Source organism: Domibacillus enclensis (genome assembly GCF_900156125.1).
Lineage (GTDB): Bacteria > Bacillota > Bacilli > Bacillales > Domibacillaceae > Domibacillus > Domibacillus enclensis.
Window position 1 is genome coordinate 514472 of the sequence record NZ_FTLX01000001.1, and the last position, 56006, is coordinate 570477.

The window sequence follows — 56006 nt, forward strand, 5'->3', positions numbered from 1 at the left end:
GCTGAGGAGGATTAAACCGGTTGGCTGCGCTAATAAGGCGGTTAATTTGGATGCAGAATAAGGAAAAAGAGTGAGTTCGGATAAATGTGGTACATGTTCCTGAGGCAGGATGCGGATCACAAGGCTTTCTTTGTGAGGCACAGCTGGAAGTGTTGAAATACGCAGAGATAACGGGAGGCCATTCACGATTTGGCGAAAGGAGCCGCTTTGAGGTTTTCTTTTTTCGCCGATGTCCATCGATGCAGTGAATTTCAAGTACGCGATCAGCCGTTCTCCTTCACGGATTGAAAAAGATTCACTTTTTGACAGGACACCGCCTGAACGCATTTTCATTAAATACCCATTGGCTTTCGGCATTAAATGAATATCAGTCGCTTGAACGGCGACCGCTGCAGTGAGCATCTGAACGATTTTTTGTTCTGCCTGCAAACCATCACCTTCTTTCCAAAATGATCATACTACAAATTTCTGACTATTTCATCATTTTTTCACAACTTTACAAAATCTTAACAAAAAAACCTTTAAAGCATTTGCTTTAAAGGTTTCGGGTGATCTTAATGTCCGCCGCTTCCTGGCGTCATCATGAACGTTGACCAATATGTAAAGCCTGCAAAGAAAACGGTCAAGTATGCACCAAAAACGTAAATGTACATGCGCTCAGAAAGACGTAAATACCCTAATAACAAGAAAAATCCAGTTTGGCCGAGGAAAAGCAAAGCGGTAATATTCATGTGGCCGAGATAAAACATTAATGCAAAAATCCCAGTCCAGAATGCCATTACGCGAAACATCCGATCCATTATGTATCCCCCCTTTATGGACTTACTCCATCAATATCATATTATAAAGGAACAGATACAGAATTGTAAACGTTTCTTTCAATCAGTTTGTGACAATTGCCTGATACGCACATTCCTTGCAGCCATCGGTCATTGCTGTTTTTTGGTCCAGAAGCATGTCGCCGAATAAGGACGCCAGCACTCCTGTTAGAAACGCTTTGTGAATGCGGCATGTGAGCTCAGCCTGATCGGTCAGCAGCTCTTTAAACGGACAATTATAAATAACAAATTCCACGATCACTTTTCCTTCCTCTTCCACCACCTTTGGAACATATCCGACTCTTGCGGCCAGTTCGTTTAACAAATGAGCTTTTTCTTCATAGGACAAATGCTGTGGAGCAAGCCGGCCTTCTGCATCAACAGCTCGCTGCCCTGCTTTTTCAGCTGCCGCTTCTGCCCGCTTCACTCCTTCTTCTCCTAATACATAAACAGCGTCAAGCAAAACGTTTGATAAAAGCTGGTAATCCCGGTGTGGAAACGAAAGCTGAATGGCTTTTTCAGCGGCCTTGTACACTTTCCCCGGCCGGCCACCCTTCCCTGTTTTATGCAAAAAGGAATAGATCAGCTCAACATCCTCAAGCTTCGTTAAGTGAAGCCGCGCTACATTTGGATGAATACCGAATTCCGAAGCCACGTCCTGCACGGTGATTTCGGATGATTTTTTTAAGATGTATTCATATATGCTGTACCGTGTAGGATCTGCAAGTGTACCAGTTATTTTTAACGTCATATTCATTACAATCACCCCGTCTTTTTTTATTTATTATAAGCAACAACTCTATGGTGAAAAATGATAAAAGTCATACTTTTTTATGTGTTACGAAAATATTCACATTTCAATGACTAAAAGCTGTACAATTGTTGTATAAGTATTGTATAGTTTATTTAAGATAAAAAGAAAGGGGACAACCAAATGTCTACCGTTACTTTTTTTACGTATCCGAGCTGCACTTCCTGCAGAAAAACAAAAAAATGGCTGTCTGCTCATTCTGTTGATGTCAATGAGCGTCACCTGTTTCGTGAAACGCCAACTAAGGAGGAGCTGCTAACGCTTCTATCCATGACGTCCGATGGCCTTGACGAATTGCTGGCTACCCGCAGCAGTACATTTAAAGCATTGCAGATCGAAGTGGAGGACATGCCACTGTCCGCTGTTGTCGATTTGCTCATTAAAGAACCTAAATTGCTGCGCCGCCCGATTCTGACTGACGGCGAAGCTCTCGTAGTCGGTTACAATCCCGAAAAGTTAAGAAGCTTAACAAAGAAAAAGCAGATGATGAAGTATACAGGCTAAAAAAAGAGAACGCCGCTTTGGCGTTCTCTTTTTTTAAAATCCGTTTAAAAAGGGGTTGCTGTCCATCTCTGAAATGATCGACGTGGCAGGACCGTGTCCGGGCAGCACAATCGTTTCTTCCGGCAATGACATCAGTTTGCCGTGAATGCTGTCGAGCAGCTGTTCATGGCTGCCGCCGGGCAGGTCTGTTCGCCCTATGCTGCCCATAAACAATGTATCACCAGCAAACAACGCGCCGCCTTCTGCGAAATAATACGAGATGCTGCCAGGAGAATGACCCGGTGTATGAAGCAGCTGGAACGTAAACGGTCCAACCGTGAGCTCTGTTTCCTCATCAAGAAGGATATCCGCCTCGGGGGCTGTGATCGTGCCCATTTCAAAACGGCTGGAACCGTTTAAAGTTGGATCTCCAAGCCACTGTTCCTCTTTTTCATGAAGATAAATCGGGATGTTAAACGTTTGTTTAAGGCTCCCCACAGCACCGATATGGTCGAAATGCGCATGTGTCAGCAAAATGGCCAGCGGCTCCAGTTTATTTTCATTCAGCCACTCTACAAGCTGCTCGCCTTCCGAACCAGGATCAAAAACGATGCACTTCGAGTCATGTGACAGCACATAACAGTTTGTTTGCAGCGGCCCCAGGGGCAATTGTGTCCAATCCATTTTATCTCCGCCTTTCTTATTGTCCTTTTGTATCGTATCAGGAAATTGCTTTTGTTAAAAGAATTATCCGTTTTCAGTCTCGACAAAAATTCAAAAAACCGATACAATAAAAATGTATTTGTACGTACATAGTTCTGTATGATTTTTGCTCAGAAAGGGGTTTGGGACGATGAACGGTTTAACGATCATTTTTGCACTTACGGCTATTCTTGCAGTATTCGCGACGATCAGTGCACTGAAAAATAAAAACCCGCTTGGCATTTTCTTCGGTCTCGGCACAGCTGGTGTTATTGGCTGGTTCACGATTATGACCATCTTGAATCATGGCTATCCGGCAGCACATTAAAAGAAGCACCTGACATCGTTCGGGTGCTTTTTTTATGCAAAAAAAACCGCCCGAGGGCGGTTTTTATTATGGCTGTTCTTTCAAAGCTGAATCCGGATCGTAAAACCGGAGCAAGTCACCGTAAATCACACGGTCAGAATAATTTAATTCCGCTGCGGCCTTTTCAATAAACGGTGCGCAGGCAGAAGCATCAATCTGCTCCCCTGTTGCTTTATCCCAGCATGCGTCACCTGCATACACATAATCTTCCGTCACAAAACGTCCGTCACGGAAGGCAGCGAAGTTCTCATGGTCTTCAGACAGCAAATCCTGCCCAAATTGCAAGTCGCCCTTTGTATCAATGCCAAGAAGGTGTAGAAGCGTCGGGCGAACATCCACCTGACCGCCTACTGTCGAAATCTCCTGGCCGTCCACTCCAGGAATATGAACCATAAACGGCACTTTTTGCAGTTCAGCGGATTCATATGGCGTGATTTCCTTGCCAAGGTATTGAGCCATCGCCTCATTATGGTTTTCTGAAATACCGTAATGATCCCCATAAAGGACAATAACTGAATTCTCATAAAGACCTGCTTCTTTTAAATCTTCCACAAACGTTTTTAACGCTTCGTCTGTATACCGCACAGTGACGAAGTAGCGGTTCAGTGTCCCGCTATTTGAGTTGAACTCATCAATCATTTTATCTTCTTCATCATAATAGAATGGATGGTGATTCGTCAGCGTGATCATTTTTGAATAAAACGGCTGCTGCATCTCCTTCATCAGATCAACCGACTGTTCGAAAAACGGCTCATCCTTCATTCCCCAGTTAACACTGTTGTCTTCATTTACATCATAGTCATTCACATCATAAAACCGTTCATATCCGATGGCATCATACATAATATCGCGATTCCAAAAGCTTTTATTGTTCGCATGCATCGCATTTGAGAAGTAGCCATTTTCTTCAAGCTTTTCAGCCATTGAATTGTATTCGTTGCCTGAATGTGTAAAGAAAACAGCCCCCCGGCTCAATGGATATAAAGAGTTTTCAGTTAAAAATTCGGCATCAGACGTTTTGCCCTGGCCCGTCTGGTGATAGAAATTCGTAAAGTTCAAGCTTTCTTTCGCAAAATCATTTAAAAATGGCGTGATTTCCTGTCCGTTGACCTCATTGTTCATGACAAAGGACTGAGTGGATTCAACAGATACCATAATTAAGTTTTTCCCTTTTGCTGCACCAAATAATTCATCATTTGGCGCTGCATAATTGGCATCAGAGAAGTTTTCGATTTCCGTTAATTCACTGCCGTCTGCCAGTGCACGCTGAGCTGACGATTTAGACTGAAGGAAAATATCGTAAATGTGGTAGTTAAACGTACCAATGTTTTTCACGAGCATTTCCCGGTCAAATGTTCTCGTTAACAGCTGAGGGCGTTCGATCTCAGCCAGTCCAAGGTTTAAGAACATAAGCGCGGCAGCGGATAAAAAGTAAGCACGGCGGTTCATTTTTGACATTGGGCGGAATTTCACAAACGATGGCTTGAATTTTAACAGAAGAAATAAAAGAATGACATCAGCAAAATACAGGATGTCAGCAACGTTAAACTCTTCTGTTACACTGTTGCCAAGATCGGCAAAGTTGCTTGTTTGAAATAAAAGCGGCATCGTAATAAAGTCATTAAAGAACCGGTAAAATACGACGTTAGCAAAAAGTAAAAAGCTTAAGAAAAAGCTCATTCCGAGTAAATAACGGTTTCTTACCTTATCGCTTTTAAAGAAAAAAGCGACGCCCATCGCCAGCATAATAAAGCTAAGCGGGTTAATCAGCAGGATAAATTCCTGCAGCGAGTTTTCAATGTCCATGTTAAAGCTTGTTTTATAGACGATATATGTTTTCATCCATAAGAACAAAACAGCGACAGCAATAAGCGAAATGTTGCTGCGAATTGTTCTTTTCATCCTTCCAGCCTCCTCGTTACATCTGTAACAACGTTCAGGGGTTAATTCATCATTAACCTATTGTAAATTGCCTTTCACAATCTTAATACTTTTTTTACAAAAAATCAAACAGAATGCCAAAGTAAGTCTTTATAATAGGTTCATGACGATTCCACATGACCATACATACGCACTTAAAACGAAAAAGTTTCATAAAAAAGAAGGCTGACAAAAAATCAGCCTTCTTTTCTTCTTATTAAACCGACATAACTTTGGCTAAATACGCAGCGCCAATAACGCCTGCATCGTTTCCAAGCTGGGCTTTTTCAATCGAAAGAACATCCATTGCCCGCGGGAACGTATACGCTTTAACGTACTGCTCAAGTGGCACGAGCAGTGCATCTCCTGCTTCTGACACGCCACCGCCTACAACAATTTTAGCCGGGTTGACGATGTTGGCGATATTTCCAATCGCAAGACCCAGGTAATGGGCACAGCGGTCAATGACCCGCTTGGCTGCTTCCTCGCCCGCCGCCGCTTGTTCAAACACGGTACGGGCATCCGGCGCATCCTTTCCTTCTTGTTTGTACAAATTAACGATTCCTGTTGCTGATGCGACCGTTTCTAGGCAGCCGCGTTTTCCGCAATTGCATAAAAAGCCATTTTCCGGCACGACGGTAATGTGGCCAATCTCACCGGCTGCACCGTTTACACCGGTAATAATCATTCCTTTTGACACGACGCCGCCGCCAACGCCCGTACCGAGCGTGACACAAACGACATCTCCTGCACCGCTTCCTGCTCCCCGCCACATTTCGCCAAGCGCTGCACAATTTGCATCGTTTTCGATAAACACCGGCAGCTCAATTGCTTCCTCAAGCAGCTTTTTCAGCGGATATCCGTTGGGCCACCCGATGTTCACCGCACCCGAGATCGTTCCTTCAACCGGATCAGCAGGACCCGGAGCCCCGACACCAGCTGCTAACACGTCCACTGTCGTCAAACCGTCTGCGGCCAGTTCTGCATAAAAAGAACGGGCAATATCCCCGACTACACGTACGCCGCCATCTGAGCGGTCGGTCGGAATCGACCATTTCCGGATAATATCTCCTTCAGTTGTAAGAAAAGCCATTTTAATCGATGTGCCGCCAATGTCAAAAGCAGCCAGTCGTTTTTCTGCCATCATTCCATCTCCTGTTCTTTCTCTTTTTCAATTGCGATCTGCTGGCGCAAAAGAAGCAGCGCCATCTGGTATTCCTTTGGTTCAACAAGCTGCGACTGATACAGCTGCTTTAGCTCAAGCTCCATCAGCTGCAAATCCGCTACGCGATTGCCGATATAAACAAAGACACCATAGCGCTTTAACAGCTGCTGAACATCAAAAATTGTCCTCATTGTACTCCCTGCCTTTACTCTTCATTCAACCGGTCTAATAGCTCTTGGTAGACTTGTTCATCCGGTTCGTATCTTATCGCATTTTCGACCGCTTTCACTGCTTGAGCACGATCTCCCTGGTCCGCGTATATAAGAGCAAGGTTGTAGTAGGCCTCATGAAAGTTTTTTCGCAGGTCAATGGCATTGCTGAAATGATCTTGTGCTTCCGTCAGCTCACCGGCACCCATTTTAATGTACCCGAGATAAAAATGCGTTTCAGCAGACGGCTCCCCGCCGCCTTCCACAAATTCGGTCAGCAGCTGTTCTGCTTTCTCGTCATCTCCTTCGCTCAAGGCTTCTGCCGCACGGATATTGACCGATTGTGCATCAACTGCTGCATAGCCATGGCCGAAGCCGAAGATCAACCCTGCCGCAACCGCGGCCGAGGCTGCTGCTAAAAAAAGCAGCTGCTGAAGCGGACGGCGCTTTTTCGGAAAATGAACGATGCCTGTTGCTAAAAAACCGCCCAGCAGGCCGCCGATATGACCGGCGTTGTCGATGCCCGGCACGGTAAAACCAAAAGCAAGGTTAATTCCAATGACCACAAGGATGTTCATCCCCATTGTCCGGAAAAACAGCTTTGGCTTGGTAACACCAAAAAACAACAAAGCACCAAATAAGCCGAAGATTGCACCGCTGGCACCCGCAGACAGATTCGGTGTAAGCAGGAAGCTGAGCAGACTGCCCGTAAAGCCTGAAAAAAGGTAGATCCATAAAAATCGCATCCGTCCGTATATTTGTTCTACAGCGGTCCCTAAATAGAATAAAGCCATCGAGTTCATTAATAAATGCAGCAATCCAATATGCAGGAAAACGGGCGTAATAAAACGCCACCACTCGCCTTCTAATATAAGCGGATTAAATTTCGCACCAAACTGTAAAAGCACATCGGTATTAGTGCTCCCTCCAGCTGCGGTCATCAACAAAAACATCAGGATGTTGACAGCTGTGAAAAGATACGTAAAGAACGGCTTGCCATAGTGAAAAAAGCGCTTTTCTTCTTCTTTTCTTTTCACTTCATGCGACAGCACGGCTCTTTCGTACGCAGCCGCTTCATCCTCTGCGCCATTGATAAAATCACTTTCTTCCGGGACAGGAGACACAAATGCCGACAGCTGCTGAAGGGGGGTGGAGATCTCCTTTTCTGCAAAAAGAAAAGAAGTGACTTTTATTTTGCCTTTTTCAACTGGCTTTAAAAAGCGGTCAAATTCATCTACCGGCAAATGGGGGGAAACGATGAGATTCAGCATAGAGATGGTTCTTTTCCCCGTCTGCTTGCGAAAACGTTCGGCCAGCCAAAGCGATTTTTCTGTTTCTTGGCCAAGACCGACTGCCCATCCCAGATCTTTTTTCACCAGCCGAATAAAGGAAGCCTCTTTAACAGCACGATTCTCAAGAACCATTTCGCTCCGTTCCTGGTTCATTTTAATCAATATGTATTCCTGCTCCACCACAAGAAAATAAGCAAGACGCCAAAACATGACATCCGTTCCAATTGTCATCAAATCACTACTTTCGTCCGTCTTATTAGATACCACTATAACGGAACTCAGGTGACCGGTAAAGAAAGAAGAACAGCCTTTAGCAAATGATGATTTCTTGTTCCGTCACAATCTTCTGAACAGGCAGATCAAATGCTTCTACTGGAATAGACCGGCTTAATTGAAACGAGAAAGCCAGTGAAATCGTTTGCCCTGTGAAGTCTGTTAAAAACCGGTCATAGTACCCTCCGCCAAAGCCGATGCGGTAGCCTGCTCTGTTAAATACAAGACCCGGAACAATAAGCAGGTCGATTTTTTCCTTTTTAATCGCTTTTGCAGGATGGGACTTTGGTTCAAATAAACCAGCGTACACCATTTCAAGATCAGCGAAATTCGTTAATGGATAAAAATCCATTTTTTTCGTATCAGGACGGCACTTTGGTGCATAAACCGTTTTCCCGCTCAGCCAGGCAAAGCGAATAATCTGCCACGTATCCACTTCGATAGAAGAGGAAACGGTAAGAGCAATTGTACTCGCTGCTTTCCATTCAGCAAGCGCATACAATTTTGCTGTAATGTCAAAGCATTTTTGCTCGTAAACCGTCTTTTCCATGACGGCCAATTTTTCTTTCACCTGTGCTCTCAGCTGCTTTTTATCCATCTTGTCCTCCTCAAAAGAAAAAAACAGCAGGAAAGTCTCCTGCTGCTTACTTTGTTTCGCGGTGCACTGTCACTTTTTTCAATCGCGGGCTGTATTTTTTCAACTCGAGACGATCCGGGTTGTTACGTTTGTTTTTAGTTGTGATATAGTTACGGTCACCGCTCTCAGTGCAAGCTAATGTAATGTTTACACGCATGTGTTTTCCCTCCAAACTTGTCTCGCTTATTTTCAAGTCATTTGCGACTTTACTATAATAGCACCTTTTCGTCAGAAATACCAGCCTGTTTTTTCAACATCTGTGAAGACAAAGAAAATCGGTCGACGGGGCCTGTTTTTTCTTGCAGAATGAACGGATTAAATGCGCTTGATAACGGGTAATGAGGCTGCAGGTGACCGGTGATTCCCGGAATGCCGCGCTTCAACCGTTTTTCTGCTAATTTATACGCACGATGTGTGCCAATGTCCTGCCAGTATGCATTCGTTTCATAAACGTATACGGGCTCTTCGTTTTCCAAAAGCGCCGGAAAAACGTCTTTGGCAAAATCAACATCCCCTTTAAACGAGTAGTCTTTAAAAAGGGACGGCTCAATTAAATAAATGCCCGTACTCACCTGGTTTGTCCATAAAAATGGATCCTCCGGCTTTTCAATGATTGTCAGCAGCCGGCCATCCTCGTCTGCGAGGCAAATGCCGAACTGCTCCGGATGCTCCACAATAGCGGTTACGATGGTAACCCGTGCTTTTTTTTGTTTATGATACTGGTACACTTCACGCAGCGGTATATTTGTCAATGCATCTCCGCTTAAAACAGCCAATGTTTCTTCAAATGCTTGACCGGAAGCAAACAAGCTGCCGGCTGTACCGAGCGGGCTCCGCTCTTCAATGTACTGGATTCGAAGTCCTTTTTTGTATCCGCAGCCAGCGTATTGCTGAATCGATTCTTTTTTATAGCAAACCGTCATGATGACTTCACGAATACCGCTCATTTTGAATACATTCAAGTTATACTCCAATAAAGGCTTGTTTAACAAAGGTACCATTGGCTTCGGAATGCGGTCAGTTAAAGGGCGCAAACGTCTGCCACGCCCTCCTGCTAACAAAATACCAATCATGTGCGGACCCCTTCCATTTTTTTAATAAAAACGGTTTGATCATAAACTTTTTCTGTCTGCGCACTGATGTGTGTCCAACTGTAAAGCTCCCTTGCCATTTCATATCCATTTCGCCCTAATTCCCCAGCATATTCCGGTTCATCTAGAACAAACTCGATTTTTTCGGATAAATCCTCTGCATTTCCGGCTTCGAACAAAAGACCCGTTTGTTTATGAAGAACAAACGATTTCAACCCTCCTGTCGCAGCGGCAATGACCGGTTTTTGAAAGGCCATCGCTTCAAGGGCGACAATGCCAAACGGCTCATAAAGAGAGGGGAAAACAGCTGCTTCGCACGTTTGCAGCAGCGCCCTTCGTTCTTCGTCACTTACGTATCCGACAAAGTGAAGCCGATCCTGCAGTCCCCGCCTGTTTACTTCTTCTCGCCACGTTTCAAGTAAAGGACCCTTACCCGCTATAATAAACTGAATATTTTCTTTTTTCAAGCTTTTTAAGTGAAGATCAAAAAAGGTTTGAAATCCTTTTTCAAAAACCATTCGGCCAATTGAAAAAACAAATGGCTGAAAATGGCTGAAGCGCGTAAACGGAGACGAGACTTCTTCAAATTCCACACCATTCGGGATGACGAAAATGTCTTTTTTGCCCGCTTCGTAATAAACACGGAGTTCTTCCTTCATCGGCTGGCTGCAAACAATAAGCGTATCAGATGCCGCAATTAATGCCTTCTCTTTTAGGGCAATCGCATGCTGCAGTTCATTATGCAATCCATTGTTGCGGCCATGCTCTGTTGCGTGAATGGTTGAAATAAGGGGCAATTGATGCTGCTTCGCTAAAAGGGCAGCAGCGTCTCCCGTCAGCCAATCATGTGTATGAATGAGCTTAATTCCGTGTTTGTCAATGAGTTCTGTTCCTTTTTGATACAAGCACAAGTTCAAATCCGACGTCTGCTTTAAAAAGTCCTGCTCTCCGTGATGAAGAGGCCCTGTCCGGTAAATGTGAACATTTCCGGCCGTTTCAAACGCAGGCGATCCGTGGTGAGAAGCCGTTAAAACAATGACATCACGGCCCGATGAAGAGAGTGCTTCCGCAAGTCCGTGGACATGCCTCGCCATTCCGCCAATGATATTCGGTGGGTACTCCCACGTTATTAATAAGACTGCCCCGTCCATCCGTTCTACAGGATGAACCTCACCTGCTGAGAAAAGCTGAATGCCATAATGCAGCCTCAATCTCTGATGGGCATAGTCCAAATCTGGAAAATCCTTGCGTGCCCCATCAAGCAAATAGCGAAGAGAGTCGGCTGCGCCCGCTAGCTCTTCATCAAATTGATGAAAGGAGGCATACACACAATAGGCCCACTCGACGTCCAAAATACTGCTTGCTTCGGAAATCGATTGGACGCATTTTTCTGTCCACTCGTTCTTTAATTCAAAAACGGTCTCACAGCGCTGCAGCTCTTCAGGGGTGGCAAGAGGACGATCATCCACGTTTTCATAACAGAATGGAAATTGAATAACCGTTCTAGAACGAAGGATGGCTGAATCTAACGCTGCTTCTCCATCCTTTTGTGAGAAAAGTGAAAAAATTAACTCGCTGAATGACGCAGTTGAAGCGATGATTCGGTTGTTTATTTCCCCATCTGGCTCATTATACGTGACAACAGGAAGTCCATGCGGAGAAACTCCCTTAAAAGACGCATGATCCCGGTCAGGCAAAGCGCCGGCTGGCAAAAACACACATTTGCAGCCCTCCTGAAGCAGTAAAGCATCTAATCCAGCGGTAAAGGCACCGCGCGGAAGCCAAATGGATATTGGCGCTGAACCGAACAGCTCCTTCCATAAGACGGCTGTTCTCTGCAAGTCCTCCTTTGCCGCTTCTTTTATCGTATAAGCCGTTAAAGGAAATTGACTTAGCGAAACCGGCAGCAGCAGGAGCTTCTGCTCTTTCATTAATGAGCGAAACGCTTCAATAAAAGAGCCATTCGCCTGCATGAGGAGTTCAGTGGCGGCGAATTCCTTTTGATCCTCAAGAAACGACTTAACGACCATTTTTCCCCGGACACCATTCAACCAGCCCAGTGTAAATAAATTAACGACCGCCACAAGCGGTTTTCCTGCCGGCTGATTGTGGGCGTGAACAAGAAGCCGGCCATGAACATCCATTAATCGCTTAATGTCCTCGCTGTTTGATTTTGCCCCAGCTAATGCCAGAGGCTTAAAGGGATCGTTTGCCATAATAATCGTTGAAACAGAATGATTCATTTCCCTACCTCCTTCAGCTGATTAGCTCGTTTGCCGGCAATCCGGATGCTCCACCCAGTTCGGCACGCCGGTGCGGTGATAATAAAAGTCTTCCGCAGCTTTTAATTTAACTATATAGCCGTGATCGAACTCATATGATGTATGCACCGGGTGTGACTGCAAAATCGGCCAAAATGTGAAGTCTTTTGTTAAGTACCCCAGTTCACAAATATAGGAACGATCTTTTTTCAATCCTTTAATTGTCCAGTCTTTGTCTTGTCTGCCTATTTTCATACATGTGACAGCGTGAGCATTTGTGCCGTCAAAATGAATATCGGTGACGTCAAATATCCGAAGGTCCATCACTTCTGGATTTAGTGGCTGTTCACAATAGAACGCAGCGTTTAAAAGAAAAGGCTGAAGCCGCCATTTGCAATAAAGCCTGTCTTTCGATAAAAAAATAGCATGGAGCTCGTTTTTTTTATTCAAGTATGTATCACCCCGGTCTGGCAGTTTTCCTGAAACTAGTCTTACTAGTATCGTATCACGTTCAATAGCAACCGGCAATTAGCAGTCTATTGCCTTTCTCAAGCCCTTGTGTGATAAAATACAAAAGAAAACCTAAAGGAGATTTTGTATGAACGGATTGATCATCGGATTGGCTTGTGCCGGTGCCGCTTTTATTCTAGTGTCGTTTTTCCTGCCTAACAAGGAACGCCGGATCGAGAAAGAACTGGAGGAGCTTTCAATGAAAATGCTCCAGGAAAATTACCAGATTCAAAAAAAATTAAAGATCATTGAAGAAGAGCTGCTGATAGGCGACATGTCAGTAAATGCTCCACAGCGCGCAGTTCCTGTAAATGAAATTTTAATTAATCAAGTCGTCTCTCTTGATCAGCAAGGAATTGCACTCCCGCAAATTGCGGCTCAGTCTTCTTTGACACTTGATCAAGTAAAATCTATTCTAGCGGAGAAAAAAAGATGAATAAACAAACCATGCGTTCATTCGGCTTTGGGCTCCTCACTGCCGCTGCCGCTCTATGGCTTTTTCTGCAAATGGAGCCGGTGGAGCAGGCTGAATTATCTACTGACGAAATGATTGAGCATCTAGAGGCTGAACAGTATATTATTCAAAAAGCCGAGGAGACCCCATCAGAGACGGCTGAGACAGCTCCAGAGACACCTGCCAAGCCTTCCTCTCCGGAAGCAGGAACGGCGGTTCCTGAAGCTGATACAGTGTCCATTTCGGTCACGGCCGGCATGACATCAAATGACGTGTCCACTCAATTAAAGACGGCTGGCTTGATTTCGGATGCTGCCGCCTTCAATCAATTTTTAACGGAGAATGGGTACTCTGCCAAGCTCCAGGTCGGTTCATTCGAACTGAAAAAAGGAATGAGTGCTCAAAACATTGCTGATGTATTAACAAAATAAAGGGAAGCTTTACAATGGAATATGAAAAGCCGGCGCTCACCGCGCCGGCTTTTTCTTATCCGAACCGTCCAGAAATATAATCGTCTGTACGGCTGTCTGCAGGGCTGTTAAAGATCGTATCGGTAGAATCAAATTCCACAACTTCTCCATTTAAAAAGAAAGCAGTTTTATCTGAAATCCGAGCTGCCTGCTGCATGTTATGTGTCACAATAATAATCGAGTATCTTTCCTTCAGCTCTTGAATGAGCTCTTCTACCTTCAGTGTTGAAACAGGATCAAGTGCCGATGTCGGTTCATCCATCAGGATCACATCTGGCTCAAGAGCAAGACAGCGGGCGATGCAAAGACGCTGTTGCTGACCGCCGGATAATCCGTAAGCCGGCTCGTGAATCCGATCCTTTACTTCATCCCAAAGTGCAGCACCACGCAAGCTTTTTTCAACTGTTTCATTGATGATTTGCTTGTTTTTAATGCCATGGATTTTCAAACCGAAGGCAATGTTTTCGTAAATAGATTTCGGAAACGGATTCGGCTTTTGGAAAACCATGCCGACGCGTGTACGAAGTTCTTCTACAAGAAACTCCTTGCTGAAAATATCACGTTCACGGTATTCAATCGTTCCGTTTGTTTTCACGCCCGGCACAAGATCAATCATCCGGTTCAACGTTTTGATGTATGTCGATTTACCACAGCCGGATGGACCGATAATCGCTGTTACATCCTTTTCTTTAATGCCCAAGTTTATGTTTTTCAAGGCATGGTGATCTCCATACCAAAGATTTAAATTTTTTGTATTGTAAACGAGCCGTTCTTCCTGCTCCATCATTTCAGGTTTCTTTTTAGAATTCACAGCAGTTAATGCCATTTTCATTACCTCCAAATTTTCACTAACAATTTCCAAAAGACATTATCTCGCCTGGAAACGATTCCGAATCCAAACCGCTACAGAGTTCATTAAGATGAGGACTGCGAGCAGAATAATGATTCCTGCCGCTGCGAGATTGTGGAATTCCACTTGCGGCCGGCTTGTCCAGTTGTAAATCTGCATCGGCAGCGCCGTAAACTGATCCAAATACCCTGACGGCAAGAAAGCAACAAATGTTGGAATTCCAACGACGATTAGCGGAGCGGTTTCTCCGATGGCCCGTGAAAAAGCCAAAATGCTCCCTGTTGCAATTCCCGGAATCGCATACGGAAGGACGACACGGTAAATCGTCTGCCATTTCGTGGCGCCAAGACCAAAAGAAGCTTCTTTCAGTTCATTCGGCACCGCACGAATCGCCTCCTGCGAAGCAACGATCACGACTGGAAGAACCAGCAAGGCCATCGTAAAACCGGCCGCAATAATCGTATTGCCAAAGCCAAAAACACGAACGAAAATCGTCAAACCAAGCAAACCGAATACAACAGAAGGAACGCCGGCAAGATTTGAAATATTCATTTGAATCCATCGTGTTAGTGCACTTTTCTTCGCATACTCTTCTAAATAAATGGCCGTCCCTACTCCTAAAATCGCAGCAGTTGGAATGACAACACTCATCATCCAGATCGTACCGATAACAGCTGCTTTAATGCCGGCTTGTTCCGGACGGCGTGAAGCGAAATTTTGGAAAAAGTCCCATGATAAATAAGGAGCACCCTGGGAAATAATGCGGTAAAGCAGAACCATTAGAATAATCGTTGTAAAAGCAGTTGCTGCTAAAAAGATTCCCTTGATTACTTTGTTTTTCATCAAACGGCCATCGATGCGGCCAACCATTTCTTCTGATTTTACTCTTGCTGTGTTTTCCATCAGTATTCCTCCCTGAAGCGCTTGGAGATGAACTGGGCAAGCATGTTCATCGCTAAAGTAAAGACAAACAATGTAAAGCCGACTGAGTAGATGCTGTAATAAATAGTCGTCCCAAATCCTGCATCACCCGTTGTAACTTGAACGATGTAGGACGTCATTGTTTGAAGCGATGACGTTAAATCAAGTGCTGCTGAAGGCGTTGAGCCGGCCGCAATTGATACAATCATCGTTTCACCGATTGCGCGGGAAACACCGAGAACGATGGACGCAAGAATACCGGATAACGCCGCAGGAAAGATGACTTTCGAAGCCGTCTCCCATTTGGTTGATCCCATCGCGAGAGCACCGTGGCGCACTGGCTCCGGTACAGAGGAAAGGGCATCTTCTGACAAAGAAACAATGGTCGGAATGATCATAATCCCTACGACAATCCCCGGGCTGATGGCGTTAAACAATTCTAATGACGGGAAGATTTCCCGTAAAACCGGCGTGATAAAGGTTAAAGCAAAAAATCCATACACAATCGTCGGAACCCCTGCTAACACTTCCAAAATCGGCTTCATAATTTTGCGGGTGCGGGTGCTCGCGTATTCACTTAAGTATAGCGCAACTGCCAGACCAATTGGAATAGCAAAAAGAGAAGCAATTAGCGTGATTTTCAGTGTTCCGAGTACGAGCGGCCAAATGCCGTATACTGGATCTGTGTTAGAGAATGGATACCATTCTGTAGCTGTGAAAAATTCAACAATTGACACGTCTTTAAAAAATGTGACTGTTTCAAAAATAAGTGTTAAGACAATCCCTACTGTCGTCAGGACGGACACGGCCGCCATAATGAATAATACAATAGGAATGATTTTTTCTCTTCTGTTCAAAAAGCCGCCATTATATTTTTTTTCAAGCAGCTGCTGAACCGGACTGACATCTTGATTTGGTGTTTTCAACCCGATTGCTCCTTTCAACCCACGTACACCAATAGAGGGCGATGCCCCTATTGGTGTATATTTTGTTCTTTATCCGCTTTTTCTATCCAGTGACGATTATTTCAAGCCTTCGATTGTTTCAAGCTGCTCTGTGTACTTTTCTTCAGGAAGGGAAACGTAGCCTACATCTTCTGCAAGAGCTGCTGCATTTTCAAGTGTGAACTGAGCGTAAGCTGCAACAGCTTCTTCATCAGCGATTGCTGCGTTGCTTACGTATGTGAACAATGGACGTGAAAGTGGAGCGTATTCGCCGCTTTCAATTGTCTCAGCGTTCGGCTCAACTGCCTCGCCCGCTTCGTTTACAATCGGCACAACTTTAATGTTGTCTTTGTTTTCAAGGTAGTACGCATAACCGAAGTAGCCAATTGCGTTCGCATCTCCTGTTACCCCTTGTACAAGCACGTTGTCATCTTCAGAAAGTGTCGCTGTTTTGTTAATTTGTGCGTCTTCCAGGATCACTTCATTGAAGTAGTCATATGTTCCGGAATCTGTACCAGGAGAGTAGAATTTAATTTCTTCTTCCGGCCAGCCTTCGCGTACGTCAGACCATTTCACGGCTGTTCCGTTGTCCACCCACATTTTTTTCAATTCATCTACTGTTAACTGGTCTACCCAGTCATTATCTTTATTTACAACAACCGACAAGCCATCATATGCAAGCTGAAGTTCAGTGAACTCAATACCTGCGTCTGCAAGTGCTTGTGATTCTTCATCTTTAATTGGACGTGATGCATTGCTGAATTGTGTTTCGCCAGCGATGAATTTTTCAAAACCGCCGCCTGTTCCAGACAATCCAACGGTTACCTGTACATCGGGCTGCTCAAGCATAAATTCTTCCGCTACTGCTTCAGCGATTGGGTAAACAGTTGATGAACCGTCAATTGCGATTTCGCCTTGAAGCTGCTCACCGCCGCCTTCAGTGCCTTCATCTGTTGTTGCTCCTGTCTCAGCATCATCGCTGCATGCGCCTAGTACAAGCGCCGATCCTAGTAGTGCTGATAACGAAAGAACTTTAACTGGTTTCATTTCTTCATTTCCCCCTGCGAGTTTGTTTTTTTGTTATTTGCTACACTGAATACAATAAAGGAAGAGTATTAAAAAGGTTTTAACAAAATGTTAAGGTTTTGTAAATGGAGCATAATGAAACAAAAGACCTCTTGATTTTTCCGAACGGAAGCGATTGCAATCATTGATTTAAAAGCTTTTCTTATTTTTTCACAAAACCGAAAAAATTATTTGTTTTTTTGTAGAAAAACGGTTTTCCCATACAAAAAACCGCTCTGCCATGCAGAGCGGTCGGTTCATTTATTCAGTTTCAGCTGCTTCTGTTTCTTTTTTTGTTAACACTTCCTGATCAATAACAGCTTCCGATGGTTTTCGGCTTGCTTTTTGTTCTTTCAGTTCAAAGTACTTGTCCATCGCCCGTCGCCCAATATAATGGTTGATCGGAATAGAGCTGGAGCTGTCTTCGTATGCCCATGGAACAACAACCGCCATCGCGACCTCCGGATTGTCGTACGGTGCATAGCCGACAAGTGTTACGTTCCAGGTCATTTCATTTTTATTTTTCTCTTTTAACGGCCCGTCATACACACCTTCCGCTGTCCCTGTTTTTGCGGCCATCTTGTAAGGCGCATCCCCAAAGTAGCTGGACGCGGTTCCTTCTGATGCCTGCGCGACAAGACGGAACCCTTCCTGTACCTGTTCAATCCAGCCTGGCTCAAGATCGAGTGTGTTTAAAACAGTCGGCTGAATTTCTTCCGCAATCGGACCGATCTTGTTTGTTTCCGAAACCGGCTCGCGGATTTCCTTTACGATGTGCGGCTGCATCCGGTAGCCACCGTTTGCGATGGTTGAAACGTATTGAGCCAGCTGAAGCGGCGTATACGTATCAAACTGGCCTATCGAGAAATCCAGAATTTTACCAGGCTGATCCACAAATCCTTTATAACCTGTTGATTCGTTTGGCAAATCAATGCCCGTTTTTACCCCTAATCCAAATTGGCCAAAATACTTGCGCATTGTTGGAAATGCATCGTCACTAATTTTCAGCGTGCCATTCGGTACATAACGAGCTCCGCCAATTTCCATCGCCGTTTTAAACATATACACGTTGGATGAACGCATAAGGGCATAAGTGTCGCTGATTCCGAAAGCACCGCCACGATTGAACCACGAGCTTTTCGTTGGTGTACTAGCCAATTTTAACGGTTCATCTACAATGTACTCACCCGGTGTATTAACTCCCGTCATATAGCCGGTTAAAACCGTCGCCCCTTTAACAGAGGACCCCATCGCATAAGACGTCGTCATATTGCCCAGGGCAAAATCAAACACTTCGGCTTTGCCGTCAACGACTTCATACTTCTTGCCCGCCATCGCCAGCACTTCGCCGGTGTTCGGGTCCATCATTGTGACAAAGGCCCGGTCTAAAAATGGATGGTAGCCTGATTTCGCTTTTCTTAATTCTTCTTCTATAATTTGCTCCAGCGCGGTTTGAAGATCCATATCAATGGTTAAGACAAGGTCTTTCCCCCGGCGGCCTTCGGTAATGATTTCAGAATCAAGCACATTGCCCGATTTGTCGGTAATGTTTTTCATCTTTGTTTTTTGGCCGCGGAGCACGTCCTCGTACTGATATTCCAGGTAGCTTTTGCCGACACGGTCATTCCGGCTGTAGCCCCGCGCCAAATAATAATCAGCCATTTCTTTCGGCAAGCCTTCTTTTGAGGAGGAAATATTCCCAAGAACCGTTTTTAACGTATTATCATACGAATATGTGCGCTCCCAGTCTGTTGTCGTATTGACACCAGGCAGAGAAGACAAATTTTCACTGACAACGGCATATTCTACATCGGTTACGTTTTGATTTTTTACAATTTGAGGCGTCTGCGCGTAGCCGGATGTAAATTCACGGTAGATCGCCAGCACTTCAAGCTGGGCTGCCGACAGTTCCTTTAAATCCTCTTCTGTGATCCGTTCCAGCTGCATATCGTAAATTTCATCTTCAGTCAGCTCATCGTTTTCATACGATGCCCATTCGGCGTCTGAAATTTTGGCTTTTGCTTTTTCCTCATTTTGGCCGATCCAGAAATCCTTCATGTCCCGTTCTGTTACTTGATCGGTTTCTTTTTCAATCAGCTTGGCCAGCTTCTCAGCGGTTTGCATCATTTCTTCTGTGTCCGGACTGGAGGATCGGGTGTACGTAATCGCATTTTGCGGCATATTGTCCACGACAACCTCGCCATCACGGTCGTATATTTTCCCCCGCGGCACGCTCGTGTTCACTGTAACGTCCTCGGTCCGCTCAATTTTGCGCTGATAGTCCTCTCCCTGGACAATTTGGACGATGCCCAGTCGGAAAATCAATGCTGAAAACAGAAGAAACACAACAAAAAACAGCATATTCATCCGAAACGGCACGTGTGTTCTTTTCTTTTTATTCGTTTTTTTCAACCGCCTAACCCTTTCTACGATTCATTTACTCTACTACTCATTGTATCGAAAAAAAATATTTTTTTCCACCAAAAAACCGGCCCGATAAACGGACCGGCTTGTCAAACAGCGCTTTTAATTAAAGAGCTGCTTCGTAGCGTTTTGATACTTCGTCCCAGTTTACTACATTCCAGAACGCAGAGATGTAGTCCGGACGACGGTTTTGGTAGTTTAAGTAGTAAGCGTGCTCCCAAACATCAAGACCAAGAATCGGCGTTTTGCCTTCCATAATCGGAGAATCCTGGTTTGGTGTGCTTGAAAGCTCTAACTCGCCGTTTGCAACTGAAAGCCATGCCCAGCCAGAACCGAAACGAGTAGCGCCTGCTTTTGCAAATTCTTCTTTGAATGCATCAAAGCTGCCGAATTTCGCGTCAATTGCTTCAGCCAATTTACCTGATGGCGCGCCGCCGCCGTTTGGCGAAAGAAGCTGCCAGAAAAGGGAATGGTTTGCGTGTCCGCCGCCATTGTTGCGTACTGCTGTGCGAGCAGATTCAGGAACTGCGTCAAGGTTTGCAATTACTTCCTCTACAGATTTAGAAAGAAGCTCTTCGTTGCCTTCAAGTGCAGCGTTTAAGTTTGTTACATACGTGTTGTGATGTTTAGTGTGATGGATGTTCATCGTTTCTTTGTCGATGTGGGGCTCAAGTGCGTCATACGCGTAAGGTAGTTGTGGTAGTTCAAATGCCATTGTAAAATTCCTCCCAAAAGTAAAGTGATTGACTTAACATATACAAGATTAACAAAATTGTGAACACGGCGCAATGATTATGCCCATACAAAAAAAGCAGCCAGAGCGGCTGCTTTTTTTTAAAGGTCCCGGATGCCAAGAACAGCTTCCGCTATATTGACGGCATGGTCGCCCATACGCTCCAGGTTTGAAATAATGTCAACAAACACAATTCCTGCCTGGCCTGTACATTTTCCTTCATTTAAACGCAAAATATGCTGCTTGCGTAGCTTTCGTTCCATTTTATCAATCAGGTCTTCCTGTTCTGCCACTTCCCGTGCCAGATCCATATCGTTTGAATCAAGTGAGCGGATCGCTTTTGAAACCGTTTCGATCGTTAGTTTAAACATTTCATCAAGATCTGCTGTTGCTTGATCTGAAATGAGGACTTTGTTTGCCTGCTGATATTCAACTAATTCGCACACATTCTCCGCGTGGTCGCCGATGCGTTCGATATCCCGAACAGCATCAAGCAAAGTGGAATGACGCTCTGACTCAGCTGCGCTAAGCTGCTTTGATCCCACCTGCACCAAATAATCGGTAATTTTTTGATCGAGATTATCGATCGCTTCTTCAATTTGTTCTGCTTGTGCGGCATGTTTTTGATGCTTTGTTTTCAAATATTCATGTGTTTCTTCCATTCCTTTGATCGCATAGTTCCCCATACGCACCACTTCTTCTTTTGCCTGGCTCAAAGCAATGGACGACGATTGTTCAATAAAAATTGGATCCAGATGCTTCGGCTTGTATTCAATAAACGCATCATCGCCTGGAATAAGCTTCGTCACTATCATAGCAAGAACCGCTACGAACGGCAGCTGAATCAATGTATTAGTTACATTGAATGTCCCATGAGCGAAGGCAATTGTCATTTCCGGGTTCAGCCCCATCGACTGCTGCAAATAGCTGACGAACGCTGTATAAACCGGCAAGATAATTAAGAAAATGATCGTTCCAATGATGTTGAACAATACGTGTGTCGCTGCAGCGCGTCTTGCGGCAACCGAAGCACCGATCGAGGCAAGTACCGCTGTGATCGTAGTACCGATATTGTCCCCGAACAGGACAGGCAGCGCGGCATCAAGCTCCAGCAGCCCTTCGGCAAACAACCCCTGCAAAATCCCGATCGTCGCACTTGAGCTTTGCACAATGACCGTGAAGATCGTTCCGACAACAACGCCTAAAATAGGACTTGCTGCCATGCTTACAGTCAAGTCATGAAAAGCTTCTAAACTGCGAAGCGGCTTCATGCCGCCGCTCATCAGCTCAAGGCCGTAGAACAATGCACCGAATCCAAAAATAATCCGGCCAAAATTGCTTGTTTTTTTGCTTTTGAAAAAGAAAATCAGCATCGAACCCAGGGCAATAATAGGCAGAGAGTACTCCCCGATGTCGATTCCGATAATAAACGCGGTAACCGTCGTTCCAATGTTGGCTCCCATAATAACGCCGATCGCCTGACGAAGAGTCATAAAGCCGGCGCTCACGAGTCCAACGGTAATAACGGTTGTTCCCGAGCTGCTTTGAATCAATACTGTCACCAATATACCGGCGAGCACACCCATTAGCGGGTTAGTTGTAAACCGGTCAAGAATTTCCCGAAGGCGGTCGCCAGCCGAAGCCTGCAGCCCATCCCCCATTTGTTTAATGCCATACAAAAATATACCAAGGCCGCCCAAAAATTGAAACAGCATTTCTTGGATATTAATCTCCATTTTTTCAGCTCCAGTCAAAAGTTTTCGACAAAATCCTCCCCAATTATGAAGAAAACGTATAGTGAAAGTAAAGACCCTTTAAGAAAACTTTACATTTAATTAATAAACACTTATTTTATTACAAAAAGATTACAAATAATAATCATTTTAAAATAAAACATTATAGAATGAATGCACCTTCTCCTATATAATGAATGTGATTTCGTTTTCAGAAAGGACGCTTGCCTGTATGTCATTGTTTAATCAATTTATTAAAAGCTCATCCTCACCAAAGCACATTGCCCTGTTCCGGTTTCAAGGAATCGGAAAAACCATCAGCTACTTATTTTTCCTTTCGTTCATTATGAGCATTCCGGCTTTTTGGGCAGCGGCTGCTTACGTCATAGCAGGAACGGACGCCACAAGAAAGGCTATCGAAGAATTGATGCCGCTTCTATCGATTGCACAGGGACAATCTCAGAACGAAGTCATCCTGGTTGCCGCGGGGCTTTTTTTCTATTATGTCCTGATCTCGTTTACGTTATTTTTTAAAGCAACAGTCTTCGGCGGCCTTGCGCTAATAGCCGTTTCACTTTTAAAAAAACGAGCTGAATACCGCCATTTATTCCGGATGGCTGCGTATTCCCTTACGCTTCCCGCCCTTTTAACGACGCTCATTCAGTTAACCGGGTTGACGTTTTCCTTTGCTTACTTAATAGACTGGCTGCTCATCGCGTTTATCCTGATTTTATCCATCCGCTTTTTGCCGGGTGCGCCGAAGTAAACGCAATTGTTGTCTGAACAGGCGACCCTCTGATAGAATGGGAAAGGAAACGATTATTTCGATTACAATTAAAGGAGCGAATCACCATTGAGTGAAATCACCCACCGCACAAAAACCCGTCCTGTTAAAGTCGGCAACTTAACAATCGGCGGAAACGACCAGATTGTTATTCAAAGCATGACAACGACAAAAACACACGATATAGAAGCAACTGTTGCGGAAATTAATCGCCTTGAAGAAGCAGGCTGCCAGGTTGTCCGTGTCGCTGTACCGGATGAGCGTGCTGCGGATGCCCTTGCTTCAATTAAAAGCCAGATTAATCTGCCGCTTGTCGCTGATATTCATTTTGATTATAAATTAGCGCTGAAAGCCATTGAAGCAGGGGTTGATAAAATCCGAATCAATCCCGGCAACATTGGACGCCGTGAAAAAGTAGAAGCGGTCGTAAATGCGGCGAAAGCAAAAGGCGTACCGATCCGGATTGGCGTCAATGCCGGAAGCCTTGAACGCAAAATTTTAGAAAAATATGGCTACCCTACCGCTGACGGCATGGTAGAGAGCGCACTTCATCACATTAAAATTTTAGAAGATCTTGATTTCCATGACATTATCGTCTCGATGAAAGCATCTGATGTGAACCTGGCGATCGAAGCGTATGAAAAAGCAGCCAAAGCATTTGATTATCCGCTTCACCTTGGCATTACAGAGTCTGGCACTCTTTTCGCCGGAACTGTGAAAAGTGCGGCAGGTCTTGGGGCGATTTTAAGCAAAGGCATTGGCAACACGCTGCGGATCTCATTAAGCGCCGATCCGGTTGAGGAAGTAAAAGTAGCACGTGAGCTGCTGAAATCATTCGGTCTTGCTGCCAATGCGGCAACACTTATTTCCTGCCCGACTTGCGGCCGAATTGAAATTGACTTGATTGCCATTGCCAATGAAGTGGAAGAATACATTTCGACCATTAAAGCGCCGATCAAGGTAGCCGTGCTCGGCTGTGCTGTAAATGGCCCTGGTGAAGCACGGGAAGCAGATATCGGCATTGCCGGCGCACGGGGAGAAGGCCTTCTTTTCCGTCACGGCAAAACGGTTCGGAAAGTACCGGAGGAAACAATGGTGGAAGAATTGAAAAAAGAAATTGACCTGATCGCAGAAGAGCATTACCGCAAACAGGCACTTGCGGCCCAGCAGTGAGCTCAATGAAAGAAAAACGCTTTGGCATTGATATTGATGGAACAGTGACGTGCCCATCCAGTCTTATTCCATTTATTAATGAATCATTCGCGCTGAATATTACGCTTGAAGACATTAAGCAATATGATCTCGCAAAGGCGCTAAATATTGCACCCGATGCGATGCGGGAGTGGTTTGATCAAACGGAGCCGGCGATTTATGCCGCTTCTCCGCTGGCCGTGGGGGCTGATCAAATATTAGCGAAATGGCAGCAGCAGTTTCATTTGCTTTTTATTAGCGCACGGCGCCAGCACCTGCTTGATATTACAAAACAATGGTTCCACGATCAGCAGATTACGTATGATCACATAGAACTGATTGGATCGCATGACAAGCTTGACGCAGCAAAAAAGCAGCAGGTTGACCTTTTTTTAGAGGACAAGCATGACAATGCCGTGATGCTTGCTGAGGAATTATCGATCCCTGTTTTATTATTCAATACCCCGTACAATCAGGACGCTGCTCCTGAGAATGTCATACGGGTTCAAAATTGGCATGAAGCGGATTTGTGGGTAAACCAGTGGTTAAAGACTGGCGATATAGCACCGCTCCTCCGTTCATAAAAAAGCGTGACGATTTTTTCGTCACGCTTTTTTCATGCATTCTTCACATTTCCCGTACACTTCGAACTTATGCCCTGTCACTTCGCAGCCGGCCAGTTCTTCTAATTCATTCATCGGGCACATATGAATTTCTTTTGTTTTGCCGCATTGCAGGCAGATAAAATGATGGTGATGGTGATTATGCGAACAAGCAAAGCGGAAATGGCGCTCGCCTGACAACTCGGTTTCTTCCAGTATATCCATTTCTGCAAAAAGGGCCAGGTTCCGGTAAATCGTATCAAAGCTGAGCCCCGGGTAATCTTCTTTCATTTCCTCCAGTACATCTTTAGCCGTTAAATACTTGTCCTGGCGTGCAAAAAGCGCCAGCATTTCCTCTCGTTTGCCCGTTTGTTTATATCCTTTAGCCTTCATGAGTTCAATGGCTTTCGTTAAATTCATTATATGTCCCTTTCCTCCTGCTAGTTTTTAATCCGTTTCCACAGAAGCACCGCCAGCAAAATGACAATTGACGTCACAACGATGGTTCCGCCTGGCGCCAAATTCAAATAAAAGGCGCTGACCAGGCCGCAAAGCACAGCGATTTCGCCGAACAGCACAGACAATCCAATCGTTTGCTTGAAGCCTTTCGCCATTCGCATAGCGGCTGCCACCGGCAATGTCATTAAAGCGGAAACGAGCAATACACCGACAATGCGCATCGATACCGCAATCACGAGCGCCGTTAAAATAATAAAAATGAAGTGTATCAGTTTTGCCGGGATGCCGGATGCTTTGGCATATTCTTCATCGAATGATAAAATGAACAGCTCTTTATACAGCAAAAAAACGGTCAGCAGCACCAGCGCACTAATGCCGAGGACCGCATACAAATCATCCCGGCTTACCGCACTGACACTTCCGAATAAATAACTGAATAAATCCGTATTAAATCCATCCGCAAGGGAAATAAAAATAACTCCGATGCCGATGCCGCCGGACATCATAATCGGAATAGCCAGCTCCTGATAGTGGGTGTACACGCCTCTGAGCCGCTCAATGAGCAAGGAGCCGCCCACAGAAAAGGCCATTCCGAAATACAGCGGGTTCACCGCTGCAAAGACAGGATACGTCTGGCCGAGCAAAAGCCCTGCTGCAATGCCTGAGAGTGTGACATGGCTCAAAGCATCCGCAATAAGAGACAGGCGGCGTACGACGATAAAAGCACCGAGGAGCGGTGCGATCATGCCGATAATGGCTCCCGAAAGAAAGGCATTTTGTAAAAATTCATACGCAAAAATAGCTTCTATCATATTGGTCTTCCCTTCAATGGTCGTGATGATGGTCAAGCAGACGGATACCGTGCCCGTACAGGTCGGATAATTCCTGTTCGTCCAGCTCAATAAATTGCTTCATGCTGCCATGAAAATGCAAATATTTATTTAAACAGGCGACGTGTGTTACTTTATCTGTAATCGTACCGATATCGTGTGTGACCAAAAGCAATGTCATGCCGAGCTCGTGATTTAAATGCGTCAGCATCCGGTAAAAGGAATCCACATTCTGGCTGTCCACTCCAACAGTCGGCTCGTCCAATATTAATACAGACGGCCTGGACACGATGGCTCTCGCAATAAACACTCGCTGCTGCTGCCCGCCGGACAGATCGCCAATATTCCGGTTTAAAAAAGCTTCCATGCCCACTGACTGGACAGCTTGCTGCACGGCTTCACGTTCTGCTTGCCCTGGGCGCCGGAACAAGCCCATTTTTTTCGTTAATCCGCCCATTACAACTTCTAAAACGGTTGCCGGAAAACCGGTATTAAATGAATTGGCTTTTTGTGAAACAAAACCGATACGATCCCAGCTTTTAAATTGATCCTGTGGAATGCCAAACAGCTCGACTTCGCCTTCTTTCGGCTTTAAAAGACCTAAAATAATTTTCAGCAATGTGGATTTCCCCGAGCCGTTTGGTCCTACCAAGCCAACAAATGCTCCTTCCGGGACGGAAAAATGGATCTGCTCGAGAACATTTTCACGGTCATAACGAAAGTTCACATTGCGTATATCAATAACAGACGGCTTTTCATTCATGATAATGTAACTCCTTCAAGATTAAGAATGATTACGATTTAAACACTCCCTAGTATACAGGATGGCCGTTTTCAAGTAAACGAATCGATTTCAAGAAAGGAGAGAAGAATGCAGCCTCTTCATCAAATCATTAATCAGCGTGTGCAGTCCATGACCAAAAAAGAGCTGCTTGAGCAGGCGGCAAAGTTTCAGATCGCGCTGACAGAAAAACAGGCCGATCAGTTTATTGATTGGCTTGCCGTACACAAAGTAGACGTTTTTTCGGAAACAAAAAGGACCGAGCTGTTTCAAGCAGCTGAAACGATTCTCGGCAAACGAGAAGCGGCAGCTCTTGAAGCGATGCTCCGTCCATACAAACATTTTCTTAAACTGTAAGGCCTGCTGTTACTTTCTCCCGCACATCTTCATCAAATTGCTTTGCGCGAAGCATCGCAATTTCTTGAAGGTAAGGCGGTTTTTTACTGTTTTTGTCTTCGCCAATATAAGGTGTTTCAAGAATCTTCGGAACGTCTGCCAGCTGTGGATGGTGCACAATGTAGCTCAGTGCATCAAAGCCAATATGACCGAATCCAATGTTTTCATGGCGGTCCTTGCCGGCACCCTGGACATTTTTACTGTCATTGATATGCAGGACCTTCAGCCGGTCGATGCCAACAATGCGGTCGAATTGTTCCAGCACACCATCAAAGTCCTCATGAACGTTGTAGCCCGCATCATGTGTATGGCACGTATCAAAGCAAACCGATAACTTATTATTTAACTGAACCATATCCATAATCATGGCGATCTCTTCAAATGTCCGCCCGCATTCCGTTCCTTTGCCCGCCATTGTTTCCAGTGCAATTTGCACCGATTGATCCTGCTCGAGCACTTCGTTTAAGCCTTCAGCAATTTTTTTCAATCCCGCTTCCGTCCCCGCTCCAACGTGTGCACCGGGATGAAGAACGATTTGGCCGGCCCCAATCGCAGTTGACCGTTCGATCTCCATTCGCAAAAAGTCAACGCCAAGCTGAAAGGTTTCCGGCTTTATCGTATTGCCCAGATTAATAATGTACGGCGCATGCACGACGATTTCTGAGATGCCGTTTTGTTCCATATGACGGTGCCCGGCTTCAATGTTCAAGTCCTCAATCGGTTTGCGGCGCGTGTTTTGAGGAGCGCCCGTGTACACCATAAATGTTGTTGCACCGTACGATACAGCTTCTTCACTTGCACCAAGCAGCATTTTTTTGCCGCTCATCGAAACGTGCGATCCAATTTTCAGCATATCTAAACTCCTGTTACCTTTTATTCCGAGCGTCAATGCGGCGCTGGCGCTTTTCAATCTTCGCCACTTCCATTTTGCGCTTCTTTTTATAGCCCGGTTTTACTTTTTGTGGACGGCTCGTTACCGCTCTTACCTTCGGATTCACCGCATCGTCTTTTTTCTCGCGCTTTTTGCGGCGATTCCGGTCTGCCGTTTCCACGATTTCTCCGGCACGGATTTCGCGGTTTGAAAAGTCAATGTCGCGTTTCTCAAGCTTGGCAATCGCATCTTCATCGGCAGGCAAATACACCGTTGCACAAATGCCTGAGGCCCCTGCCCGTGCTGTCCGTCCTGCACGGTGAATGTAAAAATCGAGATCCGGCGGAAGCTCATAGTTAATGACGTGGCTGACGCCTTCAATGTCAATCCCGCGCGCAGCAAGATCTGTCGCCACAATATATCGGTACTCTAAATCATGAACCTGCTTCATCATTTTCTTGCGTTCACGCGGAGGAAGATCTCCATGAATACGGCCTGTTTTAAAGCCTTTTTCAGACAGCTTATCTGCCACTTCATCCGCTTTTTGCTTTGTATTGGTGAAGACAACAGCTAAATACGGATTAAATGACTTGAGCAGGTCCGCCACGACGTCTACCTTGTCACGGCTTTTTGCCGGAACAAGCATGTGTTCAATGTTGGCAGCAGAAGCACGTTTTGGTTCTATGTGAATATACTCTGGGTTCTCCATGTATTTTTTCAAAAATGGCTTCAGCTTTTGAGGAATGGTTGCAGAGAAAACGAACATGCCCAGCTTTTCAGGCATACCCGACGCAATGCGGTCTACATCGTTGATAAAGCCCATATCAAGCATTAAGTCCGCTTCATCAACGACCAGCATGTCCGCCTTATGAACGGAAATCGCATTGTCTCCAATCAGGTCGGCGATACGTCCTGGCGTCCCAACCATAATGTGCGGCGGGTTTTTCAAGCGTTCAACATCTCTTTTTTTGTCTGTGCCTCCGACAAAATGCCGAACAGCGATTTCTTCTTCTGATTCATTTGCTACTTTTTGAAACGCCTGGTAAATCTGTGTAGCCAGTTCACGTGTCGGCGCTGTGATCACAGCCTGTACTTCTTTTTTCTCCGGCTGAATGCGGTTTAAAATCGGCAGGACGTATGAGTGGGTTTTCCCGGTTCCCGTCTGTGACTGGCCGATGGCGCTTTCCCCTTTTAAGATAAGCGGGATCATATTGCGCTGAATTGGCGTTGGCTCTTTAAATCGCAACGCTTCAATTCCCTTATAAATAAACGGTTTTAATCCGTATTGTTCAAATGTATGGTTTGCCATATGGCATCAAATTCCTTTCACGTTCAAAGTTTACGCACGTTACGATATTATACTATATAACACAAGAAAGCAAAAGAAGGTTTATTCACACCCTATTTCCATTGCGAATAAGATAGAGAAAAAGGAAAGGGTGACAACGTTGCTGCATCGATACGCCTCATTTGGAAGCCGCCGATTCTTTTACCCGTACCCTCCTGTACCTCCTGTCCAATCTTTTGCGCCAATCGTCGATGGTGCTGTGAAATCCGGCAAATGGATGGAGCAGGCCCGTCAGATGATGGCTGCAGCCGAACAAATGCGTCCGCTGATTGAACAGTATGGACCGCTCGTTAAAAACCTGCCTGCCATGTGGAAATTGTACCGGGCTGTTCAGTCGATGCCCGAAAACGAAGCTTCTCAAAGCGGTGAAGCTGTCTCAATTAATGAAAGCCGTCCGGTGCCTGATCGTCCAAAAACAAGCGAATCCACCCCATGGTTTCCCGGCAAGTTCAGCTGATCACTATGTTTTCACTGCTTTCTCCTTTATAATAGAAGAGAGAAGATAAAGGAGGCTGCCATATGGAAATTATAAAAATTTCACCCCGCGGGTATTGTTATGGTGTCGTTGACGCAATGGTCATCGCCCGCAATGCCGCTCTTGATAAAACATTGCCGCGTCCCATTTATATACTGGGTATGATCGTTCATAATAAGCATGTGACAGACGCATTTGAAGCAGAAGGCATCATCACGCTTGACGGCAAAAACCGGAAAGAAATTATTGAGCAGGTAACAGAAGGAACGATTATTTACACCGCTCATGGCGTTTCTCCGGAGGTGCGCGAGATCGCACGCCAGAAGAATTTAACGACGATTGACGCCACATGCCCGGATGTGACCGTTACCCATGATTTAATCCGCGCTAAAAAAGCGGAAGGCTACCACGTGATTTATATCGGCAAAAAAGGCCACCCTGAGCCGGAGGGCGCAGTAGGCGTCGCACCTGAAATTGTTCATCTAGTTGAAAACGCAGACGACGTGAAGGCACTTCAAATGGAAAACGACAAGATTATTGTGACCAATCAAACAACGATGAGCCAGTGGGATGTGATGGATATTATGGATGCCATCAAAGAAAAATATCCTCATGCTGACATGCATAAAGAAATTTGCCTCGCCACTCAGGTTCGTCAGGAAGCCGTTGCCGAGCAGGCTGGTGATGCGGACGTGTTGATCGTCGTGGGCGATCCGAAAAGCAACAATTCCAACCGGCTGGCGCAAGTATCCATTGAAATTGCCGGCACAAATGCCTACCGGGTGTCTGACGTATCTGAAATTGATATTGAATGGCTGAAAAACGCCAAAACGGCCGCTGTCACAGCAGGCGCTTCGACACCGACGCCGATTGTCAAAGAAGTGATTCAATTTCTGCAAGCCTTTGATCCAGCAGATGAAGCGACCTGGACACGAGAACGAAAAGTTCCGCTTGAGAAAATTTTGCCGAAAGTAAAAAAATCAACCCTGACATCAAGATAAAAAAAGCTCCGGTCCAAAATGGGCCGGAGCTTTTCATAGTGTTGAAAAACAAAATTGTCATGGGAATACAGGTATTTCTTTATGGCATTTTCTTTTTTTATGAGCAACATTAAGACGGTTATTTTTCTAGAAAAAACATGCAGGGGCTCCGGGCTGCCGGCTCCGCTTTTCTATGTGGCGAACGCTGAACCAGCCCAAAGTGCGCGGCTGTTTCAGCCTGTCCGCTCGTCACATGGAAGTCTCCGCCGGCCTCCCTGCGCCCGTTGTGATGCTAATGAAACAATGGTAAGCAGTGATGATACAAAACGGCTTGTTTTCATTGACAAATGCTTTTAAATAAATTGAAAGGGGTCTGTTTCAACGGAAGAGGGAATAAATTCGACCTCCCATTTTTGAGCGGCCGCTTTTTCCTTCATAAGAGACGCAATGCCTTTTTTCATTACCTTCTCCACATTATGCCCCGGATCAACGACCGCAAGCCCTTCGGCGTCCGCATCATGCGCTGTGTGATAATAAAAATCACCTGTTACATAAACGTCGGCTCCTTTGCGCTTTGCCGACTGCCAGTATTTGTTGCCGTCGCCGCCGAGCACCGCTACCTTCCGAACCGGCCGCTGCAGATCGCCAACGACCCGCACTCCACCTGACTCAAGAGAGGCTTTAGCATGTCTGGCGAACTGTTCAAGCGTCATTTCCTCCGGCAGCGACCCGATCCGGCCAACTCCGCGGACTTCCCCTTTGTTTTGAAGAGGCAAAATGTCGTAGGCTACTTCTTCATAAGGATGTGCCTTAAACATAGCACCGAGAATTTTTTTCTCTATCTGTGCAGGATAAATGGTTTCAATTTTTTCTTCCCGCACAGCCTCGAGCTGTCCGGATTGACCGATAAATGGCTCTGCACCGGTTTCGGGCATAAACCGCCCGGTTCCTTCCTGAGAATAAGAGCAATGACTGTATTGTCCAATAAAGCCTGCCCCTGCTCTGCCAAGCGCTGATCTGACCGCTTCCGCATGATCCACCGGCACAAAAACAGCCAGCTTCCGCAGCTCCTCTGATGCCGTTGGAACGAGTACTTCTGTCCCCTCCAGACCTAGAGCCGCTGCCAGCAGGTCGTTCACGCCTCCTTCTGCTACATCAAGGTTTGTATGGGCTGCATACACGGCAATATCGTGCTTGATCAGTTTTTCCACAATCCTGCCTGCTGGCTGATCCGTTTGAATGGCGCCAAGCGGCCGGTATATAACCGGGTGGTGGGCAATAATAAGCTGCACATTGTTTAAAATCGCCTCATCGACGACCGTCTCCAGCACGTCGAGCGCCACCATGACCCGTGGACACGGCTTATTCAAACGGCCAACCTGCAGTCCTACCTTATCTCCATCCATTGCAAAGGATTTAGGGGAAAACTGCTCGAACAATTCAATGATTTGATGGCCATTAGGTGTTTTCATGCGTCATCACATCCTGTATCCATTGTTTTTTTGCCGTTAATTCCTGCTTTTTCTGTTCGGTTTCTTTGCCTAGAGCTGCTTTAGACAGCTTCGCTAGCACTTGATCGATCTGGTTAAACTCCCGCTGCCATTTTAGCCGAAAAGCGTCATTTTGCGCTTTCATTAAAAAAGGGCCAAAATAAATCTCTTGCGGGGTCAGTTTTTGCCCCTTGCCGGACACAGCACTAATCACCTCGTACAGCTTGCCGTCTTCTTCTAAAATGGCTTCTGCTTCGATGGTCCAGTTATTTTGGACAAGCCAGCTGCGAACCGCATGCCCCGCAATATTCGGCTGAAGAACGAGCTTCTGCACGCCTGCAAGCTTTTCCTTTCCTTCTTCGAGAATCGAGGCAATCAAAGGACCGCCCATTCCAGCGATCGTAATGCATTCGACTTCACCTGGTGACAAAACGGACAATCCGCTTCCTTTACGGACGTCTACACTCGCTGATAAACCGTCCGCGGCTACCTGTTTTTTCGCCGCCTGAAAAGGTCCATCCACTACTTCTCCGGCTACTGCCTGCTTGACAAGCCCTTTTTTCACTGCGTAGCAGGGCAAATAAGCATGATCCGAGCCAATGTCCGCAATGGTCTGGGCCGGATGAATAAAGGATACGACCGTTTCCAGCCGCTTTGATAATTGATTGCTGTTCATCTTTTCTCACCGCTTTTTATTAAAATTCTTTCCTATTTTATCACATTCCGAAAAAGAAAAAGACCTTTGCATGCGCAAAGGCCTTCTTTTCCCGATTATTTAATTTCAGCTACCCAGGCCGCCATTGCTTCAGCGTTTTCCTGAGGAACAAGTCCTGGAGGCATTGAGCCTTTACCGTTTACAAGGATGTCCTGAATTTCTTCCGGTGACAGCTTTTCGCCTACACCAACGAGTGATGGACCGGCGCCGCCTTCATAGCTGCTGCCGTGACAGCCGATACAAGAAGACTGATAATGCCCTTCCGGATCAAATTCGCCGCCTTCAGCTGTTTCACCGCCGCCTTCTTCAGCCGCTTCTTCTTCACTGGCCATTTCTTCAGCATTATCGATTCCTTCTAATGACAAGAAGAACATTAAGCCAAGCCCGAATACCGCGATCAACAAAAATGGAATTAACGGATTGCGATTCATGTTGTTTACCCCTCCCTTTTATGTATACATGCCAATCAAAAAGTACAAACACCTATCATTTTACTTGAAAATCATTCTTTGGAAAAGGCTTACGCAAAAGATTTTTTGTACTCGTCTCAATTCCGACACATTTTAGTTGTTCAAAAAGAAAAAAAGAAGAACAATCAAGCCCAGACTTCCTGAAACCGTGAAATAGACTAATCGCAATTTCACGCCTGTGTAAATCCACAGGAGACAGTTTGCGAGCAGCAGGATATAAAGGCTGGACGGACTGTTTTCAAACATTCGAGCATTGAGTTCAAGTGATAACAGCAGCAGCACGATCGCCGCTCCTAAAAACAGAAAAGGGGACAGGACTTTTTTCTTTGAAAAAAACAAAGCGAGCAGCAATAAGCTTCCGACAAAACTTGTCAAAATCACTGTTTGCAAAAGAAAAGACAATTCCGTAAAATAAAGAATAAATACAGCAACTGGCAATAGCAAAAAAGCCAGCAGTGCAGACGTCATATGTACTTGTTTTATTTTCGCCCGGCGCCCTGATTCAGAATATTCTTCCCCCTGTGTGTAAAGGGCCAGCAAGTAATCACAGTAATGCGGTGGAAGCATATGATTTTCTTTCCAAAGCAGAATTTCACTAATAATGATTTCTTTTTTATCTTGTTTCATCTTGCGTCACACTCCGATATGTCATACTATTCGTGACGGAAGCCCATTGTCCTGCTTCGATACAAAAAAAAGCCGGGAAAACCCGGCCATATAATGTTCATTCTATTCTAAAAAGTCCTTTAGCCGCTTGCTTCTGCTTGGGTGGCGAAGCTTGCGCAATGCTTTCGCTTCGATCTGACGGATCCGCTCGCGCGTAACGCCAAATACTTTTCCGACTTCTTCAAGTGTCCGTGTCCGTCCATCATCAAGGCCAAAGCGGAGACGCAGGACATTTTCCTCCCGGTCGGTTAACGTATCAAGCACGTCTTCAAGCTGTTCTTTTAACAATTCATACGCTGCATGCTCTGACGGAGAAGTGGCTTCCTGATCTTCAATAAAGTCGCCTAAATGCGAATCATCTTCTTCGCCAATTGGTGTTTCAAGCGATACAGGCTCCTGGGCAATTTTTAAAATTTCCCGTACTTTTTCCGGTGTCAGGTCCATCTCTTCGGCAATTTCTTCCGGTGCGGGCTCACGGCCAAGATCTTGCAGCAGCTGCCGCTGTACACGAATAAGCTTGTTGATTGTCTCTACCATATGAACAGGAATCCGAATGGTACGAGCCTGATCCGCAATAGCGCGGGTAATCGCCTGGCGAATCCACCATGTTGCATATGTGCTGAACTTGAACCCTTTGCGGTAGTCGAATTTCTCCACCGCTTTGATCAGACCCATGTTTCCTTCTTGAATTAAGTCCAAGAACAGCATGCCACGCCCAACGTAGCGCTTGGCAATACTGACAACAAGACGCAGGTTCGCCTCAGCAAGACGGCGCTTAGCTTCTTCGTCGCCTTCTTCGATCCGGTGGGCTAATTCAATTTCTTCCTGTGCCGACAAAAGGTCGACCCGGCCGATTTCTTTTAAATACATCCGAACCGGATCATTAATTTTCACACCCGGCGGAACACTCAAGTCGTTTAAATCGAACTCTTCGCTTTCTTTTTCAAGCTCCTGAATGTTCGGATCGCTTTCGCTCGAGCTTTCTTCTTCATCGACAAGCTCGACCCCCTGCTCCGTAAGGGATTCATAAAATTCATCAATTTGTCCGGAATCAACCTCAAATGAGGCCAGTTTATCCGCTACATAATTGTATGTTAATTCCCCTCTTTTTTTGCCGGTTTCAATAATCAATTCTTTTGCTTTTTCTAACGTTAATTCAGTTTCTTTGGAACGTGTTGACTTCTCAGCCATTAGTCCCCCTCCTTCCAACTTCCTGGACAATCTTAGCGGGCAAGCAGTTTCTCTAGAGAAATAATTTCACGTAAAATGCGTGCAGCGCCTAAATAATCGTGGCGTTTTTCAGCTTCAATGCGTTCTCGTTTTTTTTCTTCAATTTCCCGACGGCGATGCTGTTTTTGAATTTCTTTTACATAATCCCGAAGCTCTTCTTCACCCGGGTCCGATGTGACGGTCGTCAGACTTATATCGACTGCCAGCCGGCGCAGCTTTTCATCCTGCAAAACGGAAAGAAAGGAAGCCATATCCGGCTCTTCAGCATCCTCATAAAAACCGAGCAAATACGTAAAAAGTGCTTGATGCTCGTCAATTGAAAAAGGATCACCTTCCAGCATGAATCGGACCCGCTCCGCGATTTCAGGCGATGCCAGCATATGGGCAATCAGCCGGCGCTCGGCCGTTTCATGACGGGGATACTGACGAATGGGCCGCTCACGCTGTGAAAAATCAGGGACGGCCTTCTCTTTATCCTTCGCCTTGCTTTCTTTTTGAGTCGGTCTTTTTTTTAAGAATAGTGCTTTTTCCTGCTCCTGAAGCGCCTGCAGCGACAGCGAGAATTCATCCGCTAAACGCCGCAAATAATGATCGCGCTCCACTGCTTTTTTCAATCCAGCAATTTCTGTCAGCACTTCTTCTATATACCGAAACTTTTGCTCATCATCCCGCAGGTTTTTCCCCCGCTTTAAATAGTCCATTTTAAAGGCCATGAGGGTAAGGGATGAATCGGTGATATAAGCAGAAAAAGCGTCTGCTCCTTTTTGCTTGATGAATTCATCCGGATCAAGCTGCTCGGGCAAAACCGTTACCTTTACATTCAGATCATGCTGCGCCAGCATATCGGCCGCTTTAAATGCAGCATTTAAACCGGCTTTGTCGCCATCGTAGCAAATGACTGCTTGATCCGCCAGCCGCTTCAGCTGACGAATATGCTCTTCCGTCAGTGAGGTGCCCATGACCGCGACTGATTGCTGAAAACCACTTCTGACTGCGGCAATAACATCCGCAAAGCCTTCAAAAAGTATAAATTGTTTTTTCTTTTTGATCGCTGTTTTTGCTGCCGAAAAATGATATAAAAGATTGCTCTTATGAAAGATCGGCGTTTCTGGAGAATTTAAATATTTGGGCTGTCCGCCATTAAAAGCACGGCCTGAAAAGCCAGCAACACGTCCTTTTTGATCATGAAGCGGAAACATGATTCTGCCGCGAAAGCGGTCAAAATACCGTCCGCTGTCTTCGTTTCTGACGATTAATCCTGCAGCTTCCATGCGCTCAGCTGAGAAGCCGCGCTTTTGAAGGACGTTTACCGTAAATTCCGGCTGAGGAACAGCCCAGCCGATCTGGAAGCGGTCAATATCCTCGTTTGTAAATCCTCGTTCATGCAAATACGCCAGCGCTTCGCTGCCTTCCTCCGTATTCAGCAAAAGGTGCCGGTAAAACTTCGCCATCAATTCATGCGCTTCGTACAGATCAGCATGCTCATCTGTTTTTGTCGGATGTTCGCTTTCTGATGACGAAATGTGGAGGTCAACACTTGCGCGCTCCGCAAGCTTCACCGCTGCTTCCTGAAATGGAATTTGATCGATTTCCATCAGGAACGTAAAGGCATTTCCTCCTGCGCCGCATCCGAAACAATGGTAAATTTGTTTTTCGGGAGACACGGAGAAGGACGGGGAGTTTTCCCCGTGAAACGGGCATAACCCAAAGTAGTTCCGCCCCTGTTTTTTCAACTGAACATAATCCCCGATTACATCGGCGATATCAATTCCCTTTTTAATCTGTTGAATGGTTTCTTCGGGAATTCTTCCTGACATGCGACATCACCAGCTGTAAAATCGTATTTTGTAGTAATTCTACATACATGAAAAGAATCCTTCTTTCCGCACAAAAGTTCCTTAAAAAGAACACTTTGTTTAAAAAGCGCTTCAAAAGAGGGTTACATAGTTAGTTTATTCTTTTGAGGAGGGGTCTAAACCTTTTTCGAATACTTTTTATCACAATTTTCTATTATAGTACAATTTCACGAAAATGAAAAGTACATAATCAGGGGATTATGTACTTTTTCGGCTGCGGTACAAACTCATAATAATGTTCGCTGTTTCCTCTACCGCTTTGTTGGTCACATCGATCACATCACAGCCAATTTTTTCTGTAATTTCCTCGAAATAGGTTAGTTCTTTTTTGATGCGCTCTACGTCTGCGTAGCTGGCGCTGTCATCAAGGCCAAGTGAAATGAGCCTCTCCCGGCGAATGGAGTTTAACTTTTCCGGACTTATTTTCAAGCCGATGCATTTTTCTTTTGGCACTGAAAACAATTCCTGTGGCGGATCCACTTCCGGTACGATTGGAACGTTTGCCACCTTCACCCGCTTGTGTGCCAAAAACTGTGACAAAGGCGTTTTCGACGTTCTCGAAACCCCGATTAAAATAATGTCCGCTTTTAACAGTCCGCGTGGATCACGGCCATCGTCATACTTAACAGCAAATTCAATGGCGTCCACTTTCTTGAAATAATCTTCATCCAAGCGGCGGACAAGACCCGGTTCAAACAAGGGCTGCATCGCGTACATCGACTCCAGCTGATCCATTAGTGGACCGATCAAATCAAAAATTTTGATTTGATTTTCTTCTGCCTTCTCCAGCATGTACCGGCGAATATCCGGCTTTACGAGCGTATACACGATAATGCCTTTATCTTCTCTTGCCAGGCTGATGACTTCATCAATGTGCGTCGGGTCTTCCACATATGGAAACCGCTTAATGACGGCATGAGGTCCGCTGAATTGGCTTAAAGCTGCTTTCGTAACTAGTTCTGCCGTTTCTCCTACAGAATCAGACACGATATAAATAATCGGATCATTCACGTATGAGTACCTGCCTTTCTTTTAATGAGGATCGTCTGTTAAAGAAACAAATGCCCGTGTGATCGTTGTTTTGGTCACACGGCCAACCACTTCCTGGCCCTTGCCCGTTTTTTTGACAACCGGCACACAGTCAATTTGTTTGTCAAGCAGCGTCTTTGCTACATCAAGCAGCAAATCATCCCGCTCACAAACCGCTACGTTCGGCATGCGTGTCATGATAATGTTAACAGGCAATGAATTTAAATCCTGCTTGCCAATGCTTGCACGAAGCAAGTCTTTCCTTGATAAAATGCCGGATAAGCAAAAGGATTCGTCTACGACAAATAATGTGCCGACATCCTCGAGAAACATCGTCACAATCGCATCATACACAGTAGACTGCTCCTTCACAACGACTGGAACTGCTTGATAATCACGGACGAAAAGCTTCATGACACTTTCAGTCAACAGCTGTGTTCCGGACTTTCCGGTATAAAAATAACCAACGCGCGGACGTGCGTCCAAAAAGCCGGACATTGTTAAAATAGCCAGGTCCGGACGCAGCGTTGCACGGGTTAGTGAAAGCTGATCGGCAATTTGCTCCCCCGTAATCGGCCCGTTTTCTTTTACGATTTCCAGAATTTTTTCCTGCCGTTTATTTAATTCGATTGTCCTCACCACCCCGTCAAAATAAACCCCGTTGTTTTATTCCATCTCTTTATTATAGCTTATTTGAGCGGAATAAAGTGAAATTTCATCCCGTGGAGATTCTTTCCTCCACGGAATGGCAGTTGAACCAATCGGGCAGTGCAGAGTCAGCCTGTTACTTCACCAGAACAGCTGGCACCTCCGCAAAATCAAGGATGAATCGAGCGAGATTTTGCATAACAGCGAGACGGTTTTGCTTTAACGCTTCATCCTCCGTCATCACCATTGTGTGCTCAAAATAGCGTTCGATCGCTGGCTGCAGGGACGCAAGCAGATCATACCGGCTCTTTGCCGTTGTACCGCTTTGATTCCATTCGCCTTCAAGCTTCTTCAATTCATCGTACAGGTCTTTTTCTTGTTCATTTTCAAAAAGAGCTGGATCCACGCGCAAAGGACCGTCTGCTTTTTTGGAAATATTCACAACGCGGCTGAGTGCCTCCATCGTCACCTTAAAGCCTTGTTCGTCTTTTTGGCTCATTAACACATTCGCTGTTTCCTGCATGTCAGACAGCGTACCGGTTTTGCTTAACACCGCATCGATCAAGTCGTAGCGAATGCCTTTTTCCTGCAAAATATGCTTGACACGCAAAGCGAAAAAGGCTGTTAATTCGTCTTGAAGCGCTTCTGCTCCTTTGTCGCCGACTCCGTCTGCTTTCACTTCTTCAATCGCAGCTGTCAAAACGTCTGAAAGAGCCACATTCCAGTTGTGTTCCATCATCGTTTGAACAATACCCGCTGCCTGGCGGCGAAGCGCGTATGGATCCTGAGAGCCTGTGGGAATGATGCCGACAGCAAAACAGGAAACGATTGTATCCAGTTTATCCGCAAGGCTGACCAGTGCCCCGGCTGCTGTAGCAGGAACGTGATCATCGGCAGAGCGAGGCATATAATGCTCATTTATGGCCACGGCAACTTCTTCTTTTTCGCCTTTTTGGCGGGCATACTTCTCTCCCATCACACCTTGCAGTTCAGGGAACTCATACACCATTTGTGTGACGAGATCAAACTTGCAAATTTCCGCTGCCCGGTCTGCTTGTTTTTTCACATCTGCCGACACACCGAACTGCTTGGCAAGACGGTTTGTCACACGGCGAATCCGGCCCACTTTTTCGGAAAGGGTCCCGATTTTTTCGTGATACACAATTCGTTCCAGCTTCTCAAGTGAATCGGAAATAGGTGTTTTTTGATCTTCTTTATAAAAGAAATCGGCGTCTGCCAGACGGGCACGAAGCACCTTTTCATTGCCCCGTGCTACTTTTTCAATCGCATGGCTGTTTCCGTTGCGAACTGTCACGAAATGAGGAAGAAGAACACCTTCAGCGCTTCTCACCGGAAAATAACGCTGATGCTCTTTCATAGATGTAATGAGTACTTCCTCCGGCAAATCAAGGAACTCTTCGTTATAAGAGCCTGAAAGCGCCGTTGGATACTCGACCAGATTATTGACTTCCTCAAGCAGGGATTCGTCCACCGGAATCGTCCATCCATTTTGCTTCTCCAGTTCTTCCAGCCCTGTTACAATCATGCGGCGGCGTTCATCCGGATCGGCAATGACAAATTGCTCCTTTAATGTGCTGACGTATTCATCGGCTTCGATTATTACAGCCTGTCCGCCTAAAAAGCGGTGGCCGGACGTTGTATTTCCCGTTTGCACACCCGCTGCTTCAAATGAGACGACCTCTTGTCCAAACAACGCGGCGATCCACTTGATCGGGCGAACGTAACGAATATCATTCGATCCCCAGCGCATGTTTTTCCCGAAAGTCATTGACAGGATGACGTCCTTCAGCTCGGTTAAAAGAAGCGCGGTTTCTTGCCCTTCCACGAATTTTTTCACGTGAGCATATTCAATGCCTTTTATTTCTTTAAAGTAAATGTCGTCTGTGGACATGCCCTGGCCACGCGCAAATCCAGCGGCTGCTTTGGACCATTCTCCGTCTTCTGTCAATGCAATTTTCTTTGCAGGTCCTTTTGCTTCTTCATTCACGTCTGCCTGGGATTCGGCTACATCCTTGACGATCACAGCGAGGCGTCTTGGCGTGGAATAGGTTTTGACTTCACTGAATTCAATCGTCCGATCTTTTAAGAAAGCAGCTGTTTTTTCACCCAGCTGGTTCATCGACTGTGTGACGAAACGGGCCGGCATTTCCTCCAGGCCAATTTCAATTAAAAGATGTTTACTCATGATTGGATGCCCCTTTCCGGTTTAAAATCGGGAATCCTAATTTTTCCCGCTCTTCATAAAATGTTTTTGCGACCTGGCGTGCCAGATTTCTCATTCGGCCAATATAAGCGGTCCGCTCGGTAACGGAAATCGCCCCGCGGGCATCCAGTACATTGAATACGTGCGAGCATTTCAGCACATAGTCATATGCCGGGTGCACAAGTCCCTCGTCCATTTGGCGCTTGGCTTCTTTTTCATATATGCTGAACAGATTAAACAGCATGTCTGGATCGGACGTTTCAAACGTGTATTTTGAATGCTCAAATTCCGGCTGATAAAAAATGTCATGAACCGTAAAGCCATTTGTCCATTCCAGTTCAAACACATTTTCTTTTTCCTGAATGTAAGAGGCCAGCCGTTCAATTCCATATGTAATTTCAACTGAAACCGGCTTGCACTCAAGGCCCCCTACCTGCTGGAAGTACGTAAACTGGGTAATTTCCATTCCATCAAGCCATACTTCCCAGCCAAGTCCGGCACAGCCGAGTGACGGGTTTTCCCAGTTGTCTTCCACAAAGCGGATATCATGCTCAAGCGGATCGATGCCGAGTGCTTTTAACGAGTCCAGATACAGCTCTTGAATGTTATCAGGGGATGGCTTCATAATCACTTGAAACTGGTGATGCTGGTACAAACGGTTCGGATTATCCCCGTAGCGTCCATCTGCTGGACGGCGGGACGGCTCCACATACGCCACATTCCACGGCTCGGGTCCAATCGCCCGCAAAAAGGTGTAAGGGCTCATCGTTCCCGCCCCTTTTTCCACATCATAGGCCTGCATTAAGATGCAGCCTTGATCGGACCAATGCTTTTGAAGCGTTAAAATCATCTCTTGAATATTCATCTTTGTTCCTCCCTTTTATTCGAAAGCGCCAAACAAAAAAACCCGTCCCTATGTAGCACAAAAATGTGTACATAGGGACGGGTTCATCACCCGCGGTTCCACCCTACTTGCCGTATGGCCGCTTTCGTTAAAACGTGCTCCGGAGTGCCTGTTCAGCATGCTTCTTTATCCGGCTTCCACTGTCCCGGACTCGCTTGAAAAGAAAAAAATGCCTACTTGTTTCCTTCACTGCACTGGCTTATTGGTTTTGTCTATTAAAACGTAATGCAAAAAAGCAAATTTGTCAATCGCCCGGTTCATTCTTTTTAAACACATCTTCAAACCGCTCCATCTGCTCTAAAAAACGCCTCGCTTTTAAATACAAGCCGGCATATTCATCATAATACATCGATATCGCCGCTCGAAGTTCTTTTTTTGTTGATTCCTTTACATCAATCGAGCCAAGCCGATCTAAATCAAAAAAATAAAAAAGACGCAGCAGCCGGATAGCCGCCGGCGACAGGGGCAGGTAGTACGGATCTTTCTCAAAGCACCGGTGGCAAATCAGGCCGTTTTCACGAATGGAAAACCCGAATCGCCCTTCTGTTTCTCCGCAAACCGCGCACGATGACAGCTCCGGCCGCAGCCCGACCTGCGCAAGCATTTTCATTTCAAAAATATTGGTCACAATCGCCGGGTCCATCCCGTCATTAATGTGAGCGAGACTTTTGCGGACCAGTTCAAAAAGCGGTGCAGATCCTTCGCTGTCTTCTGTGGTTTTGTCGGTCAACTCTGTTATGTAGGCGGCATACGACGTCTTCAGCAGGTCTTCCCGGATATGCCGCATCGAGTCCAGCGCTTCGCCTTGCTGCATCGTGACAAGCCCTTTTCCGCCCTGTACGAGGAAATAGCCGTGTGTAAACGGCTGCGTCACACCCGTCAGCCGGCTGTTTGTTTTTTTTGCTCCTCTGGCCATTGCCGCCCTTTTCCCTTTTTCCCGCGTCAGCATCGTGACAATTTTGTTGCTTTCACCGTAATCATTTGTCCGGAGCACGATGCCTTCCCATTTTTCAAGCATTCGCTTCACTCCTCAAGGACTTAGTATTCGTCTTCTTTGAACCCGAAGTCACGCAAATTGGAGGCTTTATTGCGCCAGTCCTTCTGCACCTTTACCCATAGCTCCAGAAACACCTTCGAGCCGAGTAAATGCTCAATGTCCTGGCGCGAGCGCTTGCCCACTTCTTTTAAAAGAGCGCCCTGCTTGCCGATCACGATGCCTTTTTGCGAATCGCGCTCTACGACAATTGTTGCCATCACATCGATCATATCCTTGCCTTCGCGCTTGGAAATTTTGTCAATGACTACGGCAATGGAATGCGGTACTTCTTCTCTTGTCAGGTGCAGCACCTTTTCACGGATTAATTCCGACACAATAAAGCGCTCCGGATGGTCTGTTACTTGATCCGCCGGGTAATACTGAGGGCCGTTCGGCAGCATTTTCTGAATTTGCTCGAGAAGACGGTCAACATTGCTGCCTTCAAGCGCTGAAATCGGCACGATCTCGGCAAACTCAAGAAATTCCTTGTACTGCACGATCAGCTCCATCAGCTTGTCTGGGTGAATGCGGTCAATTTTGTTGATCACAAGGAAAATGGGGGTTTTTACGTCCTTCAGCTTCTCGATAATAAACTCATCACCGCCGCCAAAGCCTTCCTCTGCGTTGATCATAAAAAGAACAAGATCCACTTCGCGAAGTGTATTCACCGCTGTTTTCATCATAAAGTCGCCCAGCTTGTGCTTCGGTTTATGAATGCCCGGTGTATCGATGAACACCATTTGCGCGTCATCTGTCGTTAAAACACCCTGAACTTTATTCCGGGTGGTCTGTGGCTTATCACTCATAATAGCGATTTTTTGGCCGATCACACGGTTTAAAAACGTCGATTTCCCAACGTTTGGGCGTCCTATAATTGAAATAAAACCTGATTTGTATTGTTTATTCTCCATTTAAATCCTCCGGTGAAAAGGCGCCCGGCAGAAGCTCTGAAACGGTCAGCGTCTGCACGTCGCCTTCTAAATTCGTTAAAATAACCGTCATATCAGGCGGGCATAGCTCTGATATAACCTGACGGCATGCCCCGCATGGCGGAACAGGCCGTTTTGTATCCGCGACAACGGCAATGGCCGCAAACTCCCGCGCCCCTTCAGACCATGCTTTAAACAGCGCTGTACGCTCAGCGCAGTTTACCACACTGTAGGCGGCATTTTCAATGTTGCAGCCGCCAAACACCTGGCCGTCCTTTGTCAGAAGGGCTGCGCCCACCTTAAAGTTTGAATACGGAACGTACGCCTGCTCACGCGCTTTTTTAGCTGCTTCCATTAGTTGTGTTTGATTCAAAGGAATCACTCCTTAAAATTTAGGTAAAAACAAAAGAACGCCAATGATAACGGCTATAAGAGAAAAAAAAAGCACCGCGCCGGCTGCCAGATCTTTTGCCATCTTGGCCAGCGGCTTGAATTCATTTGTGACGAGGTCCACCGTTTTTTCAATCGCTGTATTGATCATTTCGAGGGCAAAAACACCGCCAACTGTCAGCAGCAAAATGCACCATTCGATTTCAGACAGCCCGACAATAAAACCGGCTGCAGATACGAGTAGCCCTGCAGCCGCATGAACACGCATATTCGGCTCTTTCATCGCCAGCTTCAGCCCATTTCCGGCAAAGCGAAACGCGGCAGTGAGCCTTCTGATGCTAAACGTCCGTTTGTTATCGTTCAAGACCGTACGCCTTTAAAATATCATTCTGGCGGCTGAACATCTTTTTTTCGTCCTGTTCGTTCATATGGTCGTAGCCGAGCAGGTGCAAAAACCCATGGACGGTTAAAAAGCCAAGCTCCCGTTCAAATGAGTGGCCATATTCCTCTGCCTGCTCTTTGGCCCGGTCAATTGAAATAATAATATCCCCCAGCACTCTCGGCATATCCACACCTGTAATCTCAACTTCATCCTCGCCCATTTCTTCCAGGGCAAACGAAATGACGTCCGTCGGCTGGTCTTTCTCCCGGTAGTCACGGTTGATTTCCTGAATCCGATCATTTGTGACAAACGTAACGGACACTTCACTTCCGTCTGGCAAGGCTTCTAACTGAGCGGCCAGCTGAAGCAGGTCCGCCGAAAGCTTCTCTGCTCCGTGATCAAGCTGACTTGTTTCATCCAGAAAATCAATGACGAGAGCCATGTTGTTGATCTCCTTTTTCCGCTTTTTCGTAGGCTGTAATCACTTTTGCGACAAGTGGATGACGGACAACATCGGATTGGTTTAAATACACAAATGAAATGCCGGACGTATTGTCGAGAATACGCTCAGCCGACACAAGACCGGAAGCAGCACCCTTCGGCAAGTCAATTTGCGTTTTATCTCCCGTAATCACCATCTTGGAGCCGAAGCCCAGCCGGGTTAAAAACATTTTCATTTGGGCATTGGTTGTATTTTGCGCTTCATCCAAAATAACAAACGCATCATCGAGCGTTCGGCCCCGCATATAAGCGAGCGGTGCAATTTCAATCGTGCCCCGCTCAATCATCCGATCCGTGTGTTCTGCCCCCAGCACATCGTGAAGGGAGTCATACAGCGGACGAAGGTACGGGTCTACTTTTTCTTTTAAGTCCCCGGGCAAAAAGCCGAGGCTTTCTCCCGCCTCTACAGCAGGACGCGTTAAAATAATTCGTTTCACCTGACTGTTTTTAAGGGCTCGCACCGCCATGACAACCGCTAAATACGTTTTTCCCGTTCCAGCCGGGCCGATGCCAAAAACAAGATCCTTGCTTCGGATCGCTTCGATGTAATCCCGCTGTCCCAATGTTTTGATGCGAATCGATTTCCCTTTCGCATTTTTCGTGATTTCTTCCTCATATAGTTCATCTAAATAATCGATCGTGCCACTTTTCGCCATTTGCACAGCATTGATAATATCACGTTCGCTTATGTTAATTTTTTTGCGGATAATCGCGAGCAGCTGCTCCACCACAGCTCTTGCTTTTTCAACGTTTTCTGCAGTTCCTGATACATGAAGAGCTCCATCTCTCGTGACCATCTTAACATGGAATTCCTCTTCCATAATCGTTAAATGCCGATCTGAAACGCCGAACAACAAGACGGCTTCATTTTGGTCGTCAAGCGCGACCGCTGCTGACTTCAATTCTTCCTGCATTCAATCATTCTCCTTAGCTGGCACGTTAGTGAATAGCAATATTTTCTAGTACTTGGAAGTGTATAATCATCTTTACTTTACCATTTTCAACCCGCTTCTGTAAAACGTTTTCGCCTTCAATGACAGCTTCTCGAGGAAGCCTGGCCATTAAAGCCGCCCTGGCAGACTGAATCCCTCTCCACTCCTGCTCACTTGTGCTTTCACTCCATTCCGCTTGATGCAGGGCATAATCAGTTTTGGTTCGGACTGAAAAAGGAAGCTGATAGGAAAAAAAATGAAATACGTACTGTTTTTCCTCGGTTTGAAATGGCTTTGAAAAGGGTGCGGCCGTTAAAATAGTGTATTTTTCATTATTTAAATAGAAAAAAACATTTCTTCTTTTTTCTCCACTTCTTATTTTTAATCCATTTTCATCGAGCGTCACGGTGGCCTTATACCACGTTTCAGCGGTTACTGTACCGGAAGCAGGTGTTTTCTTCGATCCTGAGATCAGCCGGTCTCCCGCTTCAATAAAATCACCACGGCGAACCTTTGACACACCATATTCTACAAACAAATCCCTCACAACACCCGATTTCGCCGCCTTCATATGGCGGCTTTTTATGACCGGCGATTTCTCCTTTTTTTCAGCCGCTACCTCCACGTAATACACGGCCCCTTTTTTTTCAATGGTAAAGCGGGTCAGACCGGGAATGTCACGGGCAGCCTGTCTTGATAGCCGGTCGGTATCGAGCGGTTCAAATGTAACAGCTCCTTCCCGAATCCCTTCCTTTTTCAAAAACGCAAAAACATCGGCCTTCATTTCCTGGTCGGCTCCCTGTACATCAATCCGGATAATCATGGCCGATAACACAATCATGAAGATAAAAAAACAAGCACTCGTTATGATTAAAGGGGAATAGTGAGCAAGACGCTGGACGAAAAAAGGAAGCCCCTCTCTTTTTTCGAACCGGATCTTCCCTTTAAAATGACGCGCTTCACGACGAAGCGCTGCAACGTCCCGAACCGACAATGAAAAATGGACACTGTTATCCCGGCTGTAGTAAAGGTTTTTCAGCACAACCCCCTGCGCGTGGAGCCTGCCTGGAAACAGGGGTGCCTCGTCTCCTGTGACAACCACCACAATAGCACCTGTGAAAAAGAAATTAGCCGACATGCTTTTCCTTCAGACAAACCATCGAAATCGCGCCTTCAATGATGACTTCAGCCGGCAGAAGCTCTTTTACTTCCAAGGATTTCCCCTGTATATGAAGCGAGCCCCCCAGCAGCTGGATCAGCACCGTCTCGTCTGTGAATTTTTCAAGTTTTTCAGCGTTATAAACCATCACCTTGCTTCTGCCGAGCATGACAACCCGTGGAATCCGTCCAACAGCGTCTTCAGGCAGGCCGGCTATTTTCCCTATCCATTTCATAAAAAAACGCCCCTTTCTTTTTCATATATGTATGAAAAAGAAGGGGCAATCATCACTTTTTGCGTTTTGACTTCGGCGGACCCAGTACTTCTGAAAGGACAATTCCCTTGACTATATCTTCGCCTGTCCACGTATCAATCACTGAAATGGGTTCTTTTTTCTTGATCCGGCTTGGCCGAGTGCCTGCAGAGCGTGGCGGTCTTTCTTCGGCTGCTCTCGGTTTCGGCACGCTGGAACGATTTCGTTTTTCAGCGGCGACTGAAGCAGCGGCAGCTTTTTCTTTGCTTTGCTGCAGCTGTCCAGTCATCTCTTTTATTTTTCTTGCTGCTTTTTTCTTTGTTTCCTTTGACGCTTCCTGCTTTTCATTTTTGTTAAAAAACAGTGAGATCAAACCGGCAATAATGACAAAAATTAATCCTTCTATTGCGATGACCCCCTTACTTGAAATTAGTCTTGCTTATTGTCTTTTTTCTTATCACCAAGACCGCTGATCGCATCACGCATATCCGTATCCGCTGAAAGGTTTTGGATATTCAAATAATCCATAACACCGATGTTGCCTGCACGAAGCGCTTCACCCATCGCAAGCGGCACATCTGCTTCTGCTTCTACAACCTTCGCCCGCATTTCTTCTACGCGCGCCTTCATTTCCTGCTCTTTTGCTACAGCCATCGCACGGCGTTCTTCCGCTTTTGCCTGGGCGATATTTTTGTCCGCCTCCGCTTGCTCTGTTTGCAGCTCAGCTCCGATGTTTTTGCCGATATCCACATCCGCAATATCAATCGAGAGAATTTCAAAGGCCGTACCCGAATCAAGCCCTTTATTCAGCACGGTTTGAGAAATCATATCCGGATTTTCCAGCACTTTTTTATGGTGATCACTTGAACCAATCGTTGATACAATTCCTTCACCAACACGCGCGACGATCGTTTCTTCACCAGCACCCCCAACGAGGCGGTCGATATTCGCCCGTACGGTAATGCGCGCTTTTGCTTTTACTTCAATCCCGTTCATCGCCACACCAGCGATAAAAGGCGTTTCAATCACTTTCGGGTTTACACTCATCTGCACAGCTTCTAGTACGTCACGGCCAGCGAGATCAATCGCTGCGGCACGTTCGAATGTCAAATCAATATTGGCTCTGTGGGCCGCAATCAAGGCATTCACCACCCGGTCCACATTCCCGCCTGCTAAATAGTGGCTTTCCAGCTGATTAATGTTCAAGCCAAGACCCGCTTTTACTGCTTTAATGAGCGGATTAACAACCCGGCTCGGAATAACCCGGCGAAGACGCATCCCGACCAGTGTGAAAATACTGATTTTCACTCCGGCCGCCAGCGCAGAGATCCATAGTGCCACTGGGACCAATGTTAATAAGATACTTAATAAAATGATCGCACCCGCAATGGCTACGAGCAGTAAAATCATATTGCCTGCAAACATACAATAATTCCTCCTTTAAGATTCAATCTCTCTTACCACAACCCGAACACCTTCTGTTTTCACCACAGCCACGTCCTTATCGGCTGCAATAAAAACGCCTTCAGCTACAGCATCAATACGCTCTCCATGAATAACAATGGTTCCGGACGGGCGCAGGGGCGTTTTGGTTTTGCCCATTTTCCCGATCAGGTCTGTCCGCGTTACATTGGATACATATCCGTGCTCCGTATCCGTTGAATCACTTAAAATGAATTTTTTAAAAAATTTCATTTCTTTCCCCAACACCTTTATCATTATAATCAGTGCTGCCGCTGCCATTACAAAGGCAATCAAGAGGGAAATAGCCATCCAAAGCAAGCTGGCCCCGGCAATCAGAACCCCTGCTGAGAAAAGCGCAAAGCCAATGAATCCGACGATTCCACCTGGCAGAACAATCTCAGCCAGAATAAAGACAACCCCAATCCCAATAAGCAGCACCGTCAAAATACCGGCATCCCCTGACATAACGTGTCCCGCGGTAAAGATCAAAAGTGCGAGCGCGCCGGCTGCCCCGGGTATGCCAAATCCGGGTGTGAATAATTCCAAAATAAAGGCGATCAGTACGACGGATAAAAGGATCATCACCACGATGGGATGAGTCGCAAAGTCGACAAATCGTCCTGCTCCGTCAAAGGCAAATAGGAACGGAACTCCTGCAAGCAATATCGTCCATTTTTTCATTTGGATATGTTTCACCACCTTTCCGCCGGTTCTTTCTCATATATACGGAATAAGGGGCGAAAAAGTTTCATAAAATGAAAAAAACTGCCGTCCATGGCAGGACGGCAGTTTTTCAGGAAAGCTTTTGCTGGACAAGTCGGTTTACAAGTGAGCCATCGGCTTTGCCTTTGACTTTCGGCATTAAGGCCGCCATCACTTTTCCCATGTCCGCTTTCGCAGAAGCGCCCGTTTCCACAATTGTTTCATCTACAATCGCGGACACATCTTCTTCTGAAAGCTGTTCCGGCATATATTCGTTCACGTAAGTCAGTTCAGTCTGAATTTTGGCCACAAGATCCTCACGGCCGGCTTTTTCAAACTCGTGGAGGGAGTCTTTGCGCTGTTTCACTTCGCGAGAAAGGACTGTCAGTTCTTCCTCTTCCGTCAGGTCGCGGCCGCCTGCTTTAATGCTTTCATTTTGCATTGCAGCTTTCAGCATGCGGATGACTGTCAGTTTTTCTTTCTCTTTGTTCTTCATCGCTTGCTTCATCTCGTCATTAAGACGTCCGAGAAGACTCATAAAAAAACCTCCTCTTAGAACTTACGTTTACGAGCTGCTTCAGATTTCTTTTTGCGTTTCACGCTTGGCTTTTCATAAAATTCGCGCTTTCTGTACTCCTGCAGGGTGCCAGTTTTAGAAACAGTTTTCTTGAAACGGCGAAGAGCATCCTCAAGCGATTCGTTTTTGCGAACAACAGTTTTTGACATTTCTTTTTCCCTCCCTCCGAACACATTACGATGGAAATTCCATGTACTGGACTATTATAATACATGTCCTTTAAACGGTCAAGAAAATTTCTTTACAAAACGTGCACAATTAATAACCGGCTTCTCCTTCAACACCTGTGACGATGGCGATGCCCGAGCTTGCGCCGATCCGTGTAGCCCCTGCCTTAATCATTGTCATCGCATCCTGCTGGGTGCGGACGCCGCCTGATGCTTTCACACCGATTTTCGGCCCGAGAGTTTCACGCATTAAACGGATATCTTCTTCCGTTGCGCCACCTGCCGAAAAACCGGTCGACGTTTTTACATAGTCCGCTCCCGCTTCAACAGCCAGCTCGCAGGCCGTTTTCTTTTCTTTATCTGTTAAAAGGCTTGTTTCGATGATGACTTTAACGAGCGCTTTTCCTTGCGCGGAAGCAACGACCGCTTTAATGTCCTTTTGAACGGCCTCCGTGTCACCGTCTTTTAATGCACCAATGTTAATGACCATGTCCACTTCAGTCGCTCCATGTTCAATGGCGGTTTTTGTTTCAAAAGCTTTCACTTCTGTTATCGTTGCGCCAAGCGGGAAGCCGATGACCGTGCAGACTTTCACTTCTGATCCACTTAAAAGCTCCGCTGCCTGCTTCACACGGGCCGGATTAATGCAAACGGACGCAAAGCCGTGGCGTTTTGCTTCTTCACATAGTGTGGCTACCTCTTCTTTTGTCGCGTCTGCTTTTAGGAGCGTATGATCAATCGTTTTTGCGATATTTCCAAATGTGTCGGTAATCATATAAAATGATCCCCTTTCCGTTAGTTGTCCGTACCTCTCCATCTTACCATCAAACCTTTTTTGATGCACGAAAAAAACCGGTGACATTCACCGGTTTTACACTGTAGCAGGTTCGACAACACGGACAAATTGCCCTTCGTTGTATGGATAGCCCGCTTTTGTTATTTTGACTTTCACAATTTTCCCGACCATTTCTTCTGTCGCCGGAAACACGACTTTTAAATAGTTGTCCGTGTAGCCGCTGTACATACCTTCTCCGCCGTCTTTGAACGGCTCCTCCGGAATGACTTCAAGCACTTCGCCTTCGAACCGTGCCGCATATTCCTTTGCCAGCTGGTCCGACAGGGCGATCAGCTTGTGCACACGCTCGTTTTTTACGTCTTCATCCACCTGGTCGTCCATACGGGCTGCCGGCGTGCCAGTCCGTTTAGAATAAGGGAACACGTGAAGCTCTGAAAACTGGTGCTCTTTAATAAAGTGATACGTTTCCAGGAATTCCTCTTCTGTTTCACCCGGAAAGCCGACAATTACGTCAGACGTTACCGCAAGGCCTGGCAATGCTTTCTTTAAGCGTGTCAAACGGTCCGCGAAAGCCTCCATTGTGTACTTACGGCGCATCCGCTTCAGGACCGTATCCGAGCCTGACTGCAGCGGGATGTGCATATGGCGGACAACAATGTTCGACCGGTCAATGACATCAATCACTTCATCCGTTAATTGGCTGGCTTCAATCGAAGAAATTCGAATCCGCTTTAAGCCCGGCACTTTTGCTTCCAGGTCTCGCAGCAGCATCGCCAGATTGTAATCTTTGAAGTCCGAACCGTAGCCGCCTGTATGAATACCTGTCAGAACAATCTCCTGATAGCCTGATTCTACTAGCTGGCTTGCCTGGCGGATCACTTCTTCCGGATCACGTGACCGCATTAAGCCGCGCGCCCACGGAATGATACAAAACGTACAGAAATTGTTGCAGCCTTCCTGAATTTTCAAGGAAGCACGGGTCCGGTCTGTAAACGACGGAACATCCAATTCCTCATACACCCGGTTTTTCATGATGTTTCCAACCGCATTAATCGGCTGGCGCTCCTGCTTGAACTGGTCAATATAATCGAGCATTTTCACCCGATCCTGCGTGCCCACGACTACGTCAACACCAGGAATCGCCATGATTTCTGCCGGGGAGGTCTGCGCATAGCAGCCCGTTACACAAATAACGGCATCCGGGTTTTTCCGCACGGCACGGCGAATCACCTGACGGCTTTTTTTGTCACCTGTATTTGTCACCGTACATGTATTAATCACATACACATCCGATGTTTTCTCAAAGTCAGTCCGCTCGTAGCCATTTTGTTCAAACAGCTGCCAGATCGCTTCTGTTTCATAATGGTTTACTTTGCAGCCTAACGTATGAAATGCCACTGTCGGCATCGTCATCACCTCTTCAATTCTAAATAAAACGAAATAGCGGACAGCACATAAAGTGGTGCTGTTTCAGCCCGCAAGATTCTTGGTCCTAAGGCACACGGTTTAAAGCCGCTTTCTGACAGCACGTTTGCTTCTTGATCAGAAAAGCCCCCTTCAGGACCTGTTACAACCAGCAGACGGCTGCCGGGGCTTAAGCGACTGACCGCTTCATAAAAAGCGGCCTGCTCTCCTTTTTTGGCGGACTCTTCATAAGCAAAAATCGTCACGTCAAATTGCTGTCCATATTCAATCAAGCTGGCGAGCGGCATCGGTTCAGCTACAGAAGGCAGACGGCTCCGGTGAGACTGCTCTGCTGCTTCCTTTGCAATCTTTTGCCACCGTTCGATTTTTTTACCGCTTTTTTTGCGGTCCCACTTCACGATAGAGCGGGCCGCTTCAAATGGAACAAACCCGGCTGCGCCGAGTTCTGTTCCTTTCTGTATAATATAGTCGAATTTATCGCCTTTCACAAGACCGCATGCCAGCACGACGTCAACAGGCAGTTCAACCGTGTCTTCTACCCATTCTTCCACGCTCGCCCGCACGTCTGTCTCCGTTACTTGATCCAGCACGGCTACCGCTGTTTTTCCATCCGGGAAAACAGCGTACACCCGGCTGCCCTCTTCCATGCGCATCACCCGGCGGATATGGTGAACATCCTCAACAGAAAACGTGATGCTGTCTTCCTGCTGGCCGCCTGTTACAAAGTATCGCTGCATTTTTGCACCTCGATTATTCTGCTTTTTTGCCGACGATGCAGACCCAGTCTTCCATGACAACCGTTTCTTCAATAAACAAGCCGGCATCGGTCATCGCTTTGCGTACATCGTCTTTTTTCTGCCCAATAATGCCGGACGCGATAAACAAACCACCCGGACGCAAAATCGATACAACATCTCCCGTAAAGGAAATGATGACTTCAGCTAAAATATTCGATACCACCACATCAGGCTGATCGTCAATGCCATCAATCAAATTGTTTTTCGACACTGTGACAATATCCTCAGCATGATTTAACGCGACATTTTGGCGCGCAGCCGATACCGCTACTTCATCCAGATCCAGCGCCGTCACACGTGATGCGCCGAGCAGCGCTGCGCCAATGGCCAGAACGCCAGAGCCTGTGCCCACATCAACGACATGATGATCCGGCTTCACAAACCGCTCAAGTGCCTGCAGACACATAACCGTGGTTGGATGTGTGCCGGTTCCGAACGCCATACCCGGGTCAAGCTCGATAATGAGCTCATCTGATGAAAAGGGCTTATAGTCCTCCCATGTGGGAACAATCGTAAACTTTTCAGAAATCTTCACCGGGTTATAATATTGCTTCCAGGCCGTTGCCCAGTCTTCCTCGTGTACTTCACTGACAGACACCTTTACGTTGCCTATATCGATCTGATACATCGCTAAATTTTTGACTGACTGGGTAATGTCATCAACGGTTTCCTGCAAAAAGCTGTTCACAGGCAAATACGCCTTTACCGCTACGCCTTCCTCCGGGTAATCGTTCGGATTCAGCTCATACAATTCACCAAACAAGCCGCCTTCACGCTTTTTGTCCAGCTCAGCACGGTCTTCTATAACTACACCGCTCGCCCCTGCCTCATGCAAAATATTGGAAATTGGTTCCACTGCATCATTGACGGTTTCAATGCAAATCTCTGACCATTTCATTCTCGCCAGCTCCTATCATGGCTTTAATCACGCTTGAGGGCGCGTTTTACCTTATCAAAAAAACCGTCTTCCTCGCTCGGCTGCTCACCGCTGACTTCCGCAAACTCTCGAAGAAGCTGCTTTTGCTTTTCATTCAGTTTAGTTGGGGTTATCACTTTTACGTGGACATGCTGATCTCCTGTTCCATACCCGCGAACATTGGCTACCCCTTTGCCGCGAAGCCGGAATCTCGTGCCGCTCTGGGTGCCGGCAGGGATTTTTAGTTTCACTTTACCATTAACAGTCGGCACTTCCAGTTCGTCCCCGAGCGCTGCCTGAACAACTGTGATAGGCATTTCACAATAAATATCATCGCCATCACGTTCAAACAGCTCATGCTCCTGCACACGGAACACAACATATAAATCGCCTGGAGGGCCGCCGTTTACGCCGGATTCTCCCTGTCCGGACAAACGGATTTGCTGCCCTTCATCAATGCCGGCCGGCACTTTCACATTAATCGTCTTGTTTTTCGTTACCCGGCCATTGCCGCTGCATGTCGAGCACTTTTCCTTAATGATTTTCCCGGTTCCGCTGCAATGATGACATGTACGGCGCGTGGCTACACGGCCAAAAGGCGTGTTTTGCTCAACGTTCACCTGTCCGGCACCGCCGCAATGCGAGCACGTTTCAGGCGACGTTCCAGGTTTTGCACCGCTGCCATGGCAGGTGCCGCATTCTTCTTCTTTTGGAATCGTAATATCTTTTTCGACACCAAAAACCGCTTCGTCAAAAGACAGCACCATCGTATATTGAAGGTCATCTCCCTGGCGGGGCGCATTTGGGTCACGCCGGCGTCCGCCGCCGCCCCCTCCAAAGAACGTGCTGAAAATATCATCAAACCCACCGCCAAAGCCGGAGAATCCACCGCCGCCAAAACCACCCTGCTGAGGACCTGCGTGGCCGAACTGATCATATTGCGCTTTTTTCGATTCGTCGCTCAACACTTCGTACGCTTCTGAAATTTCTTTGAACTTTTCGTCAGCGCCTGCCTCTTTATTAATATCCGGATGATATTGCTTGGACAGCTTCCGGTACGCTTTTTTGATCTCATCTTTTGATGCTGACTTTGAAACACCTAATACTTCATAATAATCTCGCTTGCTCACCTTTTTCACTCCCGTTTCATCACATAACCGCTATTTTAACATAGATTGGCTGTTCATTGGTCATTTGTTTCACGAAAAAAGCCAAAGCCGGAAACCGCTGACTTTGACTTTTTCGTGTGGCGCTTGCTTAGTTTTTGTCTTTTGAATCGTCTACTTCTTCAAACTCGGCATCAACGACACCATCATCCTTCGGTGCGCCTTCTGCTCCTTGCTGTGCTTCAGCTGCTTTTGCCGCTTCTTCATACAGCTTCATTGATAAAGCTTGAACGATTTCGTTTAATGCATCACGTTTTGAACGGATCTCTTCAAGATCGCCTTTTTCAATCGCTTCTTTCAGTGAATCCTTTGCTTCTGTTGCTTTTTGAAGT

64 protein-coding genes (2 of these 64 running past the window's edge) are annotated in these 56006 nt (G+C 46.2%); 10 read left to right on the forward strand and 54 right to left on the reverse strand.

All coding sequences use genetic code 11. The annotated features are described in order from the left end of the window. The 3 genes from comGA to BW952_RS02640 form a co-directional block, all read right to left on the reverse strand. Positions 1-429, reverse strand: the start of a protein-coding gene (gene comGA / locus BW952_RS02630) for a competence type IV pilus ATPase ComGA (protein ID WP_231581386.1). It extends 651 nt beyond the left edge of the window; the window shows 429 of its 1080 coding nt (coding positions 1-429); its start codon is at positions 427-429; its stop codon lies beyond the left edge, outside the window. Between the two features lie 125 nt (positions 430-554). Then, complete coding sequence (locus BW952_RS02635; RefSeq protein ID WP_045850965.1) at positions 555-800, reverse strand: DUF2626 domain-containing protein; 246 nt, start codon at positions 798-800, stop codon at positions 555-557. Between the two features lie 82 nt (positions 801-882). Then, positions 883-1575, reverse strand: coding sequence for a helix-turn-helix transcriptional regulator (locus tag BW952_RS02640; RefSeq protein WP_045850966.1), 693 nt, complete (start codon positions 1573-1575; stop codon positions 883-885). A gap of 177 nt (positions 1576-1752) precedes the next feature. Here BW952_RS02640 and BW952_RS02645 point away from each other — a divergent pair, with 177 nt between their 5' ends. After that, positions 1753-2133, forward strand: coding sequence for a Spx/MgsR family RNA polymerase-binding regulatory protein (locus tag BW952_RS02645; protein ID WP_045850967.1), 381 nt, complete (start codon positions 1753-1755; stop codon positions 2131-2133). A 33-nt stretch (positions 2134-2166) separates the two neighbouring features. Here BW952_RS02645 and BW952_RS02650 read toward each other — a convergent pair whose 3' ends face one another. Further along, positions 2167-2796 (reverse strand): MBL fold metallo-hydrolase, encoded by a 630-nt coding sequence (locus BW952_RS02650; RefSeq protein WP_045850968.1) that lies wholly within the window; start codon positions 2794-2796, stop codon positions 2167-2169. Positions 2797-2965: 169 nt separating this feature from the next. On the opposite strand from BW952_RS02650, the gene BW952_RS02655 reads away from it, so the two are divergent. Beyond that, positions 2966-3142 carry a DUF2759 domain-containing protein gene (locus BW952_RS02655; RefSeq protein WP_045850969.1) on the forward strand — a complete coding sequence of 59 codons (177 nt, stop codon included), beginning with the start codon at positions 2966-2968 and terminating at the stop codon, positions 3140-3142. Between the two features lie 66 nt (positions 3143-3208). Here the strand turns inward: BW952_RS02655 and BW952_RS02660 are convergent, their stop codons facing one another. The 9 genes from BW952_RS02660 to BW952_RS02700 form a co-directional block, all read right to left on the reverse strand. Continuing rightward, positions 3209-5083, reverse strand: a complete 1875-nt coding sequence (locus tag BW952_RS02660) for an LTA synthase family protein (protein ID WP_045850970.1) — start codon at positions 5081-5083, stop codon at positions 3209-3211. 235 nt (positions 5084-5318) lie between these two features. Further along, positions 5319-6245: an ROK family glucokinase gene (locus BW952_RS02665; RefSeq protein ID WP_045850971.1), complete on the reverse strand. Its 927-nt coding sequence runs from the start codon at positions 6243-6245 to the stop codon at positions 5319-5321. Further along, positions 6245-6457, reverse strand: a complete 213-nt coding sequence (locus BW952_RS02670) for a YqgQ family protein (protein ID WP_045850972.1) — start codon at positions 6455-6457, stop codon at positions 6245-6247. The genes BW952_RS02665 and BW952_RS02670 overlap by 1 nt, the downstream gene beginning before the upstream one ends. Positions 6458-6471: 14 nt before the next feature. After that, positions 6472-7998, reverse strand: coding sequence for a rhomboid family intramembrane serine protease (locus BW952_RS02675; protein WP_045850973.1), 1527 nt, complete (start codon positions 7996-7998; stop codon positions 6472-6474). 79 nt (positions 7999-8077) lie between these two features. Next, complete coding sequence (locus tag BW952_RS02680; protein ID WP_045850974.1) at positions 8078-8638, reverse strand: 5-formyltetrahydrofolate cyclo-ligase; 561 nt, start codon at positions 8636-8638, stop codon at positions 8078-8080. A gap of 46 nt (positions 8639-8684) precedes the next feature. After that, entirely contained in the window at positions 8685-8834 is a 150-nt protein-coding gene (gene rpmG, locus BW952_RS02685; RefSeq protein ID WP_045850975.1) for a 50S ribosomal protein L33, read from the reverse strand. Positions 8835-8886: 52 nt separating this feature from the next. Then, positions 8887-9750 (reverse strand): nucleotidyltransferase family protein, encoded by an 864-nt coding sequence (locus tag BW952_RS02690; protein ID WP_052698454.1) that lies wholly within the window; start codon positions 9748-9750, stop codon positions 8887-8889. Continuing rightward, positions 9747-12011, reverse strand: a complete 2265-nt coding sequence (locus BW952_RS19110) for a glycosyltransferase (RefSeq protein WP_052698455.1) — start codon at positions 12009-12011, stop codon at positions 9747-9749. Before BW952_RS19110 ends, BW952_RS02690 begins: the two co-directional genes overlap by 4 nt. 21 nt (positions 12012-12032) lie before the next feature. Beyond that, entirely contained in the window at positions 12033-12479 is a 447-nt protein-coding gene (locus BW952_RS02700; RefSeq protein WP_045850976.1) for a DUF4912 domain-containing protein, read from the reverse strand. A 148-nt stretch (positions 12480-12627) separates the two neighbouring features. On the opposite strand from BW952_RS02700, the gene BW952_RS02705 reads away from it, so the two are divergent. Next, positions 12628-12975, forward strand: coding sequence for a hypothetical protein (locus BW952_RS02705; RefSeq protein WP_045850977.1), 348 nt, complete (start codon positions 12628-12630; stop codon positions 12973-12975). Beyond that, on the forward strand, positions 12972-13424 hold the full coding sequence (locus tag BW952_RS19115) for an endolytic transglycosylase MltG (RefSeq protein ID WP_045850978.1): 453 nt from the start codon (positions 12972-12974) through the stop codon (positions 13422-13424). Before BW952_RS02705 ends, BW952_RS19115 begins: the two co-directional genes overlap by 4 nt. Before the next feature lie 55 nt (positions 13425-13479). Here BW952_RS19115 and pstB read toward each other — a convergent pair whose 3' ends face one another. From pstB to BW952_RS02745, 7 genes are all read right to left on the reverse strand, one after another. Next, positions 13480-14289, reverse strand: a complete 810-nt coding sequence (gene pstB / locus BW952_RS02715) for a phosphate ABC transporter ATP-binding protein PstB (RefSeq protein WP_094031933.1) — start codon at positions 14287-14289, stop codon at positions 13480-13482. 42 nt (positions 14290-14331) lie between these two features. Continuing rightward, a complete protein-coding gene (gene pstA / locus BW952_RS02720; RefSeq protein WP_045850980.1) occupies positions 14332-15216 on the reverse strand; it encodes a phosphate ABC transporter permease PstA in 885 nt (294 codons plus the stop codon). Then, entirely contained in the window at positions 15216-16049 is an 834-nt protein-coding gene (gene pstC / locus BW952_RS02725) for a phosphate ABC transporter permease subunit PstC (protein ID WP_414735804.1), read from the reverse strand. Before pstC ends, pstA begins: the two co-directional genes overlap by 1 nt. Positions 16050-16256: 207 nt before the next feature. Then, positions 16257-17225, reverse strand: a complete 969-nt coding sequence (locus BW952_RS02730) for a PstS family phosphate ABC transporter substrate-binding protein (protein WP_045850982.1) — start codon at positions 17223-17225, stop codon at positions 16257-16259. A 279-nt stretch (positions 17226-17504) separates the two neighbouring features. Next, positions 17505-19610, reverse strand: a complete 2106-nt coding sequence (locus tag BW952_RS02735; protein WP_231581392.1) for a peptidoglycan D,D-transpeptidase FtsI family protein — start codon at positions 19608-19610, stop codon at positions 17505-17507. A 163-nt stretch (positions 19611-19773) separates the two neighbouring features. Next, positions 19774-20382 (reverse strand): superoxide dismutase, encoded by a 609-nt coding sequence (locus BW952_RS02740; RefSeq protein WP_045850984.1) that lies wholly within the window; start codon positions 20380-20382, stop codon positions 19774-19776. Positions 20383-20501: 119 nt separating this feature from the next. Next, positions 20502-22136: a Na/Pi cotransporter family protein gene (locus BW952_RS02745; RefSeq protein ID WP_045850985.1), complete on the reverse strand. Its 1635-nt coding sequence runs from the start codon at positions 22134-22136 to the stop codon at positions 20502-20504. A gap of 229 nt (positions 22137-22365) precedes the next feature. Here BW952_RS02745 and BW952_RS02750 point away from each other — a divergent pair, with 229 nt between their 5' ends. From BW952_RS02750 to BW952_RS02760, 3 genes are all read left to right on the forward strand, one after another. Beyond that, positions 22366-22899: a DUF1189 family protein gene (locus BW952_RS02750; RefSeq protein ID WP_045850986.1), complete on the forward strand. Its 534-nt coding sequence runs from the start codon at positions 22366-22368 to the stop codon at positions 22897-22899. A 96-nt stretch (positions 22900-22995) separates the two neighbouring features. Next, positions 22996-24090, forward strand: a complete 1095-nt coding sequence (gene ispG, locus BW952_RS02755) for a flavodoxin-dependent (E)-4-hydroxy-3-methylbut-2-enyl-diphosphate synthase (protein WP_175607560.1) — start codon at positions 22996-22998, stop codon at positions 24088-24090. Between the two features lie 5 nt (positions 24091-24095). After that, positions 24096-24692 carry a nucleotidase gene (locus BW952_RS02760; RefSeq protein ID WP_045850988.1) on the forward strand — a complete coding sequence of 199 codons (597 nt, stop codon included), beginning with the start codon at positions 24096-24098 and terminating at the stop codon, positions 24690-24692. 21 nt (positions 24693-24713) lie between these two features. Here the strand turns inward: BW952_RS02760 and BW952_RS02765 are convergent, their stop codons facing one another. The 3 genes from BW952_RS02765 to BW952_RS02775 are packed head-to-tail and all read right to left on the reverse strand — an operon-like array spanning position 24714 to position 26762. Further along, entirely contained in the window at positions 24714-25130 is a 417-nt protein-coding gene (locus BW952_RS02765) for a Fur family transcriptional regulator (protein WP_045850989.1), read from the reverse strand. Positions 25131-25150: 20 nt separating this feature from the next. Beyond that, positions 25151-25981: a metal ABC transporter permease gene (locus tag BW952_RS02770; protein WP_045850990.1), complete on the reverse strand. Its 831-nt coding sequence runs from the start codon at positions 25979-25981 to the stop codon at positions 25151-25153. Between the two features lie 13 nt (positions 25982-25994). Further along, entirely contained in the window at positions 25995-26762 is a 768-nt protein-coding gene (locus tag BW952_RS02775; RefSeq protein WP_045850991.1) for a metal ABC transporter ATP-binding protein, read from the reverse strand. A gap of 108 nt (positions 26763-26870) precedes the next feature. Here BW952_RS02775 and BW952_RS02780 point away from each other — a divergent pair, with 108 nt between their 5' ends. Next, complete coding sequence (locus BW952_RS02780) at positions 26871-27137, forward strand: DUF2624 family protein (RefSeq protein WP_045850992.1); 267 nt, start codon at positions 26871-26873, stop codon at positions 27135-27137. Here BW952_RS02780 and BW952_RS02785 read toward each other — a convergent pair. Continuing rightward, positions 27127-28029: a deoxyribonuclease IV gene (locus BW952_RS02785; protein WP_045850993.1), complete on the reverse strand. Its 903-nt coding sequence runs from the start codon at positions 28027-28029 to the stop codon at positions 27127-27129. The two genes, BW952_RS02780 and BW952_RS02785, sit on opposite strands and share 11 nt — an antisense overlap. Before the next feature lie 13 nt (positions 28030-28042). Beyond that, a complete protein-coding gene (locus BW952_RS02790; RefSeq protein WP_045850994.1) occupies positions 28043-29356 on the reverse strand; it encodes a DEAD/DEAH box helicase in 1314 nt (437 codons plus the stop codon). Positions 29357-29495: 139 nt separating this feature from the next. Between BW952_RS02790 and vrrA the strand changes: the two genes are divergently transcribed. Continuing rightward, positions 29496-29852: a VrrA/YqfQ family protein gene (gene vrrA / locus BW952_RS02795; protein ID WP_076496175.1), complete on the forward strand. Its 357-nt coding sequence runs from the start codon at positions 29496-29498 to the stop codon at positions 29850-29852. A gap of 62 nt (positions 29853-29914) precedes the next feature. Next, positions 29915-30871: a 4-hydroxy-3-methylbut-2-enyl diphosphate reductase gene (locus BW952_RS02800; protein WP_045850996.1), complete on the forward strand. Its 957-nt coding sequence runs from the start codon at positions 29915-29917 to the stop codon at positions 30869-30871. Between the two features lie 332 nt (positions 30872-31203). Here the strand turns inward: BW952_RS02800 and BW952_RS02810 are convergent, their stop codons facing one another. The 29 genes from BW952_RS02810 to dnaK form a co-directional block, all read right to left on the reverse strand. Then, positions 31204-32322, reverse strand: a complete 1119-nt coding sequence (locus BW952_RS02810; RefSeq protein WP_045850998.1) for a Nif3-like dinuclear metal center hexameric protein — start codon at positions 32320-32322, stop codon at positions 31204-31206. Next, positions 32309-33016, reverse strand: a complete 708-nt coding sequence (locus tag BW952_RS02815; protein WP_045850999.1) for a tRNA (adenine(22)-N(1))-methyltransferase — start codon at positions 33014-33016, stop codon at positions 32309-32311. Before BW952_RS02815 ends, BW952_RS02810 begins: the two co-directional genes overlap by 14 nt. A 95-nt stretch (positions 33017-33111) precedes the next feature. Continuing rightward, positions 33112-33486 carry a cytochrome c550 gene (gene cccA / locus BW952_RS02820; RefSeq protein ID WP_045851000.1) on the reverse strand — a complete coding sequence of 125 codons (375 nt, stop codon included), beginning with the start codon at positions 33484-33486 and terminating at the stop codon, positions 33112-33114. A 132-nt stretch (positions 33487-33618) separates the two neighbouring features. Then, positions 33619-34152 carry a hypothetical protein gene (locus BW952_RS02825; protein ID WP_045851001.1) on the reverse strand — a complete coding sequence of 178 codons (534 nt, stop codon included), beginning with the start codon at positions 34150-34152 and terminating at the stop codon, positions 33619-33621. A 102-nt stretch (positions 34153-34254) separates the two neighbouring features. Beyond that, on the reverse strand, positions 34255-35382 hold the full coding sequence (gene rpoD, locus BW952_RS02830; protein ID WP_045851002.1) for an RNA polymerase sigma factor RpoD: 1128 nt from the start codon (positions 35380-35382) through the stop codon (positions 34255-34257). 32 nt (positions 35383-35414) lie between these two features. Beyond that, positions 35415-37238 carry a DNA primase gene (dnaG, locus tag BW952_RS02835; RefSeq protein WP_045851003.1) on the reverse strand — a complete coding sequence of 608 codons (1824 nt, stop codon included), beginning with the start codon at positions 37236-37238 and terminating at the stop codon, positions 35415-35417. A 237-nt stretch (positions 37239-37475) separates the two neighbouring features. Continuing rightward, on the reverse strand, positions 37476-38288 hold the full coding sequence (locus BW952_RS02840) for a pyruvate, water dikinase regulatory protein (RefSeq protein ID WP_045851004.1): 813 nt from the start codon (positions 38286-38288) through the stop codon (positions 37476-37478). Between the two features lie 21 nt (positions 38289-38309). After that, positions 38310-38948, reverse strand: coding sequence for a transcriptional regulator CcpN (gene ccpN, locus BW952_RS02845; protein WP_045851005.1), 639 nt, complete (start codon positions 38946-38948; stop codon positions 38310-38312). Between the two features lie 142 nt (positions 38949-39090). Further along, positions 39091-41160 carry a glycine--tRNA ligase subunit beta gene (glyS, locus tag BW952_RS02850; RefSeq protein ID WP_045851006.1) on the reverse strand — a complete coding sequence of 690 codons (2070 nt, stop codon included), beginning with the start codon at positions 41158-41160 and terminating at the stop codon, positions 39091-39093. Further along, positions 41153-42043 (reverse strand): glycine--tRNA ligase subunit alpha, encoded by an 891-nt coding sequence (gene glyQ / locus BW952_RS02855; protein ID WP_045851007.1) that lies wholly within the window; start codon positions 42041-42043, stop codon positions 41153-41155. Before glyQ ends, glyS begins: the two co-directional genes overlap by 8 nt. A gap of 283 nt (positions 42044-42326) precedes the next feature. After that, entirely contained in the window at positions 42327-43100 is a 774-nt protein-coding gene (recO, locus tag BW952_RS02860) for a DNA repair protein RecO (RefSeq protein WP_045851008.1), read from the reverse strand. Between the two features lie 20 nt (positions 43101-43120). Further along, positions 43121-44029 (reverse strand): GTPase Era, encoded by a 909-nt coding sequence (era, locus tag BW952_RS02865; protein WP_045851009.1) that lies wholly within the window; start codon positions 44027-44029, stop codon positions 43121-43123. Beyond that, positions 44019-44402 carry a cytidine deaminase gene (locus BW952_RS02870; protein WP_414735805.1) on the reverse strand — a complete coding sequence of 128 codons (384 nt, stop codon included), beginning with the start codon at positions 44400-44402 and terminating at the stop codon, positions 44019-44021. Before BW952_RS02870 ends, era begins: the two co-directional genes overlap by 11 nt. Before the next feature lie 30 nt (positions 44403-44432). Beyond that, positions 44433-44801: a diacylglycerol kinase family protein gene (locus tag BW952_RS02875; RefSeq protein WP_045851011.1), complete on the reverse strand. Its 369-nt coding sequence runs from the start codon at positions 44799-44801 to the stop codon at positions 44433-44435. Beyond that, positions 44791-45261: an rRNA maturation RNase YbeY gene (ybeY, locus tag BW952_RS02880; protein ID WP_045851012.1), complete on the reverse strand. Its 471-nt coding sequence runs from the start codon at positions 45259-45261 to the stop codon at positions 44791-44793. The genes BW952_RS02875 and ybeY overlap by 11 nt, the downstream gene beginning before the upstream one ends. After that, entirely contained in the window at positions 45245-46234 is a 990-nt protein-coding gene (locus BW952_RS02885; RefSeq protein ID WP_045851013.1) for a PhoH family protein, read from the reverse strand. The genes ybeY and BW952_RS02885 overlap by 17 nt, the downstream gene beginning before the upstream one ends. Positions 46235-46259: 25 nt before the next feature. Further along, on the reverse strand, positions 46260-47390 hold the full coding sequence (locus BW952_RS02890; RefSeq protein WP_045851014.1) for a sporulation protein YqfD: 1131 nt from the start codon (positions 47388-47390) through the stop codon (positions 46260-46262). Then, positions 47380-47646 (reverse strand): YabP/YqfC family sporulation protein, encoded by a 267-nt coding sequence (locus BW952_RS02895; RefSeq protein ID WP_045851015.1) that lies wholly within the window; start codon positions 47644-47646, stop codon positions 47380-47382. Before BW952_RS02895 ends, BW952_RS02890 begins: the two co-directional genes overlap by 11 nt. 52 nt (positions 47647-47698) lie before the next feature. Further along, a complete protein-coding gene (locus BW952_RS02900) occupies positions 47699-48037 on the reverse strand; it encodes a hypothetical protein (RefSeq protein ID WP_045851016.1) in 339 nt (112 codons plus the stop codon). Between the two features lie 56 nt (positions 48038-48093). Continuing rightward, positions 48094-49074, reverse strand: coding sequence for a flotillin-like protein FloA (gene floA, locus BW952_RS02905; protein ID WP_094031943.1), 981 nt, complete (start codon positions 49072-49074; stop codon positions 48094-48096). A gap of 30 nt (positions 49075-49104) precedes the next feature. Continuing rightward, complete coding sequence (locus tag BW952_RS02910; protein ID WP_231581387.1) at positions 49105-49824, reverse strand: NfeD family protein; 720 nt, start codon at positions 49822-49824, stop codon at positions 49105-49107. A 97-nt stretch (positions 49825-49921) separates the two neighbouring features. Continuing rightward, positions 49922-50368 (reverse strand): GatB/YqeY domain-containing protein, encoded by a 447-nt coding sequence (locus BW952_RS02915; RefSeq protein WP_045851019.1) that lies wholly within the window; start codon positions 50366-50368, stop codon positions 49922-49924. A gap of 14 nt (positions 50369-50382) precedes the next feature. Continuing rightward, positions 50383-50556 carry a 30S ribosomal protein S21 gene (gene rpsU, locus BW952_RS02920; protein WP_018393973.1) on the reverse strand — a complete coding sequence of 58 codons (174 nt, stop codon included), beginning with the start codon at positions 50554-50556 and terminating at the stop codon, positions 50383-50385. A 109-nt stretch (positions 50557-50665) separates the two neighbouring features. Next, positions 50666-51349, reverse strand: coding sequence for a deoxyribose-phosphate aldolase (deoC, locus tag BW952_RS02925; RefSeq protein WP_045851020.1), 684 nt, complete (start codon positions 51347-51349; stop codon positions 50666-50668). A gap of 96 nt (positions 51350-51445) precedes the next feature. Further along, the gene (mtaB, locus tag BW952_RS02930) at positions 51446-52777 is read right to left on the reverse strand and encodes a tRNA (N(6)-L-threonylcarbamoyladenosine(37)-C(2))-methylthiotransferase MtaB (RefSeq protein ID WP_045851021.1); all 1332 of its coding nucleotides are present in this window, start codon (positions 52775-52777) and stop codon (positions 51446-51448) included. 5 nt (positions 52778-52782) lie between these two features. Further along, a complete protein-coding gene (locus tag BW952_RS02935) occupies positions 52783-53532 on the reverse strand; it encodes a 16S rRNA (uracil(1498)-N(3))-methyltransferase (RefSeq protein ID WP_045851022.1) in 750 nt (249 codons plus the stop codon). A gap of 13 nt (positions 53533-53545) precedes the next feature. Then, positions 53546-54490 carry a 50S ribosomal protein L11 methyltransferase gene (gene prmA / locus BW952_RS02940; protein WP_045851023.1) on the reverse strand — a complete coding sequence of 315 codons (945 nt, stop codon included), beginning with the start codon at positions 54488-54490 and terminating at the stop codon, positions 53546-53548. Between the two features lie 23 nt (positions 54491-54513). Next, complete coding sequence (gene dnaJ, locus BW952_RS02945; protein WP_045851024.1) at positions 54514-55638, reverse strand: molecular chaperone DnaJ; 1125 nt, start codon at positions 55636-55638, stop codon at positions 54514-54516. A gap of 127 nt (positions 55639-55765) precedes the next feature. Then, positions 55766-56006: the 3' portion of a molecular chaperone DnaK gene (gene dnaK, locus BW952_RS02950; RefSeq protein ID WP_045851025.1), read on the reverse strand. It continues 1592 nt past the right edge of the window; the window shows 241 of its 1833 coding nt (coding positions 1593-1833); its start codon lies beyond the right edge, outside the window — the gene reads right to left on this strand; it ends in the stop codon at positions 55766-55768.

What these genes read in the sequence shown, in the direction of transcription:
- BW952_RS02635 (WP_045850965.1), bottom strand. Translation starts at nt 800, where the DNA reads ATGGATCGGATGTTTCGCGTAATGGCATTCTGGACTGGGATTTTTGCA.
- BW952_RS02640 (WP_045850966.1), bottom strand. Translation starts at nt 1,575, where the DNA reads ATGAATATGACGTTAAAAATAACTGGTACACTTGCAGATCCTACACGG.
- BW952_RS02645 (WP_045850967.1), top strand. Translation starts at nt 1,753, where the DNA reads ATGTCTACCGTTACTTTTTTTACGTATCCGAGCTGCACTTCCTGCAGA.
- BW952_RS02650 (WP_045850968.1), bottom strand. Translation starts at nt 2,796, where the DNA reads ATGGATTGGACACAATTGCCCCTGGGGCCGCTGCAAACAAACTGTTAT.
- BW952_RS02655 (WP_045850969.1), top strand. Translation starts at nt 2,966, where the DNA reads ATGAACGGTTTAACGATCATTTTTGCACTTACGGCTATTCTTGCAGTA.
- BW952_RS02660 (WP_045850970.1), bottom strand. Translation starts at nt 5,083, where the DNA reads ATGAAAAGAACAATTCGCAGCAACATTTCGCTTATTGCTGTCGCTGTT.
- BW952_RS02665 (WP_045850971.1), bottom strand. Translation starts at nt 6,245, where the DNA reads ATGGCAGAAAAACGACTGGCTGCTTTTGACATTGGCGGCACATCGATT.
- BW952_RS02670 (WP_045850972.1), bottom strand. Translation starts at nt 6,457, where the DNA reads ATGAGGACAATTTTTGATGTTCAGCAGCTGTTAAAGCGCTATGGTGTC.
- BW952_RS02675 (WP_045850973.1), bottom strand. Translation starts at nt 7,998, where the DNA reads ATGACAATTGGAACGGATGTCATGTTTTGGCGTCTTGCTTATTTTCTT.
- BW952_RS02680 (WP_045850974.1), bottom strand. Translation starts at nt 8,638, where the DNA reads ATGGATAAAAAGCAGCTGAGAGCACAGGTGAAAGAAAAATTGGCCGTC.
- rpmG (WP_045850975.1), bottom strand. Translation starts at nt 8,834, where the DNA reads ATGCGTGTAAACATTACATTAGCTTGCACTGAGAGCGGTGACCGTAAC.
- BW952_RS02690 (WP_052698454.1), bottom strand. Translation starts at nt 9,750, where the DNA reads ATGATTGGTATTTTGTTAGCAGGAGGGCGTGGCAGACGTTTGCGCCCT.
- BW952_RS19110 (WP_052698455.1), bottom strand. Translation starts at nt 12,011, where the DNA reads ATGAATCATTCTGTTTCAACGATTATTATGGCAAACGATCCCTTTAAG.
- BW952_RS02705 (WP_045850977.1), top strand. Translation starts at nt 12,628, where the DNA reads ATGAACGGATTGATCATCGGATTGGCTTGTGCCGGTGCCGCTTTTATT.
- BW952_RS19115 (WP_045850978.1), top strand. Translation starts at nt 12,972, where the DNA reads ATGAATAAACAAACCATGCGTTCATTCGGCTTTGGGCTCCTCACTGCC.
- pstB (WP_094031933.1), bottom strand. Translation starts at nt 14,289, where the DNA reads ATGGCATTAACTGCTGTGAATTCTAAAAAGAAACCTGAAATGATGGAG.
- pstA (WP_045850980.1), bottom strand. Translation starts at nt 15,216, where the DNA reads ATGGAAAACACAGCAAGAGTAAAATCAGAAGAAATGGTTGGCCGCATC.
- pstC (WP_414735804.1), bottom strand. Translation starts at nt 16,049, where the DNA reads ATGGCGGCCGTGTCCGTCCTGACGACAGTAGGGATTGTCTTAACACTT.
- BW952_RS02730 (WP_045850982.1), bottom strand. Translation starts at nt 17,225, where the DNA reads ATGAAACCAGTTAAAGTTCTTTCGTTATCAGCACTACTAGGATCGGCG.
- BW952_RS02735 (WP_231581392.1), bottom strand. Translation starts at nt 19,610, where the DNA reads ATGAATATGCTGTTTTTTGTTGTGTTTCTTCTGTTTTCAGCATTGATT.
- BW952_RS02740 (WP_045850984.1), bottom strand. Translation starts at nt 20,382, where the DNA reads ATGGCATTTGAACTACCACAACTACCTTACGCGTATGACGCACTTGAG.
- BW952_RS02745 (WP_045850985.1), bottom strand. Translation starts at nt 22,136, where the DNA reads ATGGAGATTAATATCCAAGAAATGCTGTTTCAATTTTTGGGCGGCCTT.
- BW952_RS02750 (WP_045850986.1), top strand. Translation starts at nt 22,366, where the DNA reads ATGTCATTGTTTAATCAATTTATTAAAAGCTCATCCTCACCAAAGCAC.
- BW952_RS02760 (WP_045850988.1), top strand. Translation starts at nt 24,096, where the DNA reads ATGAAAGAAAAACGCTTTGGCATTGATATTGATGGAACAGTGACGTGC.
- BW952_RS02765 (WP_045850989.1), bottom strand. Translation starts at nt 25,130, where the DNA reads ATGAATTTAACGAAAGCCATTGAACTCATGAAGGCTAAAGGATATAAA.
- BW952_RS02770 (WP_045850990.1), bottom strand. Translation starts at nt 25,981, where the DNA reads ATGATAGAAGCTATTTTTGCGTATGAATTTTTACAAAATGCCTTTCTT.
- BW952_RS02775 (WP_045850991.1), bottom strand. Translation starts at nt 26,762, where the DNA reads ATGAATGAAAAGCCGTCTGTTATTGATATACGCAATGTGAACTTTCGT.
- BW952_RS02780 (WP_045850992.1), top strand. Translation starts at nt 26,871, where the DNA reads ATGCAGCCTCTTCATCAAATCATTAATCAGCGTGTGCAGTCCATGACC.
- BW952_RS02785 (WP_045850993.1), bottom strand. Translation starts at nt 28,029, where the DNA reads ATGCTGAAAATTGGATCGCACGTTTCGATGAGCGGCAAAAAAATGCTG.
- BW952_RS02790 (WP_045850994.1), bottom strand. Translation starts at nt 29,356, where the DNA reads ATGGCAAACCATACATTTGAACAATACGGATTAAAACCGTTTATTTAT.
- BW952_RS02800 (WP_045850996.1), top strand. Translation starts at nt 29,915, where the DNA reads ATGGAAATTATAAAAATTTCACCCCGCGGGTATTGTTATGGTGTCGTT.
- BW952_RS02810 (WP_045850998.1), bottom strand. Translation starts at nt 32,322, where the DNA reads ATGAAAACACCTAATGGCCATCAAATCATTGAATTGTTCGAGCAGTTT.
- BW952_RS02815 (WP_045850999.1), bottom strand. Translation starts at nt 33,016, where the DNA reads ATGAACAGCAATCAATTATCAAAGCGGCTGGAAACGGTCGTATCCTTT.
- cccA (WP_045851000.1), bottom strand. Translation starts at nt 33,486, where the DNA reads ATGAATCGCAATCCGTTAATTCCATTTTTGTTGATCGCGGTATTCGGG.
- BW952_RS02825 (WP_045851001.1), bottom strand. Translation starts at nt 34,152, where the DNA reads ATGAAACAAGATAAAAAAGAAATCATTATTAGTGAAATTCTGCTTTGG.
- rpoD (WP_045851002.1), bottom strand. Translation starts at nt 35,382, where the DNA reads ATGGCTGAGAAGTCAACACGTTCCAAAGAAACTGAATTAACGTTAGAA.
- dnaG (WP_045851003.1), bottom strand. Translation starts at nt 37,238, where the DNA reads ATGTCAGGAAGAATTCCCGAAGAAACCATTCAACAGATTAAAAAGGGA.
- glyS (WP_045851006.1), bottom strand. Translation starts at nt 41,160, where the DNA reads ATGAGTAAACATCTTTTAATTGAAATTGGCCTGGAGGAAATGCCGGCC.
- glyQ (WP_045851007.1), bottom strand. Translation starts at nt 42,043, where the DNA reads ATGAATATTCAAGAGATGATTTTAACGCTTCAAAAGCATTGGTCCGAT.
- recO (WP_045851008.1), bottom strand. Translation starts at nt 43,100, where the DNA reads ATGCTTGAAAAATGGGAAGGCATCGTGCTCCGGACAAATGATTACGGT.
- era (WP_045851009.1), bottom strand. Translation starts at nt 44,029, where the DNA reads ATGGAGAATAAACAATACAAATCAGGTTTTATTTCAATTATAGGACGC.
- BW952_RS02870 (WP_414735805.1), bottom strand. Translation starts at nt 44,402, where the DNA reads ATGGAAGCAGCTAAAAAAGCGCGTGAGCAGGCGTACGTTCCGTATTCA.
- ybeY (WP_045851012.1), bottom strand. Translation starts at nt 45,261, where the DNA reads ATGGCTCTCGTCATTGATTTTCTGGATGAAACAAGTCAGCTTGATCAC.
- BW952_RS02885 (WP_045851013.1), bottom strand. Translation starts at nt 46,234, where the DNA reads ATGCAGGAAGAATTGAAGTCAGCAGCGGTCGCGCTTGACGACCAAAAT.
- BW952_RS02890 (WP_045851014.1), bottom strand. Translation starts at nt 47,390, where the DNA reads ATGTCGGCTAATTTCTTTTTCACAGGTGCTATTGTGGTGGTTGTCACA.
- BW952_RS02895 (WP_045851015.1), bottom strand. Translation starts at nt 47,646, where the DNA reads ATGAAATGGATAGGGAAAATAGCCGGCCTGCCTGAAGACGCTGTTGGA.
- floA (WP_094031943.1), bottom strand. Translation starts at nt 49,074, where the DNA reads ATGATTTTACTGCTCGTAGCCATTGCGGGTGCGATCATTTTATTAAGT.
- BW952_RS02915 (WP_045851019.1), bottom strand. Translation starts at nt 50,368, where the DNA reads ATGAGTCTTCTCGGACGTCTTAATGACGAGATGAAGCAAGCGATGAAG.
- rpsU (WP_018393973.1), bottom strand. Translation starts at nt 50,556, where the DNA reads ATGTCAAAAACTGTTGTTCGCAAAAACGAATCGCTTGAGGATGCTCTT.
- deoC (WP_045851020.1), bottom strand. Translation starts at nt 51,349, where the DNA reads ATGATTACCGACACATTTGGAAATATCGCAAAAACGATTGATCATACG.
- mtaB (WP_045851021.1), bottom strand. Translation starts at nt 52,777, where the DNA reads ATGCCGACAGTGGCATTTCATACGTTAGGCTGCAAAGTAAACCATTAT.
- BW952_RS02935 (WP_045851022.1), bottom strand. Translation starts at nt 53,532, where the DNA reads ATGCAGCGATACTTTGTAACAGGCGGCCAGCAGGAAGACAGCATCACG.
- prmA (WP_045851023.1), bottom strand. Translation starts at nt 54,490, where the DNA reads ATGAAATGGTCAGAGATTTGCATTGAAACCGTCAATGATGCAGTGGAA.